We start from the raw sequence: 57,671 nt of genomic DNA on the forward strand, positions 1-57,671 counted from the left end.
GTCGGCGAGGTGCCCCGCCACCGGGCCGAGGGTCACCACGCCGCTGCCCGCGCCGGCCAACTCCCCGGCGGCGGGGGCGAGCGCGGCGTACGCCCGCCGCATCGTGGCGTGGTCGTCGAGGGCGAGGGCGGCGCGGGCGGCAAGGCAGATCCGGGCCTCGCGCAGCAGGTCGTGCGGCGAGTCCGGCAGGGCACGCAGCGCGGCGGCGGCCTCGCCGCGACGGCCGGCGGCGAGCAGGACCAGGGGACGCGCCCAGGGTTCGTACGGCCCGAAGTCCGTCCCTGCCCCGGCGACGCCCTCCTCCTGCGGCGCGGACGGCCGCAGGCACAGCAGCGCCAGCGCGAGCAGGCCCCGCTCCATGCCGGGCATCCCGCTGCCGGTGAGCCGGGCCTGTGCCGCCCGGTAGGCGGCCTCCGCCTCGTCGGGGTGCCCGCCGATCGCCAGTCGCAGGGCGGCGTACCAGGCGGTGAAGACGCCCACCAGCGGCAGGTCGTACCGCTCGGCGAGGCGTTCGGCGGCGCCCGCGTGCGCGTCCGCGGCCCTGAGGTCGGCCAGCGCGCAGCGCGCCTGGAGGAGGACGAGATGGCCGAGGACCTCGACACTCACCAACCCGTGCCGGTCGGCCAGCTCGACCAGCTCGGCGCCGATGCGGGCGCGTTCGGCGGCGAGGCCGGCCCGGCCGAAGGTGTGCAGGAAGCGGGCGTTGAGCGCGTGGGCGAGCAGCGCCGGGTGCGACAGCCGCCGGGCGATCGCCTCCGCCTCGCACGCCGCCCGGTGACCACGGTCGGTGGTGGTGCCGCGCAGTTCGAGGGCGAGGGTGCTCAGCAGCCGGCTGCGCCGTCGCGGCTCGTCCTCGCCGAGCGCGGCCAGCGCCCGCTCGGCGGCCCGGGCGACCTGGCGGGCGAGGTGTTCGTCGTCGTTGCGGGTCCAGACGGCCGGGACGTCGAAGGCGGTGAGGACGCCCTCGGTCAGGGTGGCGTCGTCGAGCCCGGCGGCGGTGGTGAGCGCCGTGGACCGCAGCCGCCGCGCCTCGTCGAGGTGGCCGGTGACGGCGAGCGCGCGGCCCAGCCCCATGACCGCGTTCAGCCGCCCGCGTACGTCGCCGTCGCCCGCCCGGTCGTGGGCGGCGAGCGCCTGCCGCCACAGGCGGGCCGCCTCGTGCGGGTGGAAGCGCCGTTCGGCCCGCTCTGCCGCCGCCCTGGCGTAGCGCGCGGCGCGGGGGGCGGTGGCGCGGCTCGCCGCGAGGGCGAAGTGGTGGGCGAGGGCGGCGACGTCCTGCGGGTGCAGCCGCTCGATCGCCTCGCCGGCGGCGGCGTGCCAGCGGGCCCGGCGCGGCGCGGACAGGTCGCCGTAGAGGGTGTCGCGCACCAGGATGTGGGTGAACCGCAGTCGCCCGCCGACGCCATGCTCGGTGAGGAAGCCGGCCGCCAGGGCCAGGTCCAGGCCGTCGAGGACCCCGGTGGCGTCGCCGGCCAGGGCGACCAGCACGTCCGGGTCGACGTCCCGGCCGAGCACGGCCGCCTGCCGCAGCAGGGTCCGTGCCCCGTCCGGCAGCCCGGTCAGCCGATGGCGGATGACGTCGCGTACGCCCGCCGGAACCTCGTGCAGGGCCGCGCTGTCGCCGGTGGCGAGCAACCGCGCCAGTTCCCGGACGAAGAACGGGTTGCCGCCGCTGCGTTGGTGGATCAGGCGTACCACTGACGGGTCCAGGTCCCGCCGGGCGGCGCTGCGGGCCAGGTCGCCGGTCGCGGGCTCGGCCAGACCGCCCAGGTGCACCCGGACGGGTTCGAGGCGGGCGATCCGGGCCAGCGCGGCCGTCAGCTCCGGGGTGATCTCGGCGGTGCGGTACGTGCCGACGATCAGCACCGGTCCGGTCACCGGCTCCGGCTCGCCGACCAGGGCGGTCAGCAGGTCCAGGGTGTCGGCGTCGGCGCGGTGCAGGTCGTCGACGACGAGCAGCACGGGCCCCCGGTCGGCCACCGTCGAGACCAGCGAGGCGACGGCGCGGCGCAGCCGGAAGCGGGCCACCGCCGGGTCCGCCGCCGGGCCCGCCCCGTCGGGCTCCGGCTGCGCGGCGCCGGGGGCGGACGCGGTGAGCGCGGCGGCGATCTGGGCCCACGGCCAGGCGACCGGGGCGCCCTCGTACTCGGGGCTGCGGCCCCACGCGCTCGTCCAGCCGGCGGCGGCCAGGTCCCGGGCGAGGGCGTCGGCGAGCGCCGTCTTGCCCGCGCCCGGCTCGCCGGAGACGAGGGCGAACCCGGGCGTGCCCTGCCGGGCGACGTGGGCGGCGGCCTGCCGCAGGGCGGTCAGCTCCTCGTCCCGGCCCACGAACGGGCGCTCGTCGGGCGGCGCCACCGCGACGGTCCGCGCGGGGGTGGTCACCTCGGCGACCGGGCCGGGCGGGAACAGCTGCGGCGCCTGGGCGAGGATGTCCGCCTCCAGTCGACGCAGCCGGGGGCCCGGGTCCACGCCCAGCTCCGCGACCAGGGTGGCGCGGGCCTGCCGCAGCGCGGCCAGCGCCTCACCCTGGCGACCCGACCGGTAGAGGGCGGTGGCCAGCAGCCGCCAGGCGTCCTCCCGCAGCGGGTGGTCGGTGGTGTGGGCCCGCAGTCCGCCGGCGGCCTCGGCGGCCCGGTCGAGCGCCAGCAGCGCCTCCGCCCGCCGCTCGACGGCCAGCATCCGCAGCTCGTCGAGCCGGTCGATCTCCGCGCGGGCCCAGGGCTCCCCCGCGAACTCCGCGTACGCCGGACCGCGCCACAGGCCGAGGGCATCGTCCAGGCGGCCCAGCGCGGACGCGGCGCCGCCCGCCGCGAGCAGCTCGCCGGCCTCGCCGACGGCCGCCTCGAACCGCCAGGCGTCCACCGCGTCCGGGGCCGCGCGCAGCGAGTAGCCGGGCGGGGCGGTCACCAGCAGGCGGGCCGGTTGCCGGGGTGCCCGGCCCGGTTCCAGGATGCGACGCAGGTCGGCGACGAACGTCCGGATCGCCCCCACCGCGCCGTCCGAGGGCGTCTCCCACAGGTCCCCGACGAGCCGCTCGACCGGCACGACCCGGCCCCGGGCGACGAGCAGGCGGGCCAGCACGGCCCGGTGGCGGGGGCCCTTCAGCGCGACGGGACCGGCGTCGCGCACCGCGCGCACCGGCCCCAGCACGCCGAAGGCCACCGCGTCCCCCGCCGGCTGCCTGGTCATGGCACCAATCTAGGCAGGTCCCGGCGGGCAGGCGCCCACGGCCGGGTCACCGCGCCGCTCATCCGTTGCTGACCGGGCGCTGATCGCCTCCGGGCACGCTCGGGGCCGGACGACGTGGTCCCCGGACCACCACACCCGCCGCGAGGGCGGCACCACAGGAAGGCCCACCATGAACCCGACGATCAGCGGATTCGACCGCCGGCGCGTCACCGTCGCCGACGGCGTGACGCTCAGCGCGGCCGTCGCCGGCGCAGGCAGCCCGATCGTGCTGCTGCACGGCTTCCCGCAGACCCACCTCATGTGGCGGCACGTCGCCGCCGACCTCGCCGCCGACCACACCGTGATCTGCCCCGACCTGCGGGGCTACGGCGACAGCGACAAGCCGGCCGACCCGGACGGGACCGCGTACTCGAAGCGAACCATGGCCGCCGACGTCGTCGCGCTCGCCCGGGCGCTGGGCCACGAGCGGTTCGCGCTCGCCGGACACGACCGCGGCGCCCTGGTCGCCGTCCGCGCCGGCCTGGACCATCCCCGGGCGATCACCCATCTCGCCGCGCTGGACGTGCTGCCCACCCTCGACATGTGGGACGTCATGCGCGGCACCACCGCCGCCGTCGGCTTCCACCTCTACCTGATGGCCCAGCCCCCGGGCCTGCCCGAGCGGCTGATCGGGGCGAGCCCGGACGCCTTCTTCGGCCACTTCCTCGACGCCTGGACCCGCAACCCGGACGCCATCCCCGCCGAGGTGCGGGCGGCGTACCTGCGGGCGTCGCGGGAGGCGGTCGCCTCCATCGTCGCCGACTACCGGGCCTCCGCCGGGATCGACGTCGAGCACGACCGCGCCGACCGGGCCGCCGGCGCCACGCTGCGGATGCCGGTGAGCATGCTGCAACAGGACTGGGGCGCCGCCCTCGGCTACGACGCGGCCGGGCTGTGGCGGGCCTGGGCGCCGGAGCTGGAGCACCGGACCGTCACCTGCGGTCATTTCATGGCCGAGGAGGCGCCGACCGAGGTCGTCGGGGCCCTGCGCGCCCTCCTGGCCAGGTAGCGCCGCGGCGGGCGGTCGCCGGCCGGTCCCCCGCCCGGGTCCCGGTCCGACCCGGTCGTCGGGCCCGCCGCATCCGCCGGGGCGGCCGGGTTCCGGCAACCTCACTACTCTGGCGTACGTGACGACGCGCACCACGTACGCCGGCGCGGCCCCGAGCCGGGTCGCGGCCTCCCGCCGAGGGACGGCGGCGTGGTGACCGGCCGGCTGACGCAGCTGTGGCGCTACCCGGTGAAGTCGATGCTGGGCGAGCGGCTGCCCGCCGCCGACGTCGGCCCGGCGGGGGTGACGGGCGACCGGCGGCTGGCCCTGCGGCACCGGGACACCGGGCGGGTGGCCAGCGCGAAGCACCCCCGGCTCTGGCGCGGCCTGCTCACGCTCCGCGCGGCCGGCGCCGCACCCGACGCGGTACGGATCACGCTGCCCGACGGGCGCGCCCTGTCCAGCGCGGACCCCGACGTCGACGAGGTGCTCTCCCGGGTGCTCGACGTCCCGGTGACGCTGATCGACCGGCCGCCCGCCGGGGCGGTCCTGGACCGGGCCGACCCGGACGCGGTGCTGGCCGCCGGTGTCGCCGCCGAGGTCCCGGTCGACGCCAACCCGCTCGGGGCGGCGGCGCCGGGCACCTTCTTCGACTTCGCCCCGGTGCACCTGGTCACCACGGCCACCCTGGCCCGGGTGGCCGCCGCGCTTCCGGGCGGCACCGTCGAGGCGGTCCGCTACCGGCCCAACCTCGTGCTCGACGTCGACGTGGACGGCTTCGCCGAGAACGACTGGGTCGGCCGTGAGCTGCGGGTCGGTTCCGAGCTGGTGCTGCGGGTGCTCGCCCCGACCCCGCGCTGCGCCGTGCCGACCCTGGCGCACGGGCCGCTCCCCCGGCAGGCAGAGGCGCTGCGCGTCCCGGCCCGCCTCAACCGGGTCGCGCCGCTGCCACAGCTGGGCCCGCAGCCGTGCGTGGGCGCGTACGCGCAGGTGGTGCGAGGCGGTCGGGTGGAGCAGGGGTCCGTGGTCGAGGTCGGCTGAGCCGCCTCAGTCCTCGTCCTCGTCGTCGTCGCGCGACGACGTGTCGACCCGGTCGAGCAGGGCGTCGAGGCGGGCCGCCGTGTCGGGCGGGAGCTGCCCCTCCTCGGCCGCCTCGGCGAGGCGTTCCCGCAGCTGTTCGACCCGCTTGGCCCGGTCCTTCGGCTTGCCCCGGCTCAGCTCGGCGAACTTGTCCCGCAGCCCCTCGACCGTCTTGCGGTCGATCTCGCCGCGGGCCTGCGCCCAGGCGAGCACCGCGGCGAACTCGGCGGCGATCTGCCGCAGGCCGACCGGGTCGGGCCGCCTGGTCACCGGCGGCGGGGCCGAGGTGGTGGCCGGCGGCGGCGTCGGCTCGGCCGAGGTCGGGTCCCCGGCCGGCGTGCCGGTGGCGGGGGCCGCCACCGGTGGCCGGCCTGCACCGTCGCCGAGGACGAGCGCCCCGACGAGCCCGACGAGCAGCGCGACGCCGACGGCGACCAGCACGGTGAGGGACCGGTCCCGGGGCGCCCCCGGCCCACCGGTCGGGGCGGGACGGGCGGCGCGGCCGGCCACGGGGTGCCGCCCGCCCACGGGGGCGGGGTACGGCACCCCGGCGCGGCCGGCGCGCCCCGGGTCCGACGGCGGCGGCGAGCGGTCGATCAGGGTCGGCGGGTGCGCCGCGCCGGCGGACAGGGTCGGCAGGATGGCCGTGGCCGGGTCGGCCGGGGCCCCCGCGCCGAAGCGGGCGGAGAGCTGCGCCGCGCTCGGCCGGCGCGCCGGGTCGGTGGCGAGGCAGGCCAGGGTCAGCTCGGCGATGTCGGCCGGCAGCCCGGGGACCCGCGGGGGCGGCACCGGCGGGTGCCCGGCGTGCACCTCCAGCGCGTCCTCCCAGGTCTGCACGGGCAGTGGGGCCCGGCCCGTGAGGGTGCGGTAGAGCAGCGCCCCGAGCGCGTAGACGTCGCTGGCCGGGTTCGGCGGGCCGGGCCGCATCCGCTCCGGGGCGAAGTAGGCGGGCGTGCCCATCAGCAGCTCGCCGGTCTGCCCGGCGCGCGGGTGGTGCGGTCCGGCGAGCGCGGCGATGCCGAAGTCGAGCACCTTGGCGCCGGTCTCGGTGAGCATGACGTTGCCGGGCTTGACGTCGCGGTGCACCACGCCGATGCGGTGGGCGGCGGCGAGCGCGGCGGCGACCTGACCGGCCACCCGCACCGCCTCCGGCCACGGCAGCGGGCCGGCGGCGAGCCGGTCGGCGAGGTTGCGCCCTTGGACCAGCTCCATCACCAGGTACGGCACGACCACGCCGCCGTCCAGGCTCGCCTCGCCGTAGTCGTACACCTGGGTGACGTGCGGGTGGGTGAGCCGCGCGGCGGCGCGGGCCTCGCGCTGGATGGTCGCCCGCAGCTGCGGGTCGGTGGCGAACTCCCGGGTGAGGGCCTTGACCGCGACGGGGCGGTGCAGCACCTCGTCGTCGGCGCGCCACACCTCGGACATCCCGCCGAGGCCGATGCGCTCGCGCAGGACGTACCGGTCGTGCAACCGCAGGGTGGGCGAGAACGGCGACATAGCCGTTCAGTCTGCCCTGCCTGCGGGCGCGCCCACCAGCCGCGTGCCGGTCGTCGCGGGTCGGGCGGCGACGGCCGGCACGCGGCGACGGTCAGGAGCAGCGCGGCGCGCCAGCGACCGGCGCCGGCTGGATCCGGTCGGCGAGCCGGCGCAGGACGTCGGCGGCGACCAGCCGGGTGGGGGCGAGCCGCGCGACGCGTGGCCGCTCCGGGCGGACGGGGGCGTCCGGCCGGGCGGAGTTGACGTGGCGGGTCACCGCGTCGATGGCGAGGACGAAGCCGGTGGGCTGTTCCATGGTCAGCTCCCTGGGACGGGTCCGGTGGTGGACCGGACGACGAGTGCGGTGGGCAGCAGGACGTGGCCGGCCGCCGGATCGGCGGGCGGGTCGAGCAGGAGTCGGGCGGCGATGCGCCCCTTCTCCTCGGCGGGTTGCCGCACGGTGGTGAGGCCGGCGGTGGCGGCCTCGGCGATGTCGTCGAAGCCGGTGACCGAGACGGACGGCCGGCCGGCCCCGGCAAGGGCGTCGAGGACGCCGAGGGCGAGCACGTCCGCGCAGGCCAGCACCGCCGTGGGCGGTTCGGGGGCGGCGAGGGCGGCGGCGACGGCCGTGGCCCCGGCCGACCGGCTGTTGTCGGTGGCGGCGAGCACGGTCAGCTCGGACCAGGCGACGCCGACCTCGGCGAAGGCGTCGGCGAACCCGGCCAGCCGCGCCCGGGTGGTCGGGTGGGCGACGTCGGCCACGCCGGCGAGGCGCAGTTCGCCCGGGGCCGCGCCGGGCCGGACGGCGTCGCCGAGCAGGGCGACCCGCCGGTGCCCGAGTTGCGCCACGTGCGTGGCGACGGCCCGGGCGGCGGCCCGCTCGTCGATGCCGACGTAACGGTCGTCGGGGCCGGCGTCGTCGCGGGGAGCGGTGGTGACGACGGGCAGGTTGCGCTCGCGGAGCACGTCGACGACCCAGCCCTCGTCGCCGACGCAGTAGACGCAGAAGCCGTCGACGGCGGCGTTCTCCACCGCCCGCCGCGCGGCGGCCTCGTCGGCCGGCAGCGGCACGAGCAGCAGGCTGGTGCCGTGCCGCTCGGCCGCCTCCGCGACGCCGGCCAGGAAGCGGACCGCGAAGGGGTCGGTGAAGGCGTACGACAGCCGCGGCTCGAAGAGCACCCCGATGGCGCCGACGTAGCCGCGCCGCAGCGACCGGGCGGTGGGGTTGGGGCCGGGGTAGCCGAGCTGCCGCGCGGCGTCGAGGATCCGCTGGCGCAGCGCGGCGGAGAGCTGGTCGGGCCGGCTGTAGGCGTTGGAGACGGTGCTGCGGGACACGCCGACGGCGTCCGCGACGGCCTGCAGGGTCGGCTTCACCGCGCCTCCTCTGTATCGATTCAGACTGGATCGATACAGAGACTAGGCGGAGGGGGCCGCCCTCGTCAACGCCGCACGGCGGGCGCGACGAAAACACCCCGCCCGGTCAGGCCGGACGGGGTGGTCGGAGGTGGGTGGTCAGGGCTTGCGGGCCACTGCCCCGTACATGCTGATCTCGGCCGCCGAAGGGCGCGGCTGCGGGGCGTCCTCGGCCCGCCACTCGGCGACCGAGGTGAGGCCCGGCTCCACCAGCTCCAGCCCGTCGAAGAACCGGGCGAACTCGGCCCGGGTGCGCAGGTTGATCAGGCCGTGCGGGCTGCCGCCCCGGGCCGCCGCCTTCGCCTCCTGCGCCACCTCCGGGGGGAGGTAGTCGTGGGTGGCGTGCGAGGCCGCCAGGTAGCTGCCGGGCGGCAGCGCGTCGAGCAGCCGGCCGACCACGGCGTACGGGTCGTCGTCGTCGCCGACGAAGTGCAGGATCGCGACCAGCATCAGCGCGACCGGCCGGGACAGGTCGATGGTGCGCAGCAGGTCGGGATGGTGCAGGATCCGCTCCGGGTCGCGCAGGTCGGCGTCGATGTAGGCGGTGGCGCCCTCGGGCGAGCTGGTCAGCAGCGCCCGGGCGTGCGCGAGCACGATCGGGTCGTTGTCGACGTAGACCACCCGGGACTCGGGGGCGACCGCCTGGGCGACCTCGTGGGTGTTGTCGGCGGTCGGGATGCCGGTGCCGATGTCGAGGAACTGGCGGATGCCCGCCTCCCGGGCGAGATGACGCACCGCCCGCTGGAGGAAACGGCGGTTCTCCAGGGCGGCGGTGCGGATGGTCGGGAAGGACGCCGCCACCGCGTCGCCGGAGTCCCGGTCGGCCTGGAAGTTGTCCTTGCCGCCGAGCCAGTAGTTGTACCGGCGGGCGGGGTGGGCCACCGACGTGTCGATGCGGTCGCTCGGGTGGGCGGGGCCGGTCGTCGTACCCGGGGCATCGGTGGTCAAGGCAGCCTCCACGACTCTGCGCCGCCCGCGACGGGGGGCGTCCGTCCACTGTCGCCGGTCGGCGACCATGGTAGCCGCACCGCCCCCGGGGCGAGGCCCCGCCGCGGTCACCCCGGGTAGAGGTCGTCCAGGATCCCGCCGAGGATCTCCGGCGTACGCTCCGGCGGCTCGGCCTCCACGCAGAGCCGCTCCATCGCCACGGCGTAGTAGTCGAGGTCGTCGCGCTTGTCGAGGTAGAGCGCGCTGGTGAGCTGTTCGATGTAGACGATGTCGGGCAGCTCCCGGTCGCCGAAGCGCAGGATGGTGAAGGCCCCGCCCGCGGCGGCGTGCCCACCGGCGGCGAACGGAATGACCTGGAGCCGGATGTTCGGCGACTTGGTCGCCTCGATCAACGCCGCCACCTGCTCGCGCATCACCCGCGGGCCGCCGATCGGCCGGCGCAGCGCGGCCTCGTCGACCACCGCCCAGAGCTGCGGCGGGTTCTCGCGGTGCAGCAACCGCTGCCGCTGCATGCGCAGCGCGACCCGGCGCTCGATCTCCGCCGGCGCGGCGCGCCCGTGCCCGAGCAGCACCACCGCCCGGGCGTACTCCCGGGTCTGGAGCAGGCCGGGGACGAACTGGACCTCGTAGCTGCGGATGAGCGCGGCGGCCGCCTCCAGGCCCAGGTACGACTGGAACCAGTTCGGCAGCACGTCACCGTAGCGGTGCCACCAGCCCGGGCTGTTGGCGTCGCGGGCGAGCTTGAGCAGCGCCTCCCGCTCCGCGGGCGCGGTGACGCCGTAGAGGGTGAGCAGGTCCGCGACGTCGCGCTCCTTGAAGCCGACCCGGCCCAGCTCCATCCGGCTGATCTTCGACTCCGAGGCGCGGATCTCCCAGCCGGCGCCCTCCCGGGTCACCCCGCTGGACTCGCGCAGCCGGCGCAGCTGGGCGCCGAGCAACATGCGCAGCACGGTCGGGCCGGTCCCCGGACCGCCCTCGGCGGGACCCACCGTCACAGCCGACCTCCACATGCGGTTCGTGCCGGCCAGGTGCCCCCGCGCGGCCGACGTGTAAGCATGCCATGAACCGTGAGTGAGGTGAACTTCCTCGGTGCGGACAGTTCGTCCGTCGGCCGGACGCGGTCAGGCGATCAGATTGTCGAAGTCGCCGTCGCGGGCGCCGAGCACGAAGGCGGCGATCTCGTCCACCGTGTAGATCAACGCCGGCCCCTCGGGGTGCCGGGAGTTGCGCAGGGCGATGCCGGCGCCGCCGGGCAGCTCGGCCAGCTCGACGCAGTTGCCGCTGGGGTTGCTCCGGCGACTCTTCTGCCAGTCGAGCGGGGGCAGCTGGGTGGTGGGAACGCCGTTCGGAGGCTGCTGCATGGACGTCTTTCTCTCGCGAGCCCCGGCGACGCCGGGCAGTGGTGCCTGGTCAGGGGCGCACGGCATCGACGAAGGGCTTCCTGCACGTGCATCTGCTATTGCATCTGCATCGGACAGCGAGCATGATAACGCACGTGAACGGTGCCCATCTGTTCACGCAGAGTTACCCCACCTGGGCTGCCACCAGGAAGGACGGGACCCGGGCGCGGGTGCGGACCGCCGCGCGCCGGGCGCAGACACGTGGTGATGGGAGGTCTCGTGCCGGATCCGATGACCATCGCGTCCGGCATCTGTGCGGCCGGGGCGCTCGTCACCTCCTGGCAGCTGCGGCGGCGCGCCATCGCGGCCGAGGCCGAGATCGGGCACCTCCAGGCCGAGCTCGCCGCCGAGCGGCACGCCGCCAGCCACGACCCCCTCACCGGCCTGCCCAACCGCCGCGCGTTCTACCGCCTGGCCGCCACGCTGCTCACCGACGCGGCCGGGCAGCCGCTGATCGCCGTGGTGCTCGACCTCGACGACTTCAAGCAGATCAACGACCGCTACGGGCACGCCGCCGGCGACCAGGTGCTGGTCAGCGTCGGCCAACGGCTCGCCACCTTCGCCGGGGACAACCTGGTCGCCCGGCTCGGCGGCGACGAGTTCGCCGGGCTGCTGGCCAGCCCGACGATCGACCGGCGGTGGATCGAGCACGCCACCCGGCGGCTCTGCGACAGCCTCGCCGCGCCGATCCCGCTGGGCGGGCTCAGCGTCCGGGTGACCGCCTCCGTCGGGCTCGCCCCCGTCACCGGGCCGGCGCAGCTCACCGAGGCCCTGGACCGGGCCGACGCCGCCATGTACCGGGCCAAGAGCCTCGGGGTGGCCCGCCCACCCCGGCAGCTCGTCGACACCGCCCACCTGGCGGAGTGCTGAGCGGCAGAGCCCGTCCTCCTCGCGGGCCTGGGGGCGTCGGGCCGGGCGCGCCCGGTCCTCCCGGCGCCCGCCATCGGCGGCGCCGCCCGGCCCCTCCACCACCGGCCCCGCCACGACGCGTCTGGACGTGTCTCGCGCCGGTTGCCGGGTATGCCGGCCGCGTCAGCGCCGCGCCGGCCGAGAGGGGAAACACCGTGGCGAGCATCCGGGCCCTGGTCCTGAACTGCACCCTCAAGCGGTCCCCCGCCCCGTCGAGCGCCGAGGTGCTCGGGCGCGAGGTGCTCGACGCCCTCGCCGATCAGGGCGTGGCGGGCGACCTGGTCCGCGTCGTCGACCACGACGTGCGATTCGGCGTCTCCACCGACGAGGGCGACGGCGACGGCTGGCCCGCCATCCGGTCCAGGTTGATGGCCGCGCAGATCCTCGTCCTCGCCACGCCGATCTGGCTCGGCCAGCCCTCCGCCGTGTGCAAGATGGTCCTCGAACGGCTCGACGCCGAGCTCTCCGAGACCGACGCCGAGGGCCGGCTGCTCACCTACGGCAAGGTGGCCGGGGTGGCGGTCGTCGGCAACGAGGACGGCGCGCACCACACCATCGGCGAGGTGCAGCAGGCCCTCAACGAGGTCGGTTTCACCTGCCCCGCGGCGGGCGCCACCTACTGGGTCGGCGAGGCGCTGCACAAGGTGGACTACATCGACGCCCGGCCCAAGCCCGACACCACGGGCCGCACCACGAAGGCGCTGGCGCTCAACAGCGCGCACCTGGCCCGGCTCCTGGCCGAGCAGCCGTACCCGCCGCCGGACGCCCGCGCCGCCGGGGTCGGCCCGAGCCGCGAGCCGGCCTGACGGTCAGCGCCAGCCGTAGCCGGCGCGCAGGGCCTGCCCGACCCGGTCGAAACGGGCCCGGTCCAACACCGCGCCCTCGCGGCGGATGCTGTCCTCGCGCATGGTCAGCACGCGGTCCAGCCGCACCCAGCTCGGCCGGTTGTCCCGGTCCCACTCGCCCGGGCCGAGCGCGAGCCAGTGCCGCTGGCCGTCGCGCTCGCTCTGACTGGACAGCATCAGCCCGAACAGCGTCCGGCTGTGCCGGCCCACCACCAGCACCGGGCGGTCCTTGCCCTGGCGGGGGTCGTCCTCGTACGGCACCCAGGTCCAGACGATCTCCCCCGGGTCGGCGTGCCCGTCGAGCTCCGGGGCGTACGCCAGTTGCCGGCGCTGCAACGCGGCGACCTGGCGGGGGCGGGCGACCTGCGCCGGGCCGGGCCGGGGCCGGCGCGGCGACGGGATGACGCCGCCGATGCGGGCCGCCACACTCCTGAGAAGTCCTGCCACGACCGGCAGCCTATCCCCCGCCGCGGGTGCCGGCCCGGGCGGGACAATCCGGTGGACCGGGCCCGGGTGATCGGTCAGGATCGGCGCCATGCCGGTTCCCGCCCACCAGGTCCGTGCCCGTCACACCGCCGACACCGTGACCGTGTACCAGGCGTACCCGCCGGAGATCGCCCGTCCGGCGCTGGCCGCCGGCCGCTTCGTGCCGCCGTTCAAACGAGAACGGATGACCTGGATCAAGCCGTCGTTCCGCTGGATGATGTACCGCTGCGGCTGGGCCACGAAGCCCGGGCAGGAGCGGGTGCTGGCCGTCGAGATCACCCGCGCCGGCTTCGAGTGGGCGCTGGCCAACTCGTGCCTGAGCAGCTTCGACCGCGACCGCCACCCGGACCGGGAGGCCTGGTCGCGGCGGCTGCGGGCCAGCCCGGTGCGGGTGCAGTGGGACCCGGAGCGGTCGCTGCGCCTGGCCCCGCTGCCGCACCGGTCCCTCCAGGTCGGGCTCTCCGGCGAGGCGGTGCGGCGCTACGTCGACGAGTGGCTGGTCGGCCTCACCGACGTGACCCCGACCGCCCACGCGGTACGCGCGGCGCTCGACGCCGGCGACGACGCCGCCGCCGAGGCGCTGCTGCCCCCGGAACGCCCGTACCCGCTGCCGGCCGACGTGGCCGCCGTGGTCGGCGCGACGGCGCCGTGACGGAGCCGGGCGCCGGGCCGCTCCGGCCCGGCTCCGCACGCCACCTGCCGCTGCTCCAGCCGGTCCTCGAGGTGGGTCCCCTCGACCCCCTTCCGCCCTGGCCGGTGGCCGACGTCGGGCCGTGGCTGGCGCTCTCCGGTGCCCTGAGCGCCGCCGAGGTGGGCGCCGCCGTGGCCCGGATCGCGGCGTACAACCACCTCGACGACCGCACGGTGTGGCCGGGGGACGACGATCCGCTGACCGCCGTGCTGCCGGTGGCGGCGGCCGGCCCGGAGCCTGGCGCCCTGGTGGTGCCCGGCGGCCTGCGCCTCAGCGACCCGGCCACGCAGGCGCGGGTCGACCCGGGCTGCTGCAGTGACCTGAACGACTGGCGCGAGTGGTACGGGATTCCGGCGGGCGCCTCGCCGGACCTGGGCCACGATCCCGACCCCTGGGTGGAGCTCCGGCCGGGGGGCACGGTCCGGGTCTGGGCGGACGAGCGGGGCGGTTCCTGGGTAAACGTCCCCGTCGACGAGCTGACGAGACTCGTCGACGGCGTCCAGGCGGACCTGGCCGGGTTCCTGCGGGCGCTGCGGAGCTGGGCCGAGGACGTCGTTCCCGCCGGCGCGGACGCGCTGGTCGCGAGCCTGGACCGGCATCTGCGGGTGTCGGGACCGGGTGCCCAGGGCGCGACCGTGAGCCGACCGGCGGTGCCGGGCGGCGCCGTACCCGCCCGGCACGTGCTTGACTGAGGCGTCGGTGCCGGCACGGGCGGGGGTGGTGCCAGGTGGTCTTCGAGCTGCGGACGCGGGGCCCGGCCGCGGGGCCGACGGCGGTCGGTCCGAGCCGGCCGCCCGCCCGCTCCCGGCGGCGGGTCGCTGGCGCGGCGGCGCTCGCCCTGCTCCTGCTGGCGGGCGCGACCGGTTGCACCGGGAGCGGGCCTCCGCAGCCCCCGCCGGCCGGCGCCGCGTCCGCCACCGCCGGCACGGGTCCGTCCCCCACGCCGGGCGCGCCGGCGGTCGAGACCCGCGACGACCTGGCGGGCCTGTTCCGGCAGGCCGGCCTGCGGGGCACCTTCGTGCTGTACGACGTGACGGCCAATCGCGTCGTCATGGTCGACCGGGAGCGGGCCGAACGCCGGCTCGTCCCCGCCTCGACGTTCAAGATCCCGCACAGTCTGATCGCGCTGGAGACCGGCGTGGTGCGCGACGAGCGGGAGAAGGTCCCGTACGGCGGCCGGCCGCAACGCGTCGCCGCCTGGGAGCGGGACATGGGGCTGCGCGACGCGGTCCGGGTCTCCAACGTGCCGGTGTTCCAGGAGCTGGCCCGCCGCATCGGGCCGGACCGGGAACGGGAGTGGCTGCGCCGGCTCGGCTACGGCAACGGCCAGGTCGGGCCGGTGGTGGACCAGTTCTGGTTGCGCGGGCCGCTGGAGATCTCGGCCGACGAGCAGGCGCGGTGGCTGGCCCGGCTGGCCCGGGGCGAGCTGCCGGCCGACCGGGGGCACCAGGCCACCGTCCGGGACATCCTGCGCCTGGAGCGCGCCGCCGGGTACGCCCTCCACGGCAAGACCGGCCAGACGGACGCCACCGACCCGGGCACCGGATGGTGGGTCGGCTGGGTCGAACGCGGCGACCGGCTGTACTGCTTCGCGCTGAACGTGGACATCCGCGCGGACGGCGACGCCGACAAGCGCCTGCCGCTGGGCCGGCAGCTGCTGCACCGCCTCGGCGCCCTGCCCACCGCCTGACGCGGCGGATAATCGCTTGCCGCACCCCGGGCGACTCCGCCATCGTGCGTCCATGACGTTCTGACGGGCAGCACCCCCAGCACCGAGGCGCGCGGCACCGAGCGGTGTCGTGCAGCCCTCCGTTCCCGTTCCCGTTTCCGCGAGAAGCGAGCGTCCTTGTCTCAGCACCAGCCCCCGCGGCGGTCCGCCCCGGCCACCGTCGCCGTGTTCGCCTCCCCCACCAGCTGGATCGAATCCGACGCCCTCGCCCAGTGCCAGCAGGTGGCCGCCCTCGACGGCATGATCCATGTCGCCGCCATGCCGGACCTGCACCCGGGCAAGGGCGCCCCCATCGGCGCCGCCATGGCGTCGACCGTGCTGTACCCGTTCCTGGTGGGCTCCGACATCGGCTGCGGCATCGCCGTGTTCCCCATCCGGCTCAAGCGGGCCGTGCCGGAGCGGCTCGCCGCCCGGTTCCCCGACCTCGACCGCCCGCTCGACCCGCAGGCCGACGCCGACGACCCCGCCTGGGCCGTCGTGGCGGGCGACATCCCCGCCGGCCACACCGAAGGGCTCGGGACGGTCGGCCGGGGAAACCACTTCGTCGAGCTGGCGCGCGTCGGAACGGTCTTCGAGCCGGGCCACGCGAGCCGGCTCGGGCTCGACGCCGGCGACCTCGTGCTCGTCGTCCACTCCGGTTCCCGGGGGCTGGGCGAGCGCATCCTGCGGACGCACACCGAGGCCCACGGCGCGGGCCCCGCCCCTGATCCGGCGGCCTACCTGGCGGCGCACGACGACGCCGTACGGTGGGGCTCGCTCAACCGGCGGCTGCTGGCCGCCCGGGTCGCCCACGCCCTGGGGGCCGAGCCCACCGAGCCCGTCGTCGACCAGTGCCACAACCTGGTGGAGGTCCGCGACGGGGTCTACCTGCACCGCAAGGGCGCGGCGCCGGGCGACGGCCGCGACGTGCTCGTCGCCGGCACCCGGGGCACCCCCTCCTACCTGGTGGCCGCCCACGCCGGCCCGGACGCCAACCACTCGGTGGCGCACGGCGCGGGCCGCAAGATGTCCCGCGCCGACGCCCTGCGTCGGAGCCGGGCCAAGCACACCGTCGAGGAACTGCGGCGTACCCCGGTGGGGTCGCTGGTGGTGTGCGGCGACCGGCAGCTGCTCTTCGAGGAGGCGCCCACGGCCTACAAGCGCATCGAACGGGTGATCGCCGACCTCGTCGACCACGACCTGGCCACGCCCGTGGCCACCACAGTCCCCCTGGTCACCTACAAGACGCCCGACGTCGGGCCCACCGCCCGACCGGACCGCCGCGACGACCGCCGCAGGCGGGGCAAGCCGTGAGCCTCCATCTGCTCATGTCCGCCGGGCGCGGCCCGCAGGAGTGCGCCTGGGCGCTGGCCCGGCTGCTGCGGCGCCTGGAAGCCGAGGCCGCCCGGCGGGGCGTGACCACCCACCGGGTCCACAGCGTGCCCGGTGACCGGGCTGACACCTACCGATCGGTCCTGGTCCGGATCTCCGGCGGCGACGCGGAGGCGTTCGCCGCCTCGTGGACCGGCACCCTGTGCTGGCAGGCGCCCAGCCCCTACCGGGCGAGCACCGGCCGGAAGAACTGGTACGTCGTCGCCCGACCGTGCCAGCTCGACAGCCCGACCACCGTGTTCGCGGAGGCGGACGTGGACATCGTGGCCTGCCGTACCGGCGGGCCCGGCGGCCAGCACCGGAACAAGGCCAGCACGGCGGTGCGGGCCACCCACCGTCCCTCCGGCATCGTCGTCGTGGTCGACACCGAACGGCAGTTCAGCCTCAACCGCCGCCTCGCCCTGCAGTTGCTGCGGCAGCGCCTCGCGCACGGCGACGAGACCGCGGAGCGCGCCGTCGTCACCGCCCGGTGGCGGATCCACGACGAACTCGTCCGCGGCGACCCCACCCGCGTCGAGCGCCCGGAACCGTCGGGGCGGGAGACGGCCCCGACGCAGCGGACGCGCAGCCGGCGCCCTGCCCGCGGCTCGGCCGCGTCAGCCTCGTGACCGGCAGGAGCCGGGCGTCGTCGGCACCGTCACCCGCACGCGCTCGTCCTCCGGGCGGCTGCCGATGTCGTGTGGCGCGGCTCCTCCGGGACTTCCTCGGGCGGGTCCACCCCTGACCGTCCCCGCGGTCGGGGGCGGCTGGCCGGGGCGCGACCGGATCCGCGCCCTAGGTGAGGCAGGCGAGGAGGTCCCGGTATGCCTCGTCCACCCTGCCGTGCGCGGTGTGCACCACCCTGGTCCCGGGCCGGGTGGCGACGACCGCGAGCAGCCGGTCGTACATCGCCGCCAGCTCCGCGGCCCCGCCCTGCCGGTCGAGCAGGCGCTGGGCGTCGAGATGCGCCGGGTCCGTGGAGGTACGGCTGCGTTCGGCGAACCGCCGCAGCGCGTTCTCCTTGTCGTCGAGCAGGACGATCTCGTGGAACTCGGCGCCGGCGTCGCGCGCCACGCGCTCGGCCTGCGCGATGAACTCGGGGCGGCCGAGGAACTGCGGGACGATCACGTCGTGGCGGCCGGCCAGGTGCGCCCGGGCCGCCGCCAGGGCGACCGCGCGGGCGAGCAGCCCGGCGGGACCGGGGTGCTCCCGCCACCCCCCGACGAGTTCGCGGATCCGGTCGATGTCGAGGTCGAGCGCGAGCGGATGGTCCTCGACGTACCTGCGGGCCAGCGTCGACTTGCCGCAGCCGGGCGGACCGTTGAGCACGATCAGGCGCGGCACCGGCCCGGCAGCCGGCTGGGCCTCCGTCATGACCCGCCTCCCCGGTCGGCCCGGCGGCGCCCGTACCGACGCCCACGATGGTACGTCCGCCCGCCGGGCGCGGGTGCCCGTGCGGCGCGGGCCGTCCCGGGGTTCGCAGGGACGGCCCGCGCCGCGCGTGGTGGGTCAGGAGGACCCGGGCTTCGTGGCGGCCGGTGGCGCGCCGGCGGTCACGAGGGCCCGCAGTTGCGGCGCCATCGTCGCGCTGTCCGGCTCGTGACGCAGCTCGCGCAGCAGTCCGGCGACCATGCCGACCATCACGAACAGGAACGGCAGCGCGGCGAGGATGGTCAGCGACTGCAGGGCGGACAGCCCGCCGGCGAGCAGCAGCACCGCGGCCACCAGGCCGGTCAGGACGCCCCACGTCGAGACCAGCCAGGCCTTGGGCTCCAGGTCGCCACGGGAGGAGAGCGTGCCCATCACCACCGAGGCGGCGTCGGCGCCGCTGACGAAGAAGAGCGCCACCAGCACCACGACCAGGACCGCGGTGACGGTGAAGAACGGGAACTCCCGCAGGACCGCGAAGAGCGCCGCCTCCGGGCTCTCCTTCACCGCGGCCGAGAGGTCGGTGCCGCCGAGTTGCAGGTCGATGGCGGTACCGCCGAACACCGAGAACCAGACGACGCTGACGAGGCTCGGGACGGCCACCACGCCGAGGACGAACTGGCGGATGGTGCGGCCCTTGGAGATGCGCGCGATGAAGGCGCCGACGAACGGCGTCCAGGAGATCCACCAGGCCCAGTAGAAGATGGTCCAGCCCGCCATCCACTGCTCGCCGCCGAAGGCGCCGGTGCGGAAGCTCATCGGGATGAGGTCGTAGAGGTACCCGCCGGTCGAGGCGGTGAGCGTGTTGAGGACGAAGACCGTCGGGCCCACCACGAGCAGGAAGAACATCAGCGCCACCGCGAGCACCATGTTGGTGTTCGAGAGGAACTGGATGCCCCGCTTGACGCCCGTGACGGCGGAGACCACGAACGCCACCGTGAGCACCGCGATGATGCCGATCGCCAGCGGGGTGGACTTCGGCACGTCCCAGAGGTTCGTCAGGCCGCTGTTGATCTGGAGGGCGCCCAGGCCGAGGGAGACAGCCGATCCGAACAGCGTCGCGAGGATCGCGAAGATGTCGATGGCCCGGCCGGGTCCCCGGTCGGCGCGCTCCCCGATGAGCGGGAAGAAGGCGCTGCTGATCAGCCCGCGCCGGCCCTTGCGGAAGGTGAAGTAGGCCAGCGTCAGACCCACCACGGCATAGATCGCCCAGGGGTGCAGCGCCCAGTGGAAGAAGGAGTACTCCATGGCCACCCGGGCGGCCTGCGGGGAGTTCGCTTCGTTGAGGCCGCGCGGCGGGGTCGCCAGGTGGGACAGCGGCTCGGCGGCGCCCCAGAACATCAGACCGATGCCCATGCCAGCGCTGAACATCATCGCCACCCAGGAGACGGTGGAGAACTCCGGCTCGTCGTCGTCGCGGCCGAGCTTGATCCGGCCGTACCGGCTGAGCGCCAGCCAGACCGACAGCACCACGAAGCCGGTGCTGGCCAGCACGAAGACCCAGCCGAACGACCGGACCACCCAGTCGAGGGCGGTGCCGGTGACCGAGGCGAGGTTGTCGGTGGCCACGATGCCCCACGCGACGAAGAGGACGGACACCACGGCGGCGACGCCCAGCACCGTCCCGTCGATGCCCTGTGGCGGGCGGCCCGGCGGGGGTGGTGCGTCGCCCGGCGGGGTGTCGTCGTCGGTTGCCGGACCTGTGGCGGACACGGTCATGGTCTGTGGACCTCCGTGGGCTGCCGGGCGCGCCGGCCGCGTTCCGGCTCCGCGCGCGCCGGTCGGCCCGCATCTCGGGGTTGTCCCGCGCCCCCGTCCGGGTGCCCGGGACTCGGAAAGTGGTCGCCGAGGGTGCCGACGTCGTTCCGGCGGACGTACGCGGTCCGCCGGGGCTCGGCTGCCACCGACGTCGGCGACGACCGGCGATCACTTTGCGCGTCGATGTTGGAGGTGATCCTGCGGTCTCATGACAGTCCCGTGACAAAGCCGGCGCGCCGGCGGATCACGAGTTACCGTCCTCATCGTGCCGCGACAGGTGCGGCATCCGACCGTGCGCGGAGCACCAGCCGGCCGCGGCGCGGGCCCCTCCGTCACCATCGCCGGGAACTCTCCGGGCACCCGCCGGCCGGACGGGAACGGGTGCTCCCGCGCCTGCTCGGCGACGAGATCGGTCGTCGGCCGGCCCGGCCAGCAGATGACGGCGGCGCGCCGAGCCGGCACAGTGAAGCGGTGACCACCGACATCCGCACTCCCCTGGCCCGCTACGCCGACCGCCTGCACGCCGTGATCGGCGACGGGCACCACGTCGCCTCCCCGCTCGGCGCGTGGCTGCTGCTGGCGCTCGCCGCGCCGGCCGCCACCGGCCCGACCCGCGCGACGCTGGAGGAGGTGCTCGGCGTGGACGTGGAGACCGCCGCCACGGCCGCGGGCGCCCTGCTGGCGGCGCCGCATCCGCTGGTGCCCTCGGCGACCGCGACGTGGCACCGGCCCGGCGTCGAGACGGCCGGGCTCGACGGGTGGCGGGCGGGCCTGCCCGGGTCGACCGCGACCGGAGCGCTGCCCGACCAGGCCGGGCTCGACGCGTGGGCCCGCGAGCACACGCTCGGTCTCATCGAGGCGTTCCCGCTGACGGTCACGCCGCAGGTGCTGCTGGTCCTGGCCAGCGCCCTGGCCACCCGGGTCTCGTGGGCGGACCCGTTCGAGGTGGCGCCGGCCGACGCGCTCGGCTCCGGCAGCGCCTGGGCCGGCGGGCTGCGCCGGGCGCTGCGCAGCCCGGCGCACGGCCATCTCTGCTGGATCGCCGACACCGCGCGGGCCGGCACCGTCGCCGTGCACGCCGCCCCCGCCCAGCCCGCGCGGACCGCCGACGGCGCGGCCGGGCTGCTGGTGGTCTCGGTCGCCGCGGCACCCGACGTGCCGGCCGGTGACGTCCTCGCGGCGGCGCACGAGCTGGCGACGGCCGCGGCGGACACGCCGCAGGGCCACCTGCCGGCACGGCGGCGGTCCCTCTTCGACGTGCCGCTGGGCGAGAGCCCGCTGTGGACGCTGCGCGAGGAGCCGACCCGCACGCACGCGCCGGACGGCCGGGAGGAGCGGGCCACCGCCGTGCTGCCCTGCTGGTCGGCCCGCAGCCGGCACGAGCTGACCGCGCCCGGGCTGGGCTTCCCCGCCGTCGCGCGGGCGTTCGGGGAGCTGCTGGACGCGCCGGGGCTGGGGTTCGAGGCGGCCCAGGCGGCGATGGCCCGCTACGGTCGGTACGGCTTCGAGGCGGCGGCCGTCACCGGCTTCGCCGCGACGCTCAGCCTCCCGCCGGAGGGGGTGGCCCGGGTCGCGGAGCTGCGCTTCGGCCACCCGTACGCCGTGGTGGCGGTCGCCACCGACGACCGGGCCGACGGCGGGGGGCCCGGTCCGTGGCACGGGATGCCGGTCTTCTCCGCCTGGGTCGCCGACCCGGAGGAGCTGCCGGAGGCCGACGCCGCCGACCGCTACGAGGACGCCTGGCCCGGATCCGTCGCCGACCGTCACGAAGACGTCTAGCCCGGGCCGGGGGGCGACCGGCCTCAGGGGGTGTGCGGCTCGGCCATCGCGACGGCGATCTTGCGGGGGCCGGTGAACGGCTCCCGCCCGTGCGCGGCGGTCATGTTGTCCACCACGAGCACGTCGTCGCGCCGGTAGTCGAAGCGGACGCTGGCCGCCCGGTACGCGGCCCGCAGGTGGTCCACGACGTCGGCGGGGATCTCGCCGCCGTCGCCGTAGTAGGTGTTGGCCGGCAGCCCCTCGGTGCCGAACATGGCCAGCAGTCCCTCCTGGAGGTCCTTGGCCAGGGTGCTCACGTGGAAGAACGTGGCGTGGTTGAACCAGCGCGGGATGTCCGAGCCGGGGCGGTGGTGCACGGCGTCGCGCACCGCGCGGGTACGCAGCCCGTCGGCGCCCCGCCACTCCAGCTCGATCCGGTTCGCCGCCGCGTACGCCTCGACCTCTGCACGGTCGTCGGTGCCGAACACGTGCTGCCACGGGGTGCCGAAGTCGCCGTGGAAGTTGCGCACCAGCATCCAGCGGCGGCGGACGAACTCCTCCCGCACCGCCGGATCGATCTCGGCGTACACCCGGCGGACGTCGGCCAGCGGGGTGGCGCCCTGCGTCTGCGGCGGGGTGAGGCAGTAGAAGAACAACGTCAGCGGCCAGCGGGCCTGGTACGAGTTCTCGTTGTGCAGGAAGATCTCCTCGTCCGGCGGGTAGTCGGTCGAGGTGTAGACCCGGCCCGCGATGGCGTGCCGGGGCGACGAACGCTCGGTGTAGACCAGCGGCTCCCCGGACAACGCCCGCACCGCCCGGTCGAAGCCCTCGACGCCGCCCACGTCGAACCCGCGGAACAGCAGCCCGCCATGCTCCACCAGGCTCGCCCGCAGCTCCGCGCGGCGGGCGGCGATCAGCTCGGTCAACTCGCGGCCGTCGTGCTCGACGACCACCGGCAGCGTGGCGGTCCGGTCACTCATGCTCTCACTCCTGTCGTCGTCCGCCGTCGCCGCGGGCGGCCGCGGAACGGCGGGATGGCGGCCGTCCCGGCGGCCGTGGCGGTCGGCTCACCCGTGGTGCCGGGCGGCGGCGTCGGTGCGGGCGGCGGTGAGGTCCGCCCGGATCACGGCGAGCAGGTCGGGCAGCCGCTCGTTGAGGAAGAAGTGCCCACCGTCGATCTCGTGCAAGGTGAAGCCGGCGGCGCTGTGCTCCCGCCAACCGTCGCTGTGCTCCCGGCTGACGGTGTGGTCGCTGCGACCGCTGAACGCCACGATCGGCATCGGCAGCGGTTCCTCGGGGGTGTAGCGGTAGCCGTCCACCTGACCGAAGTCGGCGCGCAGCAGGGGCAGCAGCAGCTCGACCAGCTCGGGGTAGTCCCGCAGCCCGGCCGGCAGCCCGCCGCCGGCCTCCAGGCGGCGCAGCAGATCGTCGTCGTCGAGCCGGGACAGCCCGTCGAAGTGGCTGGGCGCGTGGACGTGCGGGGCGCGGGCGCCGCCGACGTAGAGCCGCAGCGGCAGTGGACGTCCGGCGCGGCGCAGCTCGCGGACGACCTCGAAGCCGACCCGGCCGCCCATCGAGTGGCCGTAGATCGCGTACGGGCCGCGGATCCGTCCGGCGATGGCGTACGCGACGTCGGCGGCCCGGAAGACCGGGTTCTCGCTGATCCGGTTCTCGCGGCCGGGCAGCTGCACCGGCAGCACCTCGACGTCGGGGCCGAGCCCGTCCTGCCAGAGCCGGAAGACGCTCGCGCCCCCGCCCGCGTAGGGCAGGCAGAACAGTTGGACCGGCGCAGGGTGCCAGCCGCCGGCGGAGAGGAACCAGGTCACCGCGTGCCTTTCGTCGAAGGGGCCGTTCCGGTGCCGCCGGCGCGGGAACGGGTGGCCGGCCCGGTACGCCGGGGGCGCCGTGGGGTGCGGCGTCCTCCGGTGCACGGCGGGCCGGCCGCGATCGGGCCGTCCGTGACGGTGCACGAACGGCCTCATGAACTGCCTATAGATTCACGATGGAAGCAGCATAAGGCTCGATGTCCGCTCCCGAAGATCCGCGTGACGTCCCGCCGCGACGCGGGCGCGGGCGGTGCGGGGACGGCCGGTCAGGCGTCGTCCGGCCGGGGGATCGGTTCGGTCATGCCGTCGAAGTCCCGGGGCAGCCGGGCCACCATGTCGCGGAACTCGTCGACGGTGACCGCCTCCCGCAGGGTGGCGAAGACGGCGCCGGTTCCCGCCCGGGCGGTGGCCTCGTCCACCCCGGCCCGCTCCCCCACCCGACGCACGAAGTCCGCCGGCCCGGGCGCGGCCGCCGGACCGTCGCCGGGACCGGACCCCGTGAGGTAGCCGTCCAGTTCGTCGGGGAGACGACCGGCCGGGCCGCCGCTCATCCGTTCCACCATGGTCTGCAGCACGGCGCGGGCGATCGTGGCGGCCCGGGCAGTGGGCAGTCCGGCGCGGCGGGACACCGCATCGACGAATAGGGGAAACCGCACGGCAGGCTCCTGTCGTCACCGGGCCCGCGCTTACCCGCCCCCGACGCCCGCAAACGGCCTTCCGGAGCGGACGTCGCCGCCGTACCGGGAGGCGGGGGACGCACGCAGGAGCGCCCCCGGACGCACGCCGCGCCGGTGTTCAGGGCGGTGGGCAGGCCGACCACCTCCCCGCCCCGTGGCGGTGGCCCGCCGCCACGGGCTGCGTCCCGACTCGCTCGGCACCGCCCACGATCCGGGCCCGGGTCGTGCGTCTGCTGCGGGAGCTGGTCCCGGCCGGCTGACCGGGGCGGGCCGGCTCAGCCGACGGGGACTGGCCGGTTCAGCCGGCCGGGTCGTCGGCCAGGACGTCGAGCAGCAGCGCGGCGGTCCAGCCGAACGCCGGCGAGCCCAGCCCGGCCCCGGTGTCCGGGTGGAAGTACTCGTGGCAGCCGGAGCGGGCCACCAGGTCGATCATCGAGTCGCGCAGTCCGGCCGCCAGGTCGGGGCGGCCGTGGCGCAGCAGCCCCCAGCGCACCAGCCAGTTCATGTTCATCCAGCTCGGCCCGCGCCAGTAGCGCAGCGGCTCGAAGTCCGGTGCGGTGCGGTCGTGGCTGGGCAGCGGCCGGTCCATCCGGGCGGCCAGCCCGAAGCGCGGCGAACACGCCTCGGCGACCAGCGCCGACACCTGCCGGGCGGGCAGGTCGGGCAGGACCAGCGGGGCCAGACCGAGCACCGTGCGGGCCGGCACGAGGCGGTCGGCGCGTAGGTCCCGGGGGTGGAAGGTGCCGGTCGTCGGGTCGTACAGCCGGCGCACCAGGGCCTCGGTGATCCGCGCGGAACGCTCGCGGTGCGGGCCGGGGTCGGCGCCGACGAGCGGCGCGATCCGGGCGAGGGCGTGCTCCGCGGCGCCCATCGCGGCGTTGACCAGGGGGCACTCCACCAGGAACGGGTGCCGGGCGGCGAGGTCGTCGTCGCGGTAGCGGCGCTCGCGGTAGGCCGCCACGATCGCGACGTAGCGCGCGTAGTCGAGGTCGGTGGGGCGGTGCGCGGCGTCGGCGTGCGCGGTGTCGTGCCGGCGGTACGCGCGCATGACGGCCGCGTCGGCGGGCACCGCCGCCATCGGCGCGTCCCAGGCGGGGCTGTTGTCCAGCCCGGACTCCCAGGGGTGCACGATGCTGGCCAGCCCGCCCCCGCCGACGTCCCGGCGGGTGGCGAGGTAGCGCTGCTGGGCCACCAGTCGGGGATAGAGCCGGCGCAGCGCGGCCCGCCCGGCCTCGGAGGGGAACCGCCGGTACGCCAGCCAGGCGGCGGGCGCGTGCACGGGCGGCTGGATCAGCCCCGAGGTGGCGGCGGCCGGGGCGCCCTCGGCGAGCGTCGAGTTCCAGAACTCCGGCCCGGGGAAGTACGAGCCGACGCGCAGCGCCGGGTTGAACACGATGTGCGGCACCCGGCCGTCGACCCACTGGGCTCGGAACAGGCTGGCCAGCTCGCGCCAGGCGCGGTCGGGGCGGACGTGGGACCAGCCGATCGCGATGAACGCCGAGTCCCAGCTCCACTGGTGCGGATAGAGGGTGCGCGAGGGCACCGTGTGGTCGTGCTCCCAGTTGGCGTCGAGGGTGGCGACGGCGAGGCGGCGCAGGGCCCCGGCGTCGCGGGCCCCGGGGTCGGCGGTGCCGGTGTGCGGGCCGCCGGCGGTCCCGGTGCTCATGCCGCCGCCTGCCGGGGCTGGGCGTGGCGCAGCACGGCGGCGGCCTGGTGCAGGGCGCGGACGGGGTCGCCGCGCAGCCGGCACTCCAGCGCCAGCCAGCCCCGGTAGTCGATCTCCAGCAGGGTGCGGACCAGCGCCGGCCAGTCGAGGTGGCCGGCGCCCGGCTGGTAGCGGTTGGAGTCGCTGACCTGCACGTGCCCGAGGTACGGCGCGGCGGCGCGCAGCGCCCGGTGCACGTCGTCCTCCTCGATGTTCATGTGGAAGGTGTCCGCCACCACCCGCACCGAGGGCAGCCCGACGGCCGCGCAGAGGGCGACCGCGTCGTCGAGCCGGTTGACCATGTGGTCCTCGTACCGGTTGAGCGGTTCCAGGAAGAGGGCGACCCCCTCGGCTCGGGCGTGCTCCCCCAGCTCGCCCAGGGCGTCGACGAGCACCTGCCGGTCGCCGGCCGACGAGCGGGGCGGCTCGAACGGCGGCAGCCGCCGGGAGAACATCCCCCAGGCCGCCGGGGTCATCGCCCCGACGCCGCCCACTTCGGCGATCACCGAGAGCTGGGAGCGCAGGTTGCGCACCGCGTCGCGGGACCGCTCGGGGTCGAAGTCGCCGATGAAGTGGTCCATCTCCACGCAGACGGTGGGCATGACCACCCCGGCCGCGCGGGCCCGGCGCAGCTCGGGCAGCCGGCGGGCGAGGCCGAGGTCGCCGGAGCCGCGCAGCTCGATCGCGTCGTAGCCGAGCGCGGTGGCGAGCGCGTACTTCTGGATCAGGTCGGTGCCCGGCAGGAGCTGCTCCTGACAGGCCAGGGGAATCGTCATCAGAACCTCAGCACCACTTGGAGGACGTCTGCGTCACCGCGGTCGAGCAGCGCCAGCGCGTCGGCCACCGCGCTCGCGTCGACGACGTGGCTCACCAGCGGCAGCGGGTCAACGCTGCCCTCGGCCACCAGGTCCATGAAGGTGTGTGCGACGCGGGCCCCGGTCCACCGGCCGGCCATGCCGGGCGCCGGGGTCGGCCCGGAGACCTGGGCCGCCACCAGCTGGATCCGGTTGTGGTGGAACTCCTCACCCAGGCCGAGCCCGTCGGCCTGTCCCTGGTAGAAGCCGGCGGCCACGACGCGGCCGGCGTGGGCGGTGGCGCGGATCGCCTCGTGCAGCGCCGGGTAGGCCCCGGACAGTTCCAGGCAGACGTCCGCGCCCCGGCCGGCGGTGGCCCGGCGCAGCACGGCCGCGGCCGACTCGACGCCCGCGTCGACGACGAGCCGGGCGCCGAGTCGGCCGGCGTGCGCCAGCCGGGCGGGCACCCGGTCGACGGCGACCACCCGCGCGCCGGAGAGGGCGGCGAGCCGGGTGGCGAGCAGCCCGATGACGCCCTGCCCGAAGACCGCGACCCAGTCGCCCAGGTGCAGGTCGCCGGCGAGCACCGCGGTGAGGGCGATCGCCCCGGGGCGGGCGAAGACCGCCGCGAGGGGATCCAGCCCGGCGGGCAGCGGATGCACCCCGTCGGCGGGCACGACGGCCTCGGCGCGGTGCCCCCAGATGCCCCAGACGACCTGCCCGGCCCGCCGGTCGGCCACGTCGGGCGCGACCTCGACGATCTCGCCGACCTCCTCGTAGCCGAAGCCCACCAGCGGGTACGGCACGGCGCTCTGCCGGGGCACGAACATCCGGCTGACGTCGTCCCAGTCCTTGCTCAGCCGGGGATTGCTGCCCCGGTAGAGGGTGAGCTCCGTGCCGGCCGAGATGCCGGAGTAGCAGGTGCGGATCCGGACCTGGCCGGGGCCGAGCGGGTCCGGGGGGCAGGGCTCGAGGCTGATGCGTCGGGGCCCGGCGAGTGAGACAACCCAGTTGACCATGAGTCACATCCCGGTAGCACTGGGCTCCAGTGTAGGCAAAAAATCGGTATATGTCTTGTAATTGATCAATCCAACGCGTTGAATCCCTTCTATACCCTTCGAGAGGAGTGCCATCGATGTCAGCACCTCCGATGCGGATACTCGCCGCGACACTGATCATGGCAGTCACCGGGGCCAGCCTGCTGGCCTGCGGCGACGAGGGATCCGACAGCAACAGCAAAAAGATCACCGTGTGGAGCCTGGAGGACGTGGCCGACCGGGTCACCGCCACCAAGGCGATCATCGCGGACTTCACCGCCAGCACCGGCATCGCCGTCGACCTGGTCACCGTCAACGAGGACCAGTTCCCCGCCCTGATCGCCTCCAGCGCCGCCGCCGGCGAACTGCCCGACGTGGTCGGCTCGGTGTCGCTCGCCGGCGTGCGCACCCTCGCCGGCAACGAGCTGCTGCACTCCTCGGCGAACGCGGAGGTCGTCGAGAAGCTCGGTCGGCAGACCTTCTCCCCGCGGGCCCTGGAGCTGACCGCCGACGACGGCAGGCAGCTCGCCGTGCCCAGCGACGGCTGGGGCCAGCTGCTCGTCTACCGCAAGGACCTCTTCGCCGCCGCCGGGCTGCCCGCCCCCGACACGTACGAGAGGATCGCCGCCGCCGCGACGAAGCTCAACACCGGCGGCGTCGCGGGCATCACCGCCGCCACCGCCCCCGGCGACGTGTTCACCCAGCAGACCTTCGAGCACCTGGCCCTGGCCAACAACTGCCAGCTCACCGACGACTCCGGGGCCGTCAAGCTGGACTCCCCGGAGTGCGTCGAGGCGTTCCGGTTCTACGGCGAGCTGATGCGCACCAGCTCGGTCAGGGGCGCACAGGACGTCGACACCACCCGGGCCACCTACTTCGCCGGCAAGGCGGCCATGCTGGTCTGGTCGCCGTTCATCCTCGACGAGCTGGCCGGCCTGCGCAACGACGCCAAGCCGACCTGCCCGCAGTGCCAGGCCGACCCGACGTTCCTCGCGAAGAACAGCGGCTTCGTCACCGCGATCAAGGGCCCGAACGGCGCCGAACCCGCCCAGTACGGCGAGATCAGCTCCTGGGCCGTGCTCGACGGCGCCGCCGCCGACCCGGCGCGGTCCTTCGTGGAGCACATGCTCGGCGACGGCTACCCGCGCTGGTTCGGCATGTCCCCCGAGGGGCGCTTCCCCGTCCGCAAGGGCACCGCCCAGGAGCCGGAGAAGTTCCTCACCGCCTGGAACACCAGTCAGGCCGGCGTCGACGCCAAGAAGCCGCTCGCCGAGGTCTACGGCGACGAGGTGCTGGCGGCCCTGCGCCGCAGCCCCGACACCTTCCAGCGCTGGGGCCTCACGCAGGGCCAGGGCAAGCTCGTCGGCGCGATCCTCGGCGAGCTGCCGGTGCCCAAGGCCCTGAACGACGTGGTCGCCGGCAAGACCGACGCCGCCGCGGCCGCCGGACGGGCGAAGAAGGACGTGGAGGCGATCAAGGCGGGCGTCAATTGACCACCGCCCCACCGGACACCGGCCGCTCCCCCGCCCGGGAGCGGCCGGCCCCGGCCCGCCGCCGCAGGCCACTGACCCTGCGCCGCCGCGAGTCCCGCGCCGGGCTCGCGCTGGTGGCCCCGACGCTGCTCGTCGTGGTCGCCGTGATCGGCATCCCCATCGTCTGGACCGTCGTGCTGGCCTTCCAGCGGGTACGCCTGGCCACGCTGCGGCGCACCGGGCTGTTCGGCGAGTTCACGATGGACAACGTCGAGCGGGTGCTCAACACCCCGGGCTTCGCCGACACCCTGTGGACCACGCTGGTCTACGCCGTGGCCAGCACCGCCGGCTCGATCGCGCTCGGCCTGGTGGCGGCGCTGGTCGTGCGCCGGCCGTTCCGGGGCCGCACCCTGGTGCGCGCGTCGATGCTGCTGCCGTACGTGGCGCCGGTGGTCGCGGTCACCTTCGTCTGGCAGGTGATGCTCGACCCGCAGCTCGGCATCGTCAACGACTGGGGCCGGCGGTTCCTCGGCTGGGACACCCCGGTGCCGTTCCTGTCCCAGGATTCGACCGCCCTGGCCACGGTCGTCGCCTTCGAGGCGTGGCGCTACTTCCCCTTCGCCTTCCTGTTCCTGCTCGCCCGGCTCCAGGCGGTGCCCGGTGAGCTGGAGGAGGCGGCCCGGGTCGACGGGGCCACGCCCAGCCAGCGGTTCCGGCACATCCTGCTGCCGCAGCTGCTGCCAGTGATCGGCCTGCTGGGCGTGCTGCGTTTCATCATGACGTTCAACAAGTTCGACGACGTCTACCTGCTCACCGGCGGGGCCGCCGGCACCGAGGTGGTCAGCGTCCGGGTCTACGAGTTCCTGACCGCGCGTACGGACATCGGCGCGGCGGCGGCGCAGGCGGTCGTGCTCGCCGTGGTGCTCATCGTGTTCGTGGTGGTGTACCTGCGCTTCTTCGGCGGACGGAGGGACGGCTGATGGACCGGGACCGGATCGAGACGGTGGGCCTGCGCTGGCTGCGCCGGCTGGTGATCGCCGCGTTCCTGCTGGTCACCGTCTTCCCCTTCTACTACATGCTGGTGCTCTCGGTGCGCCCCATCGAGCGGCTGCTGCTCGACCCCGGCTCGCTGGTGGTGGGCCTCGGCGAGCTGACCTTCGACACGTACGCCGAGGTGGTGAAGGCCGTCGACGACGGCGGCCAGGGTTTTCTCACCTTCATGCGCAACAGCGGCCTGGTCGCCGTCGCGGCGACGCTGCTGACGCTGGCCGTGGCGATCCCCGGGGCGTACGCGGTCGCCCGGCTGCGGTTCTTCGGCCGCCGGCAGGTCGACTTCCTCTTCCTGGCGGTCTACCTGTTCCCGTCGATCGTCATCGCCATCCCGCTCTTCGTGGTCTTCACCCGGGCCGGGCTGCGCGGCTCGCTGCTCGGCCTGGTGCTGGTCTACATCTCGCAGACCCTGCCGGTCTCGGTCTACATGCTGCGCAACTACTTCGAGACCATCCCGGTCAGCCTGGAGGAGTCGGCCGCGATCGACGGGGCCGGGCGGCTCGGCATCATCCGCCGGATCAGCCTCCCCCTCGCGGCGCCGTCCATCATGGCCGTCGCCCTGTACGACTTCATGATCGCCTGGAACGAGTTCCTGTTCGCCCTGCTGTTCCTGGTCGACAAGCCGCACCGGTGGACCGTGTCGCTGGGGCTGGCGCAGCTCTCGGACGGGGTCGAGGTGCCGAAGACGGTGCTGATGGCCGGCTCCGTGATCCTCACCCTGCCCATCGTGATCCTCTTCTTCGCCAGCGAGCGCCTGCTCACCGAGGGGCTCACCAGCGGCGCGGAGAAGGGCTGAGGCGGCGGGCGGGGTTGCCGCGCGCCGGACACGGACGGCCCCGCCGCCGCGCGGGCACCGGGGACCCGGATACGGTGGCGGCATGGGAAACCCGACCCGCTGGGAGACCGAGACCGGTCCGGAGCACTCGCAGTGGTACATCGACCGGTTCCGCCGGCTGGCCGCCGAGGGCGCCGACCTGGCCGGCGAGGCCCGGCTGCTGGACGCGATGGTCGCGCCCGGGTCCCGGATCCTCGACGCCGGCTGCGGCACCGGCCGGGTGGGCGCGGCGCTGGCCGCCCGGGGCCACACCGTGGTCGGGGTGGACGCCGACCCGGCGCTGGTCGAGGCCGCCGGCACCGACCACCCCGGCCCGCGCTGGCTGGTCGCCGACCTGGCCGAGCTGGACCTGGCGGCGGCCGGCGAGCCGGAGCCCTTCGACGCGGCGGTCCTGGCCGGCAACGTGCTGGCCTTCGTCGCCCCCGGCACCGAGCGGGAGGTGCTGCGCCGGGTCGCGGCCCACCTGCGCCCCGACGGCGTGCTGGCGGTCGGGTTCGGCACCGACCGGGGTTACCCGCTGGCCGGGTTCGACGCCGACGCGGTGGCCGCCGGCCTGCGGCTGGAGCACCGCTTCGCCACGTGGGACCTGCGGCCGTGGCGCGACGACGCCGACTTCGCCGTCACCGTGCTGCGCCGCCCCGCCGACTGAACCCGCGCCGGGGCCGGCCCGCTCAGGCGGGGGCGGCGACGACCCGCGCGGCGGCCGGGTCGAGCGTGGCGCCGGCGGGCACCAGGGCGACCAGGCTGGCCGGCAGCCGCACCGGTCGCACGTCGCGGTAGCCGAGCGTGCCGAGCACCTCGCCGCCGGCGAGGACGTAGCGCCGGCCCAGGTCGGTGACCACGGAGACCGCGCCGCCGGTCGCGCCGGGCGCCGCGACCGCCTCGACCACCGCGCCGCGGCCCGGCTCCACCACGACGTGGTCGGCGCGCACCCCGCCCCCGGCCGCCGGGGCGGTGCGGGGCGCGGCGGCGAGGTCGGGCAGCCGGACGCCGAGGCGGACCTCCGTGACGCCGCCGTCGTCGCCCACCCGGGCGCAGAGCCCCGCCCCGTCGGGGGCGGCCAGCCGGGGCGGCGCGGTCGGCGGGGCGGTGGGGCCCGCCAGGGCCAGGTCGGGCAGCTTGGGCAGCGCCGCGAACCGCCCGAGCGTGATCGGCTCCGGTTCGCCCTGGCCCGTGCGGGCGAGCAGCAGGCCGGCCTGCAACTCGGTGATGCCGGCCAGGCCGTCCCGCAGCGCGACGGCGTACTGCCGGCCGCCGCCGGAGTTGCGCACCAGGTAGACGTCACCGATGCGCGCCCCGGACACCCGCGCGGAGCGCTCCCCCTGGGCCGGCAGCGTCAGCGGGGCGAGGTCGGCGCCGACGGGCAGGCTGTTGAGCAGGGCCGGGGCCACCGGGACCGCGCGGGCCCGGGTGGCCGCCAGGGCGGCCAGCACCCGGTTGGGGTCGCGCAGCAAGTAGCGGCGCTGGTGCCAGACCAGGTGCAGCCCGCCGTCGGGGTGGCGCAGCAGCAGCGCGTCCTCGCCCAGGGCCCGGCCCCCGCCCGTGGTCACGCCGATCAGCAGGGCCGAGCGGGGCACCGACCGGTCGGCCTCGGCGGCGACGGAGCAGACCGTCCACGGCGCGGTGGAGAGGCGGCCCCTGGCGGGCAGCGAGTCGGGGGCGTCGGCGATGCCCAGCGGCAGCCCGCGCGGCACCCCATCGATGGCGCGACGGGAGACGAGCACCGTCTTCGGCCATTCCGCGCCGATGATCAGCAGGGCCGACGCGTAGTTGAGCACCGGGTGCAGCTTCTCCTCCCGGTAGACGAACCGGGCGCCGGACTCCTTCTCCACGATCACGGCGCCCGGGTCGCGCCACGTGCTGCCGCCGCCGGTGAAGAGGCCGTAGAGGGCGAATCCGCCCAGGCCGATGGCCGCGACCAGCACGCTGGCCAGGGCGGCGCCGGCCAGCCGCCGGAACGGCGACTGCGCCGGGTCGGTCTCCCGCATCACCAGGGCGGCGACCGCCCGCTGGACGGTGAACTGGTACGAGTGCAGCTGGTCCTGCCGCGACGGCATCGCATCCCTTCCGGTGGGCGGTCGGGGCACAGGATAAGCGTTGCGTCGATGCCCCGAGGACCCTGCGTCGCGGCGACCGCCCGCGGCGCCGGGATTCCCGGCGGACTTCCGCGGCGGTGCGGCGAGGATCACCGTGCGGACGCGGACGCCTCCCGCCCGGGGAGATAGCATGGGCACGTACGGGTACCCCCCGGGGTATGCCGAAGAGGACGAGGAGGTGCGCGGTGAAGCTTCGACCGGAGATGACCAGCGAGGCGCTGACCCGCCTGAAGCGGGCCCGGGGCCAGCTCAACGCGGTCATCGAGATGATGGAGACCGGCCAGGACTGCCGCGAGGCGCTGACCCAGCTCGCGGCGGTGTCGAAGGCGATCGACCGGGCCGGCTTCAAGATCATTGCCTCCGGCATGCGGCACTGCACCGCCGCCCGCGAGCGGGGGGACTCCCCGGAGATGACCGAGGAGGAGCTGGAGAAGCTCTTCCTCGCCCTCGCCTGACCGCCACCGAAAGAAGCGCACCCGCGCACGTTGCGTGACAGCGACGTGTGCGGGTAGACAGATTGCACACGTCAGCACCCCCGACGTGTGCCCGCCATATACCCCCCGGGGTATTTGATCCCACAAGGAGCACGGCAATGGCAGTTGAGGTGTCCGTCATCGCGACGTCCTCGCTCGGCGACCGCAGCTACCTGGCCTCCGACGGCACGGTGGCGATCGTGGTCGACCCGCAGCGCGACATCGACCGGATCCTGTACCTCGCGGGTGAGAAGGGCGTACGCGTCACGCATGTGGTGGAGACCCACATCCACAACGACTACGTCTCCGGTGGCCTGGAACTGGCCCGGCTGACCGGTGCCCGCTACCTCGTCGGCGCCGACGACGAGGTCGGGTTCGACCGCACGCCCGTCGCCGACGGCGACACGGTGCCCGTCTCCGACGCGCTGCGGCTGCGGGTGCTCGCCACGCCGGGGCACACCTTCCACCACCTGTCGTACGTGCTCGACGAGGCCGACGACGCCGGCTGGCGCCCGGTCGGCGTGTTCACCGGCGGCTCGCTGCTCTTCGGCACCACCGGCCGCACCGACCTGCTCGGCGAGCAGCACGCCCACGAGCTCGCCCACCACCAGCACGCCTCGGCCAGGCGCCTGGCCGACCTGCTGCCCGACGGCGCCGAGGTGTGGCCCACCCACGGCTTCGGCAGCTTCTGCTCGGCCGGCCAGTCGGACGCGCCCGAGTCGACCATCGGCCGGGAGAAGCGGGCGAACCCCGTGCTGCGGCTGGCCGCCGACGAGTTCGTCACCGAGACCCTCGCCGGGCTGGACGCCTACCCGGCGTACTACGCCCACATGGGCGTGGCGAACCTCGCCGGTCCGGCGCCGGTGGACCTCACCCCGGTCGCCCGCGCCGACGCCGCCGGGCTGCGCGAGCGGATCGCCGACGGCCAGTGGGTCGTCGACCTGCGCCACCGCAAGGCGTACGCCACGTCGCACCTGGCGGGCACGGTCGCCCTCGGGCTCGACGGCCCGATGTCGACCTGGCTCGGCTGGCTCATCGACTGGGGCGCGCCGCTCACCCTGCTGGCGGAGACCGAGGAACAGGTCGCCGACGCCCAGCGCGAACTGGTCCGCATCGGCATCGACCGCCCGGCCGCCCGGGCCACCGGCGACCCCGGGCAGTGGGCCGCCGAGCCGGGACAGCTCCGCGAGCTGCGGATGGCCGACTTCCCCGCGCTGGCCGCCGCCCGGGCCGGCGACACCCCGGCGGGGCTGCCCGCCCCGGACGTCGTGCTCGACGTCCGGATGACCAACGAGTGGACCGACGGCCACGTCGAGGGCGCCGTGCACATCCCCCTGCCCGACCTGCCCGGACGCCTCGCCGAGGTGCCCGCCGGCGCCGTCTGGGTGCACTGCGGCTCCGGGTACCGGGCGACCGCCGCCGCGTCGCTGCTGGCCAACGCGGGCCGCGAGGTCGTCGTCATCGACGACAGGTTCGGCCGCGCCGAGGCCGCCGGGGTCGCCATGAGCCGCGACGACGCCTGACCGACCCCGCACCGCCGGTCCCCTTCCGTACGCGCTGGGCCGCCACCGGTCGTCCGCACGGCGACACGCGCCCGCCGCCGCCGAACGACACCGATCGACGGCGGCCCGGCTCACCCTGCCCGCCCACCGGCGAGCGATCCCTGGACGAGGAGAAATGACCACTTCACCGAACGCCCTGCCCGCCACCCTCGACGCCGCCACGCTGCGCGAGCTGGTCGACTCCGGCCGCGCTCCCCGCATGCTGGACGTACGCACCCCCGCGGAGTTCGAGACGGCCCACGTGCCCGGCGCCTACAACGTGCCGCTCGACGTGCTCAGGGAGCACCGCGAGGAGCTGCGCCAGCACCTCGACGAGACCGTGGTGCTGATCTGCCGCTCCGGTGCCCGCGCCGCCCGGGCCGGGCAGGCCCTCGCCGGCGTCGGGCTGCCCAACCTCAGGATCCTCGACGGCGGGATGACCGCCTGGCAGGCCGCCCAGGGACCGGTCCGACGGGGCACGCCCCGCTGGGAGCTGGAGCGGCAGGTCCGCCTCGTCGCCGGCTCGATCGTCCTGCTCAGCATCCTCGGCTCGGTGTTCGTACCCGGCCTGAAGTGGGTCGCCGGCCTCATCGGCGCCGGCCTCACCTTCGCCGCCGTCACCGACACCTGCGCGATGGGCATGCTGCTCGGCAGGCTCCCCTACAACCGCGGCGCGAGCTGCGACGTGGAGACCGTCGTCGGTCGGCTCGGAGACCACCCGGCGCCCCGGCCCCTGCCGTGACCGGCGGCCTCGCGCTGACCGTCGCGCTGGCCGTCCTCATCGGGGTGAGCCTCGGCCTGCTCGGCGGCGGCGGGTCCATCCTCGCCGTGCCGCTGCTGGTCTACGTCGCCGACCTGCCGGCCCGGGAGGCGATCGCCACCTCGCTGCTCGTCGTCGGGGTGACCAGCGCCGTCGGCGCGCTACCGCACGCCCGGGCGGGCCGGGTCCGGTGGCGCACCGGCCTGCTCTTCGGGGTCGCGGGCATGGCCGGCGCGTACGCCGGAGGTCGTCTCGCCGCGTTCGTCCCGGCCGCGGTCCTGCTCGCCGGCTTCGCCCTCATGATGCTCGCCACCGCGACGGCCATGCTGCGCGGCCGGCGCGACGACGGGCGCCGCAGACCGCACCAGCTGCCGATGCCGCGGGTGCTCCTCGACGGCGTCGTGGTCGGCCTCGTCACCGGGCTCGTCGGCGCCGGCGGCGGGTTCCTGGTGGTGCCCGCGCTCGCGCTGCTCGGCGGCCTGCCGATGCCGGTCGCGGTCGGCACCTCGCTGGTGGTCATCGCGATGAAGTCGTTCGCGGGGCTGGCCGGCTACCTGTCCACCGTCGACATCGACCCGGGGCTGGCCACCGCCGTGACCGCCGCCGCCGTGGTCGGCAGCCTGGCCGGCGGCCGGCTGGCCGGGCGCGTCCGGGAGGACGTGCTGCGCCGCGCGTTCGGCTGGTTCGTGGCGGCGATGGGCGTGTTCGTCCTGGCCGGGCAACTGCCCGCGCACCTGCGGACCGACCCCCTGCTGTGGGCCCTCGGCGCGGCGACGGCGGCGACCGCGGTCGCGGTCGCCGGGGTACGGCGTCGCCGCCGGCGTCCCGACCGGCCGGGCCCGACGACCGCCCGGCCGTGAACGCTCCCCCGCCCGCGCCGGACGAGGACCGGCGCGCCGACGGACCGGACCGCTCAGGGGCGCAGGATCAGCCGGATCGGGTTGCCCTGCTTGGTGTGCACCCGCCGCACCGCCTCCTCCGCGTCGGCCAGCGGCAGCACGTCGCTGATCGACGCCGACAGGTCGAGCCGGCCCTGCCGGGCCAGGGACACCAACTGCTCGACGTGCTCGGCCTCCGAGCCGTAGTGGCCGAGCACCGCCTGCTGGAAGTAGTTGAACGGGCTGTCCGACGCGATCGTCACCGGCTGGTTGGCGATGCCCGCGAGCACCAGCCGGCCCCGGCGGCCGAGCACGGTCAACGCCTGCTCGCGGACGGCGGTCACCCCGGCGAAGTCGAACGCCACGTCCAGCCCCCGCCCGCCCGTCAACTCCAGCACGGCGTCGCGGAACGCGGTGTCGGCCGGGTCGAGCACCGCGTCGGCCCCCAGGGCCGCCGCCCGGTCCCGCGCCGCCGCCAGCGGCTCCACCGCGACCACCGGGGCCGCACCGACCAGGCGCAGCAGTTGGACGGCGTGCGCGCCGAGGCCGCCCACGCCCCACACGCCGACCGCCTCGCCGGGGCGGGTCCGCGCGGTGTCGGTCACCGCCGCCCAGGGGGTGGAGACCGCGTCGGGAATGATGCAGGCCTGCTCGAAGGGCAGGTCGTCCGGGATCGGCACCACCGTGTCCGCGCTGGCCACGGCGTACTCGGCCCAACCGCCGTCGTAGTCCACGCCCCGGGTCAGCACGGTGCCGCGCCGGTCCCGCTCCCCCGCCTGGAGCAGCACCCGCTGGCCGGGCTGCCAGTCCTCGACGTCGTCGCCGGACGCGTCGACCACCCCGGCGATCTCGTGCCCCAGCGTCACCACGTCGCCGGGCAGGTACAGCGGCGTGAGGGTGCCGTCGATCAGGTGCACGTCGGAGAGGCAGACCCCCGCCGCCTCGACCCGGATCCGCACCTGCCCGGCCTGCGGCTCGGGCACCGGCACCGACTCCATCCGCAGCGCCCGCTCCGCCAGGTGCAGCCGTCCGGCCAGCATGTCCGCCACTGCGCGCCCCCTGCCCGGCCGCCCCGTCGGCGGCCCTCGACGGGCACGCATACCCGGCCGGGTGGGAGGAATGCGCGTGCCGGCCGCCGGCGCCCGGGACACCGGCGGGTAGCATCCGGGCCCGTGGGCGTGCGATTCGAGGAACTGGCCTGGCGGGAGACCCCGATCGGCCTCATCAGCCTGCGCCGGCGCCGCGACCCGTCGCTCGACGTCGAGGTGTACGAGGTCAAGCTCGACGACGAGTTCCTGATGTCCAGCCTCTTCCCCGTCGCGGAGATCGAGCTGGCCCGGCTGGGCCTGGCTCCGCTGACCGGGCAGGGGCTCGACGTGGTCGTCGGCGGCCTGGGCCTCGGCTACACCGCCCGCACCGCGCTCTCCGACGACCGCGTCGGCTCGCTGCTGGTGGTGGAGGCGATCGAGGACGTCATCGACTGGCACCGGCGGGAGCTGCTGCCCTTCGCCGCCGGGCTGGCCGCCGACCCGCGTACCCGGTTCGTGCGGGCCGACTTCTTCGCCGCGGTCGCCGACGGCACCGGCTTCGACCCGCGGGAGCCGGGGCGGCGGTTCCACGCCGTGCTGCTCGACGTGGACCACTCGCCGCGCAACGTGCTGCACCCCCGCCACGCCGCCTTCTACACCCCCGACGGCCTGCGCCGGCTCGCCGCCCACCTGCACCCGGACGGGGTGTTCGCCCTCTGGTCGGACGACCCGCCCGATGCCGACTTCGAGGCGGCCCTCACCGCGGTGTTCCGTACCGCGCGGGCGCAGGTCGTCGCGTTCGCCAACCCGCTGACCGGCGGGCAGTCGGCCAACACCGTCTACGTCGCCCAGCGCTGACGGGGCCGCCCGGCACGCCGCGACCGGGGGCTCCGGCGGCATGGTGCGGGGCGGACCGGGAAGGCGTGCCGCGGCCGCGCGACGCGGCCGGGGTCACGGGAGGTGGACATGCGCACCATGCTCTGGGTCGTCGCCGTCATCGCCGGCGCGCTCGTCCTGCTCGGGCTGCTGCTGGAGGCGGTCCGCTGGCTGGTGATCATCGGCGCGGTGGCGCTGGCCGTGGTCGTCGTCCTGGCCGTGCTCAAGGGGCGACAGGCGATGCGCCGTTCCGCCGGACACCGCTGACGTCGAAGGGCCGGACGCGCCACGCCCTCGCGACGGCCGCGCCGGCCAGCACGATCCCGTACCACCGGAACACGACCGGTGCCGGCCGCCCGGGGACCTCGACGCGTAACCTACGCGACCGTAGGTTACCGTGAGGTAGGACGGCACGGACGGGCGGAGGAGAGACATGGACCTGAGCGCGGAGCGGCCCTGGCTGCGCAGCTACGCCCCGGGCGTGCCGGCGACCGTCGCGCCGTCCGACGACTCGCTGGTCGACCTGCTGCGCGACGCCGCCCGCCGGTTCGGCCCCCGGGTCGCCCTGGACTTCTTCGGCGCCAGCACCACGTACGCCGACCTGGACGACCAGGTGGGCCGGGCGGCCGAGGCGCTGCGGCGGCTCGGCGTCGGCCGGGGCGACCGGGTGGCGCTGGTGCTGCCGAACTGCCCGCAGCACGTGGTCGCCTTCTACGCCGTGCTGCGACTCGGCGCGGTGGTGGTGGAGCACAACCCGCTCTACACCGCGCAGGAGCTCACCCGGCAGCTCGCCGACCACGGCGCCCGGATCGCGGTGGTCTGGGACAAGGTGGCCCCCCTCGTCCGCGACACCGCCGGCGCGACGGCCGTCGAGACGGTCGTCGCGGTGGACCTCACCCGGGCGCTGCCCCGGCGCAAGCGCTGGGCGCTGCGGCTGCCGCTGGGCCGGGCGCGGGCCACCCGCGCGGCGATGACCGGCCCCGCGCCCGGGGCGCTGTCCTGGGAACGGCTGGTGGCCGCGGCCAGCCCCCTCGACGCCGCGCACCCCGCCCCCGGCCCGGACGACACGGCGCTGTTGCAGTACACGGGCGGCACCACCGGCACGCCGAAGGGCGCGATCCTGAGCCACCGCAACCTGCGGACCAACGCGGCGCAGGGCCGAGCCTGGGTGCCGGGCCTGCGCGACGGCGAGGAGACCGTGTACGCGGTGCTGCCGCTGTTCCACGCGTACGGGCTGACGCTCTGCCTCACCTTCGCGGTGGGCATCGGCGCCACGCTGGTGCTGTTCCCCCGCTTCGACCTGGACCAGACGCTGGAGGCGGTGCGCCGCCGCCCGCCGACCTTCCTGCCCGCCGTCCCGCCGATCTACGAGAAGCTCGCCACGGCCGCCCGGGAACGCGGGGTCGACCTCTCCTCGGCCCGGTACGCCATCTCGGGCGCCATGGCGCTGCCCCCGGCGACCGTGGAGCTGTGGGAGTCGGTCACCGGCGGGCTGCTCGTCGAGGGCTACGGCATGACCGAGACCTCGCCCGTCGCGCTCGGCAACCCGGTCTCCCCCGCCCGGCGACCGGGCACGGTCGGCGTGCCGTTCCCGTCCACCGACATCCGCATCGTCGACCCCGACGACCCGTCGCGCGACCGCGCCCCGGGCGAGGCGGGCGAGCTGCTGATCCGGGGGCCGCAGGTGTTCGCCGGCTACTGGAACCGCCCGGCGGAGACGGCGGCGACGCTGCTGCCCGACGGCTGGCTGCGCACCGGGGACGTCGTGGTGTCCGACGCCGACGGCTTCGTCCGCGTGGTCGACCGGATCAAGGAGCTGATCATCACCGGCGGGTTCAACGTCTACCCGTCGGAGGTGGAGGACGCGCTGCGCCGCGTTCCCGGTGTCCGCGACGCCGCGGTGGTCGGCCTGCCCGGCGCGCACGGCGGCGAGGAGGTGGTGGGGGCGGTCGTCCTGGACGAGGGAGTCGCTGCGGACGAGGCGGGCATCCGGGCGGCGTGCCGGCGGCACCTGACCGGATACAAGGTGCCCCGCCGCGTGGTCGTCGTCGAGGACCTGCCCCGCTCCCAGATCGGCAAGGTCCTGCGCCGCGAGGTCCGCGACCGGCTGCTCGCCGACGGCTGAGGCCACCGGGCGTCGACCCGGTCGGCCGAGGCCGGCGGGGGCCGGCTGGGGGCCCGGGCCGGGTCGCCCGGCCGGCCCGTCACCCGACGGGTGGCCCGGCCCGCAGGACGCGCCGGGCCCGGCGGCGGTCGAGCCACCGCGGCTCGGGCGGGTCCGTCGGATCGCCGCCGAGACCCAGTTCCAGCAGGATCAGCACCCAGAAGCCGGCCGCGCTGAGCATGTTGCGGGCACGGCCCGGCTCCGGCGCTCCCGGCGGCAGCACGACCTGCGCCCACCGCCAGGCCACCCAGGCGACCTCCCGGTCCGGGTGGTGCCGTCCGGAGCGGCTGAGCAGCCGGACCTCGCGCCGCACGGGCGCCGGCAGCCGCCACCAGCGCCGCAGGATCTCCAGCCGGTCCTGCGCGCCGTCGGCGGGCGGTGGGGCGGTCACGTCACCGGGGTTCATGCCTGGCAAGGATAGGCAGGCCGCGCACCGGCGCGGCCGGCGCGACGGCGACCCCGACGCCGGGCGCCCCAGACCCCGGGCAACCCCGACGCAGGCGACCCCGACGCCGAGCGGGTCCGACGCCGAGCGGGTCCCGGCGGGCGGGGGTCAGAACCAGTCGTCGCGCATCTCCAGCGTGGTCCGGTCGAGGCTGTCCAGCAGGTCGAACTGGGGGCCGGTGCGGGGCAGCTCGTGCCGGAAGAAGTACCGGGCGGCCTGCCGCTTGCCGGCGTACAGGTCGGCGTCCGGGCCGTCGCCGGGGCCGCCGGCCGCCTCGACGACGAGAAGCTGCTCCAGCCACATCCAGGCGACCACCACGTGGCCGACCGCCTCCAGGTAGACGCTCGCGTTGGCCAGCGCCACCTCGGGATCGCCGGTGCTCCACAGCCGCCGGGTGACCAGGGCGACCCGGTCGAGGGCGGCGCCGAGCGAGGCGGCCAGCTCGGCGGCCTCGCCGCCGGCCTTCCACGCGCGGGTGGTCGTGGCCCGGACCGTCTCCACCAGCAGCGCCAGCCCCGCCCCACCGCGCATGGTGACCTTGCGCCCCAGCAGGTCCAGCGCCTGGATGCCGTGGGTGCCCTCGTGGATCGGGTTGAGCCGGTTGTCGCGCCAGTGCTGCTCGACGTCGTAGTCCCGGGTGTAGCCGGAGCCGCCGTGCACCTGGATGGCCAGGTCGTTGGCGGCCAGGCACCACTGCGACGGCCAACTCTTCGCGATCGGGGTGAGCACGTCGAGCAGCAGGCGCGCCCGCTCCCGGTCCGCCGCCTCCGGCGCGGTCTTCTCCTCGTCGAGCAGCCGACCGCAGTAGAGGACCAGCGCCAGGGCGCCCTCCACGTAGCTCTTCTGCGCCAGCAGCATCCGGCGCACGTCCGGGTGGGCGACGATGGGCACCTGCGGCGCGGCCGGGTCCTTGTCGGCCAGCGGGCGGCCCTGTGGCCGCTGCCGGGCGTACGCCAGGGACTTCAGGTAGCCGGTGTAGCCGAGGGCGGTGGCGCCGGCGCCCACCCCGACGCGCGCCTCGTTCATCATGTGGAACATCTGCGCCAGGCCCTGGTGCGGCTCGCCGACCAGGTGGCCGACCGCGCCGGGGCGCCCGCCGGGCCGGTGCACGCCCTCGCCGAAGTTGAGCAGCGTGTTGGTGGTGCCCCGGTAGCCCATCTTGTGGTTGAGGCCGACCAGCACGACGTCGTTGCGGGCGCCGAGCGCGCCGTCGTCGGCCAGCAGCACCTTCGGGACGATGAACAGCGAGATCCCCTTGACCCCGGGCGGGCCGCCGGGAACCCGGGCGAGCACCAGGTGGACGATGTTCTCCGCCAGCTCGTGGTCGCCGCCGGAGATCCACATCTTGGTGCCGTGCAGCCGGTACGTCCCGTCGTCCTGCGGCTCGGCGCGGGTGGTGATGTCGGCGAGCGAGCTGCCGGCCTGCGGCTCGGACAGGCACATGGTGCCGAAGAAGCGCCCCTGCACCATCGGCCGGACCCAGGTGTCGATCTGCTCGGGGCTGCCGTGCGCCAGCAGCAGGTTGGCGTTGCCGAGGGTCAGCAGCGGGTACGCCGAGGTGCCGACGTTGGCGGCCTGGAGCCAGGCGAAGCAGGCGGCCCCGATGACGTGCGGCAGCTGCATGCCGCCGACCGACGCGTCCATGCCGGCACCCAGCAGCCCGGTCTCGGCGAAGACGTCGAGGGCCTGCTTGACCTGCGGGATGGTGTGCACCCGGCGGCCGTCGAAGGTGGGCTCGGCGAGGTCGGCGGCCCGGTTGTGCGGGGCGAACCGCTCGGTGGCCAGCCGTTCGGCGAGTTCCAGCACGGCGTCGAAGGTCTCCCGGGAGTGCTCGGCGTAGCGCTGCCGCTCGGTCAGCCGGGTCACCTCCAGCCAGTCGTGCAGCAGGAAGCGCAGGTCGCGACGGGAGAGCAGGGTGGACGGCACGGGTCTCCTTCCGTCGACGGGCGGGCCGTCGGCCGCGGCGCGGCCCGGCGATGCCCTCGCGCAGGTCATCCTGACTGATCCGGCCGGCCGGCGCACCACCCGCCACGGGCGGCCGGGGTGACCCGTCGCCCCGGAGCCGCACCGGCGGCCGGCCCGTCCACCGACACCGGCCGCCCCGCCCGTCCACCGACACCGGCCGCCCGGCCGGCCCACCGGCGCCGCCGCCACCCGCGGCGGCGGGCCCCGATCCGTCGCCGCCAGGCCGGCGGCGTCCCGCGCGGCGGCGCCCGCGCCGGACGACCAGGGCATCGCGCCGCAATCCGGACAGGTCCTTGCCATATCGATAGACGGCTCCCTATTCTCGCTGGAAAGCGCTTTCCGGGCACGCGCGACGACACCACCACAGGCGGCACGGGCGGCGGGAGCACGGTCACGGCGACCTTGCGGCCGGCGCCGCCGGCCTCGGCGGCCGAGGCCGGCGCGGAAACCGCCGAACCGATCCACCTCGAGAAGAACGCACCTCCGGGTCGACCGGCGAACGGCCCGGCGACAGGTCGGCGGCCACGACGGTTCACCGACGTGACCACGGCAGCTGGGCAACGGCAACACCCGACATCCGAAGACGAAGGTGAGACGAAAGATGAGAAGACCAGTCGCACTGCGACTCCAGGTGGCACTGGCCACGACGGCCGTCGGGGCCGCGCTCGGGGTGGCGGCACTGCCGACACCCGAGGCGTCGGCGGCGGCGGGCGGCGCCACCGGCTACGCGACCCAGAACGGTGGGACCACCGGCGGCGCGGGCGGGCAGACCGTACGGGTCAGCACGGGGACCGGGATCCACACGGCCCTGTGCACCCGGGCCAGCAGCAGCACCCCGATCATCATCGAGGTCCAGGGGACCATCAACCACGGCAACACCGCCAAGGTGTCGGGCGGCAGCTGCAGCACCGCCGACGGCGTGATCGAGCTCAAGCAGATCAGCAACGTCACGATCGTCGGGGTCGGCACCGGAGCCGTCTTCGACCAGCTCGGCATCCACATCCGCGAGTCCCGCAACATCATCATCCGGAACGTGACCGTCCGGAACGTCAAGAAGTCCGGCTCACCCACCTCCAACGGCGGTGACGCCATCGGCATGGAGAGTGGCGTCCGCAACGTCTGGGTCGACCACGCCACCCTGGAGGCCTCGGGTGGGGAGTCGGAGGGGTTCGACGGCCTCTTCGACATGAAGGACGACACCCAGTACGTGACCCTGTCGTACAGCATCCTGCGCAACTCCGGCCGGGGCGGCCTCATCGGGTCCAGTGAGAGCGACCGCTCGAACGGCTTCGTCACGTTTCACCACAACCTGTACGAGAACATCGACTCCCGTACGCCCCTGCTGCGCGGCGGCATCGCCCACATCTACAACAACCACTACGTGAGCCTCCACGAGTCCGGGATCAACTCCCGGGCCGGGGCCAGGGCCAAGGTGGAGAACAACTACTTCAGGAACTCCAAGGACGTCCTGGGCACCTTCTACACCAGCGAGCGCGGCTACTGGCAGGTCAGCGGCAACGTCTTCGACAACGTGACCTGGTCGAGCCCCGGCACCGACAACTACCCCGCCGGACCCGACCCGCAGTCCAACACCACGGTCAGCATCCCGTACCCGTACAGCCTCGACGGGGCCAACTGCGTGCCGGACGTCGTCCGCCAGACGGCGGGCGCGAACACGGGCCTGCGGGAGTCGGACGGCAACTGCACCCCGCAGACGCCGGCGCCGACGCCGACCACCCCCACCCCGGGGCCGACCAGCCCGACCCCGGGGCCCACCACCCCCACGCCGGCACCGACCACCCCCACGCCGGGGCCGACCCAGCCCGGCGGGACGAACCTCAGCATCGGGGCCGGCTCCGACGGCTCCAGCAAGGCCAGCGACACCAGCTACGGCAACGTGCGCGACGGCAGCCTGAGCACCTACTGGTCGCCGGTCGGCGCGACCGGGGAGATCTCGATCAAGTGGGGCTCCGCCACCACGGTGTCCCGGGTCGTCATCCGTGAGCCGTCGGGCACCCAGGGCAGCATCGGGTCCTGGCAGCTCGTCAACCACGCCACCGGCGCCGTCCTGGCCTCCGGCAGCGGGGCGGGCGTCATCAGCTTCCCCGCGACGTCCCTGACCAAGATCACCTTCAGGATCACCAGCTCGGCCGGCGCGCCGAAGGTCGCCGAGTTCGAGACCTACGCCGGATAGCACGGCCGTCCGCCCGGGACGGCGGAGCGCGGTCCCGGGCGGCGGCGACAACCCGCCCGGTGCCCGTGCCACTGGTCACTTGGGACGGGCGCGGGGGCGGGGGACGTCGGACACGACGCCCCCGCCCCCGGCCCGGACCCGCCCGCGCACCGGCGGGAAGCGGGCCCGCACAGCGGGAGACGGGCCCACACGGCGCGAGACCCGCCGGCACGGCGCGAGACCCGCCGGCACAGCACGAGAGACGGCCGCACGGCACGAGAGACGGCCGCACGGCACGAGAGACGGCCGCACCGGCGGGAGAGACGGCCCGCGGCGGCGCGAGCGGCGCGGCCGCGTACCTCCCGGTGGCTTCCGCTCGCGGGTGCGACGAGGTCAGCCCGCCTCGGCGAGCAGGCCGTCGACGAGGTCGCGCGGCAGCCCGTGGGTGTCGTGCAGGTCCCGGTAGTCCGCGTCGGTCAACGGTCCACGGGACCGGCGGCGGGAAACCACCGGCCGCCCGCGCCGCAGCAGCTCCCGGAACCGCCGCTCCTCGCCGGTGAACACGTCCCGCACCTCGTCGACGGTGACGCCCTGCCGGAACCGGTCGAGGGTGTGCCGCACCGGCCCGGTCGGCAGGTCGGACAGGGTCCTGGACGCGTCGTCGCGCCACAGCGTGGTGAGCGTGCGGCGCAACAACCGGCGCAGCACGTAGCCGCGGCCGGTGTTCGAGGGCCGTACGCCGTCGCCGACCACCACCACGCCCGTGCGCAGGTGGTCGCCGACCACGCGCAGCGCCCCGTCCCGTAGGCCCCACACGTCGGACACGCCGCGCGCCCACGGCACGAGGCCCTCGCCCTCGTGGACCGAGCGGTGCCCGCGCAGCACCATCTCCAGCCGTTCGAGGCCCATCCCGGTGTCCACGTTGGGCTGCCGCAGCGGCGACAGCCGACCGTCGGGGTGCCGGTGGTAGCGCATCCCCACATGGTTCCAGACCTCCATCCAGCGGTCGTCGGTGCCGGGGGTGCCGTGGGGCGGGCCCTCGCCGGTCCAGAGGAAGATCTCGGTGTCGGGTCCGCACGGCCCGGTCGGCCCGTTGGACCACCAGTTCTCCTCCCCGGTCAGCTCCACGGGCAGGCCCAGTTCCCCCCAGGTGCGCAGCGACGGCTCGTCCGGGCCGACCTGGTCGTCGCCGCCGAAGACCGTCACGTGTATCCGGTCGTGCGCCACGCCGAATCCGTCGCGCAGCAGCTCGTAGCCCCACCGCAGGCTGCGCGGCAGGTCGTAGTCGCCGAGCGACCAGGAGCCCAGCATCGAGAACAGGGTCAGGTGGGTCGGGTCGCCCACCTCGTCCAGGTCGGTGGTACGCAGGCAGCGCTGCACGTTCACCAGCCGCCGGCCCGACGGGTGGGGCCGGCCCTCCAGGTAGGGGGTCAGGGGGTGCATCCCGGAGGTGGTGAAGAGCACCGGATCGCCCGGCGGCGGGATCAGGGAGCCGTCGGGCACGAGTTCGTGGCCGCGCTCGCGGAAGAAGTCGAGGAAGGTGCGGCTGATCGGGTCGTACGTCATGGCGGTGGCCTTTCCGGATGGGACGACCGGAAAGGGTCCGCCGCCGGAGACCGGCGGGCCGACGGAACGAGGAAGCCGGCGGACCGTTTCCGGTCGCCGGCGGGAGATGGTGAGGTCAGGCGGCGGCGACCGACGAGCGCGAAGCTCGCGCGGCCGCGGCGGCGAAGAAGCGCCTGATCTCCATGCCCCGACTGTACGTGGACGCGGCACCGCCGCCCAGCGCGTTTCGCGGCGGGCGGCGGCGCCGGCGGATCAGACCCCGGACGCGGCGAGGGCCGGGGCGGGACGGTCGTCGACCCGGCGGGGCGCCTTCCGGTTCGGCAGCGACAGCCGGACGACCTTCTTCCAGGCGGAGAAGACCTGCCGGGGCAGCGAGCCGGTGGTGTACTTCAGCCCGTAGCGGTCGAACAGGGCCCGCACCTCGGGGGCGATCTCCTGGTAGCGGTTGCTGGGCAGGTCCGGGAAGAGGTGGTGCTCGATCTGGAACGACAGGTTGCCGGTCATGATGTGCATCAGTCGGCTGCCGCTGATGTTGGCCGAGCCGAGCATCTGCCGCAGGTACCACTCGCCGCGGGTCTCGCCCTCGATCGAGCGCCGGGAGAAGGTCTCCACGCCCTCCGGGAAGTGCCCACACATGATCACCGAGTGGCTCCACAGGTTGCGCAGGAGGTTGGCGGTGAAGGTGGCGGCCAGCGTGTGCAGGAACGAGGGCCCCGACAGCAGCGGGTGCACGACGTAGTCCTTGAGCACCTGCCGACGGATCTTGCGGCCCACCGCCCGGGCCCGGGCCCGGAACTCCGGCTTCTTGTGCCGGCCCTTGCGCAGGTTGCGCCCCAGCTCCAGGTCGTACGCGGCGATGCCGTACTCGAAGAAGCAGGCGTTGATGAAGTTCCACAGCGGCTGGCCGAGGTGGAACGGGTGCCACCGCTGGTCCTCGTCGACCCGCATGATGCCGTAGCCGAGGTCGTTGTCCTTGCCGAGCACGTTCGTGTACGTGTGGTGCAGCTCGTTGTGCGAGTGCTTCCACTGGTCGGCGGGCGAGACGTGGTCCCACTCCCAGGTGGTGGAGTGGATCTTCGGGTCGCGCATCCAGTCCCACTGGCCGTGCAGGACGTTGTGGCCGACCTCCATGTTCTCCAGGATCTTGGCCACGGTCAGGCCGGCCGTGCCCACGATCCAGGCGGGCGGGAAGAGGGAGAACAGCAGCACGACCCGGCTGCCCAGTTCCAGCTTGCGCTGGGTGGAGATGACCCGGCGGATGTACGCGGCGTCCCGCTCGCCCCGGTCGGCGACCACCCGTTCGCGGATCGCGTCGAGTTCCTTGCCGATGATCTCGATGTCCTCGGCGCTGAGGTGGGCGATCGGGTTGACGGGCTTGTTCTGGATCACGGTCACGTCAGGTACTCCGATCAGTGGTCGATGTCGCAGGGGCCGGCCGCGGCCGACACGCATGTCTGGATGCGGACGCCGTCGCCGGGCACCGCCGTGGTCAGTTCCCCGTTGCGCAGGTCCCGAACCGCGCCCTGGCGCAGCGGCAGGACGCAGCCGAAGCAGATGCCCATCCGGCAGCCCGAGGGCATCAGCACCCCGGCGTTCTCGCCGGCGTCGAGCAGCGGGGTGGCGCCGTCGGCGTCGACCGTGACGCCCGAGCGGGCGAAGGTGACGGTGCCGCCCTCGCCGGGCGAGATGACGGTCGGCCGGAACCGCTCGGTGTGCAGCCGGTCGCCGCGCCCCCGGGCCGTCCAGTGCTCCTCGAGGGCGTCGAGCAGGCCGAGCGGACCGCAGGCCCAGGTCTCCCGGTCGAGGTGGTCGGGCACGAGGCGGTCGAGGTCGTCCACGGTGAGCAGCCCGTCGGTCTCGGTGTGCCGCTCCACCAGCCGGAGCACGCCCCGCGCGGCGAGGTCCCGCAGCTCGGCGCCGAAGATCACGTCGGCGGGGGTCGGCGCCGAGTGCACCACGACGACGTCGGCGCCGCCCAGCACGTCGGCGCGCAGCATCCCCATCACCGGGGTGACGCCGCTGCCCGCGGTCACGAAGAGCACCCGGGCTGGCGGCCGGGCCGGCAGCACGAAGTCGCCCTGCGCCTGGTCGAGCTGGACCAGCGTGCCGGGCCGGGTGCGGCGCACGAGGTGGTTGCTGACGACGCCGTCGGGGATCGCCTTCACGGTGACCGAGATCGGCCCGCCCCGGCGCTGCGGCGCGGAGGTCACCGAGTAGGCCCGCCACTGGCGTACGCCGTCGACGTCGACGCCGAGGCGGACGTACTGCCCGGGGGTGTGCCCGCGCCAGTCGCGGCCGGGCCGGATCACCAGCGTCGCCGCGTCGGCGGTCTCGGGGCGTACGGCGAGGATCCGGCCGCGCAGGTCGGCGCCGGAGCGCAGCGGGGCGACCATGTCGAGGTAGTCGTCGGGCAGCAGCGGGGTGGTGACCGACGCGGCCAGCCGGAGGATCCGGCCCCGCAGGGCCGCCTTCCCGGAGGGGTTCGGGACGGTGGTGGTCATGATTCGATGGTCGCCCGCCGAATGGCATAAAATCTTGACCTGGGAAGGTGAACCGGACGAGGCTTTTTGTGCGGAGGGAACAACGTGTCCGAACGCTCGGAGGCCACGCGGCGCGCGGCCCGGCTCGAGTTGGACGCCCGGGTGGCCGGCGAGCTGCACGAGCGGCTCCCCCTGCTCGCGGAGCGGACCATCACCGCCATCACCGCCGAGGTGCCCAGCTACTCCGGCACCCTGACCGGCCAGATGCGCGAGAAGATCGAGACGGCGGTGCAGATCGCGCTCGGCACGTTCCTCCAGCTCATCGGGCGCTCCGAGGGCAGCGACCCGAGCACCCCGCTCGTCGGCGCGCTGGAGGCCGCGTACGCCCTCGGCAGCGGCGAGGCGCGCTCCGGCCGGAGCATGGACGCCCTGCTCGCCGCGTACCGCGTCGGCGCCCGGGTCTCCTGGCGGGAGATGTCCACCACCACCGTGCAGGGCGGGTCGTCCGCCGGCACCGTCGCCGAGTTCGCGGAGCTGATGTTCGCGTACATCGACGAGCTCTCCGCCGCCAGCGTGGCCGGCCACGCCGACGAGCTGGCCAGCGCCGGCCGGGCCCGGCGCCGCAACCTGGAGCGGCTCACCCAGCGGCTGCTCGCCGGGGAGCCCGAGGAGGCGCTGCTGCGCAGCGCCGAGCGGGCCGACTGGCCGCCGCCGCAGACCCTGACCGTCGTCCTGCTGCCCCGGGCCAACCTCCGCGCGGCGCTCGCGCGGCTGCACCCGCACACCCTGGAGAGCGGCGACGACCTTCCGCCGGGCGGCGCGGGCGAGGACCTGGCGGTGCTGCTGGTGCCCGACACGCACGGCGAGCGGCGGCGGCAGCTCGCCCGGGTGCTGCACGGCCGCCGCGCCGTGCTCGGCCCCGCCCGGCCCTGGACCCGGGCCGCCTCCTCCTACCAGCGCGCCGTCCGGGCCCTGTCGCTCGGCCTGCGCCCGGCCGACGACGGGCCGGCGCTCGACACCGAGGAGCACCTCGCCGAGCTGGTGCTGAGCACCGATCCGGAAGGGCTCGCCGACCTTCGCGCCCGGGTCCTGGCGCCGCTCGCGTCGCTGCCGCCCGGCACCGCCGACCGGCTCGCCGAGACCCTGCGCTCCTGGCTGCTGCACCAGGGCCGGCGCGACGACGTCGCCGCCGACCTCTTCGTGCACGCGCAGACCGTCCGCTACCGGATGGGCAAGCTCCGCGAGCTGTACGGGGAGCGCCTGACCGACCCGGCGACCGTCCTCGACCTCACCCTCGCCCTCGCCTTCCCGCCCCGGGGCGGGGCCGACGACCCGCCGCCCTGACCCGACCGACCGTCTCCCACCGTGGTCGGTCGGTGACCCATCGAGGTCAGATACCGGACATACGGGTGCGGGCCACACGCCGGAGGTGCCACCCTGGTCCTCCCCCGCCCGCGATCATCCGCCCGGCTGCCGGCCTCCGCCGCAGGCCACCGGCGGGTCGCCCGGCGGGGCGACGGGGCCGCCTCCGGTACCGCGACGCCTTCCGCCAGGGGGCCGCCGGACGGGCCCCGGCGAGCGGAAGGACGGGCATGGCGTCGCACACGGGGGACGAGCCCGGGGCCGACCGGCCGGCTCCGGCCACCGGGCCGGCGCGCCCCGGTCACACCAACCGGCTCCGCGACGCGCTCCGGACGACCCCGGCGCTGATCGTGCTCAGCGGCGCCGTGCTGGTGGCCGCGCTGGCCGCCACCGCCGCCGTCGCCGTTCAGTCCCGCACGTCGGCCACCACGCTGGGCGAGCGCTCCGCGGCGACCGCCGTGGCCACCAGCACGACCGCTCGGGAGATCTACCAGGGTCTCGCCGACGCGGACGTCGCCGCCAGCGCCGTCTTCCTGCTCCCGCCGGCCGAGGACCGGCGGGCGTCGCTGGTGGCCGCCTACGACGCGTCCGTCCACGAGGTGGAGCGCACGCTGACCGACTCGATGGGCAACGCCGCCGGCGACCCGGACCGCCTCACCCGGCTCGCGACGATCGCCGCCCGGCTGAAGGTCTACCGCGACGTGGTGTGCGCCGCCCTGCGGGTGGCCGGTCCGCTCCCGGCGGCGGCCACCGGCAACCGGCAGCCCTGCCCGCCGGCGGGCAGGGCTGCGGAGCAGGCCGCGACGGGCAGCCCGGCGGCCCGTGCGGTGCTCGCCTCGGCCTACGCCCGGGAGGCGTCGCACTACATGTCCACCGAGCTGCTCACCGCGGCCCAGGGCCTGTGGAACTACGACACCAGGCTGCTGCTCGACGCCCGCGCCGACGCCCGGCCCTGGCTGGCCGCGTCCGTCCTGGTGCCGCTGGGCACCCTCGCCGCCCTGGTGGTCGTGCAGGTGTGGCTGCGCCGGCGGACCCGGCGACGGCTGAACGCGGGCCTGCTGCTGGCCTCGGTGGGCACCGCGGCCGTACTGGCCATGCTGGTCTCGTCGTGGTCGCACTGGCCGGACGCCGACCGGCGGCTCCCGGAGCTGGAACGGGCGGTCGACGCGCAGAGCGCCACCCAGCAGCGGCTCGGCGCCCTGCTCGCCGGTCGGGCCGACGTCTACCTGGGGCTCGGCGCGAGCGTCGACCCGGCCGGGCACAAGGCGGACTTCGACGGCCGGGACCTCTGCCTCGCCCCGACCGCGGCGCCGGCGCCGCCCGGGGACCGGATCGACTGCACCGCCCTGGAGGAGACGGTCTGGCCCGCCCGGCAGAGCAAGACCCCGAACGCCTTCCGCGGCGCGGTGGACACAGTGCTCGCCGAGGGGTCGGCGGGCCGGGCCTTCGTCGCCGCCGAGGGGCACCTGCTGACCGAACTGACCACCCGCAACGAGGAGGTCTCCCGGATGGTCGCCGACCTGCCCGAGGCGCGCCGCCACCTCGGTGGCGCGGCCGCCTGGGTCACCCTGCTCGCCGCCGCCGGCGTGGTCGCCGGGCTGCGCCGGCGTTACCTGGAGTACCAGTGACCGCACCCCGGCGTGCCTCGACGCGGACCCGACGGCGGGCCGCTGCGCTCGCCGCGCTCCTGGCGGGTCTGGGCGGGTGCGCCGCGCCCGCGCCACCCGATCCCGCGCCCCCGGCGCGCCCACCGGGGGTGGCGACGGCGCCGACCACCGACGCGACCGGCGGGGTCTGCCCGGTGCGCCGGAGCCTCCCGTCCGACCCGACACCCCCGCGCCGGATCCTCGACCGGGGCGAACTGGTCGCGGGCGTGGACCCGTCGGACGCCACGATGAGCCACTGGGACGCCCGCACCCAGCGGTTCGAGGGCTTCAACATCGAGCTGATGCTGGCGGTGGCCCGCGCCCTCTGGCCCGCCGACGACCCGCGCAGCCGGCTCACCTTCAAGGCGGTGCCGCCCGGCCAGGGCGCCTTCACCATGCTGGACAAAGGTGAGATCGACGTCGTCGCCACCTCGCTCACGGCCTCCTGCGAGCGGGCCCGGCTGGTGCTGTTCTCCAACGACTACCTCGACTCCGGGCAGACGGTGCTGGTCCGCAGACGCCCCGACGGCACGCCCGAGTACGCGGGCATGGAACAGCTCGGCGGCCGGCGGGTCTGCGCCGCCGCGAACACCACCTCGCTGGCGATGATCGCCGGCTACCGCACCACGGGAGGCCTGCGGCCGGTCCCGGTGCACGCCCCCCACCCGGTCGACTGCCTGGTCATGCTGCGCCAGGGCCAGGTCGACGGGGTCAGCACCGACGACAACATCCTGCTGGGCTTCGCCCGGATGGCCCCGGACACGACGCTGGTGACCGAGGCGCCCCGGCCGGAGCGGCGCTCCTGCGACCACCACCGGGACGAGAACTGCACCTGGTTCACCGACGAGCCGCACGCCTTCGCGTTCCGCCTGACCGACGGCCGGGAGCTGGTCGCGTTCGTCAACCACGTGCTGGCGCAGCCGCGTACCGCGACGGTGTGGCAGCAGGCCCACGACCGGTGGCTCGCCGGGCACCGGGACCGGGGCATGCCGTCACCGGGACCGGCCACGACCGGGTGGCCGCCCCCCGACCCCGCGCCGGCCACCCCCCGGCCGGCCGACTGATGGGCGGTGGGTGAATGGCCGTGCGGGAACGCCTCGACGCCACCCTGGCCGCGCACACCTGGGTCTGCGAGCACCTGCTCGACGTGCAGCAGCTGGTCACGGACGCCTTCCGGCAGCCCGACGGCCCGGCCGCCGCGCCCGCGCGGGAGGCCCGGGACCTGCTGCACCGCCTCGGCTGCCTGTCGCTGGCCCTCGACCGGCTGGTCGACGACCTCGACGGCGTCCAGGAGTCGACGGGCGCGGGCGAGGAGGCGCTGGCCCGGCTGCTGGCCGACCCGTGCCAGGTCCGGTTCACCGCGGCCACCGGCGAGCCGGTGCACGTGGAGGCGATGAGCGTCCAGGAGATCCTGGTCGCGGCCCGCGAGCACGTGGCCCGGATCCGCCGGATCGTGGAGACGTATGGCCGGGACCGGCTGGCGGTCCGGGCGCAGCGGCTGCGTTCCTCGGTCGAGCGGCTCCGGCGGCTCGCGGCGGAGGCCGCCGGCGAGGGGCTCGGCGACGGGACGGATCCGCTGGCGGCGCTCGCGGTCGACGGGCTGCTGGACCGGCTCGCCGCCGCCAAGGCGGCGGGCCGTGGGCAGTGGTGGCGGGGCGATGTCGGGCCGGAACGCGACGACGGGTCCCTGGGGGCCGCCGTGGACCGGGCGGTCGAGCGGACCGACACCGCGCGACGCCGGCTGCGCCGAACCTGCCACGCGGAGCTGACCGGGCGGCTGGAGGCGTACCGGCAGAAGGCCGCCGACGAGGGCCGGGCCGAGCACCAGGAGGTCGAGCGGGCCTACCGGGAGGCGCTGGCCGCGCTGCGCCCCGACGCCTTCGCCGTGACCGCCGCGAGCCGGGCGGTGCGGGCCTACCAACAGGCCGTGAACGGGGGTACGCGATGACGGCGAGCCGCGGCTGTGCGGAGCGCAACTGCCCCGGCGCCGTCGACCAGGACGGGTTCTGCCGGCTGTGGGGGCACGAGTGCGTCGGGGTCGGCGCGGGCGCCGGGCCGGACGCGGCTGCCGGACCGGCCCGGGCCGCGGACCCCGACCCGCGGCCGCTGCGGACGACGTCCCGGCCGTGGGAGCGACCGGCTGTGCTGCCGACCGCCCGGCCGCACGATCCCCTGACGGCGGTGGTGTCGCAGCCGGTCGTTCCCGAACACTCCCGCTACTGCGGCAACACGAGGTGCCACCGCCACCGCGGCCCCCGGCTGCCCCGGGTCGCCGGGTTCTGCCCGGACTGCGGCACCCGGTACTCCTTCACCCCGCCCCTGGCCGACGGCGACCTGCGCGCCGGGCGCTACCGGATCGAGGGCTGCCTGGGCAACGGCGGGGTCGGCTGGGTGTTCCTCGCCCGGGACGAGGACATGGACGGCGCCTGGCGGGTGCTGAAGGGGCAGCGCAACCCGGAGGACCGGGAGGCCATCGCGGCGTTCGTCGCCGAACGGCAGGCGCTGATCGCGCTGAACCACCCGCGGATCGTCACCATCACCCACGCCCTGCGGCCCGAGTCCGACCGGGACGCCGGCTACCTGGTGATGGAGTACGTCAACGGCGGCACCCTGGAGGAGGCCCGCAGCGCGGCCGGCCCGGGCGGCGGGTCCTGCGCCGTGGACGTGGCGCAGGCGCTGGGGTACGCCGTGCAGATCCTCGACGCCTTCGAGTACCTGCACGACCAGGGCTGGCTGTACTGCGACCTGAAGCCGGAGAACGTGATGCGGGTCGGCGGCCAGGGGACCAACGATCCCATCAAGCTGGTCGACTTCGGCGCGGCCCGCCGGATCGACAACACGGTGAGCCCGGCGTGGGGCACCGCGGGCTACACCGCGCCGGAGGTGGAGCGGCTCGGGCCCGCCGGTCCGAGCGTGCGGTCGGACCTCTACACCGTCGGCCGGACCCTCGCCGCGCTGACCCTGGTGCCCCGGTCCACCGAGGTGACCCGGATCCCGCCGGGGCAGGACGTGCTGCGGCTGCCCGTGCCCGCGCGGCTCGACCCGTTCCTGCGGCTGCTCGCCCGCGCCACCGCCGCCGAGCCGGAGGACCGGTTCGCCTCGGCGGTCGAGATGCGCGAACAGGTCCGAGGGGTACGACGGCAGGTCGGCTCGGCGACCGACGGCGTGCCCCGGCCGACCCGCTCCACCCTGTTCAGCCGGTCCGCGTGCGCCTTCGCCCTGCACACCGACCGCGACGCCCTCGACGTCGTGGAGATCATGCTCGGCCTGCCCGTGCCCCTGGTCGACGGCGCCGACCCGGCCGCCGGGTTCCTCGCCTCACTCGGCCCCGCCGACCCGGCCGAGCTCATCGAGCTGCTGCGGACCGCTCCGCAGCACACCGCGCAGGTGACCTACCGCGCCGTCCGGGCCCACCTCGCCGCCGGGCGGGTGGACGAGGCGGGCCCGCTGCTCGCCGACTTCCCCGAGGAGCTGCGGGACTGGTCGCTGTGGTGGCACCGCGCCCTGGTGGCCCTGGTGGCCCGGGACGCCGCCACCGCCCGACGCCACTTCGAACAGGTCTACGGCTGGCTGCCCGGCGAGGTCTCCGCGCGGCTGGCGTACGCGATGGCCTGCGAACTCGACGGCGACCCGCGGACGGCGGCCGACCACTACCGGGGGGTGCGGGACGCCGACCCGGGCGTGGTGGCCGCCGCGTTCGGGCTGGCCCGCTGCCTGCTGGCGACGGCCGACGCGCGCAGCGCGGCGGACGCCCTGCTGAGGGTGCCGGAGTCCTCCCGCGCCTCGACGGTGGCGGTGACCTGCGCGGTGCGGATCCTGCTCGACGCGCCGGACGACGGGCACCGGCTCGACGCGGCGCTCGAGGCCGCCGCGATCGTCGACAAGCTGCCCCCGTTCGGCGAACGCGAGGAGGTGGAGGCGCACATCCTGCGGATCGCGCTCGACTGCGACCTGGCCGAGGGGCGCCACGACGGCCGGCGGCTGTTCGGTCACCGGCTCGACGAGGACGCCCTGCGCCGCGCGTTCGAGCGCCGGTGCCGCTCCCGCGCCCGGCGCACCGCCGACCGGCGCGAGCGGATCGCGCTCGTCGAGCTGGCCAACGCGTACCGGCCGGTGACGTGGTGGTGATCCCGGCCGCCAACCCCGACGGAAAGAGGTCACCCGTGTCCCCCGCCAACGATCTGCCGCTGCGGCTGCGCGTGCACCACACCGAGTGCGTCTCCGCCGACGGGGCGGTCCTCGACGTGGTCGCCACCGTCCGGGGCGAGGAACCGGCCCACGCGGACGTCCGGCACGACGACCTCGCGGAGGTGATCCTGCTCGACTCGTCGGGCTCGATGGGGGCGCCCCAGGCCAAGATGCGCGCCGCCCGCCTGGCCACCGCCGCGGCCATCGACGCCCTGCCCGACGGGGTCGCGTTCGCGGTGGTGTCCGGCACCGCCCACGCCACCATGGTCTACCCGGGCGACCGGCGCCTGGCGGTCGCCGACGAGACCACCCGTGCCGCCGCCCGCAACGCCCTGCGGCACGTGACGCCGCACGGCGGTACGGCCATCGGCACCTGGCTGCTGCTGGCCCGCCACCTGCTGGCCACGCGGCCGGACGCGATCGGGCACGTCATCCTGCTCACCGACGGGCGCAACGAGTCCCAGCGCCCCGCCGACCTGCGGGCGGCGGTGGACGACTGCGTGGGCCGGTTCACCGTCGACTGCCGCGCCATCGGCTCCTCCGACGGCGTGCACGACTGGGACGCGGCGGAGCTGCTCGGCATCGCGGAGGCGTTGGGCGCCAACCCCGTCGTGCCGGTCGAGGACCTCACCGGGCTCGCCGACGAGTTCCGGACGGTGCTGACCCGCGCGATGTCCCGGCGGGTCCCCGACGTCCGGCTGCGGGTGCGCACCACCGGCCTGGCCCGGGTCCGCTTCGTCAAGCAGGTGCACCCGGCGCTCGCCGACCTGAGCGGGCGCGGCGAGCCGGCCGGCGAGCTGGCCACCGACTACCCGGTCGGCGCGTGGAGCCCGCACGACCAGCGGGACTACCACGTCGCCCTGGAGGTCGACGCGATGGCGCCCGGGGCGCGGCGGCGCATCGGCTGGCTGAGCGTGCACGCCGGCGCGGACGCCGCGCCGGTCGAGGCGCCGCTCACCGTGGAGTGGACCGAGGACGCCCTGCGGTACTCGGAGATCAACGAGAGCGTCGCGTACTACACCCGCCAGCAGGACTACGCGGCGGCGGTCCAGCGGGGGCTGGCGGCCGCCCGGGCGGGGCGGGTCGCCGAGGCGGAGGAGCACCTCGGGCACGCCGTGGCGCTCGCCCACGCCACGGGCCGCGACGA

General features: G+C 75.7%; 51 protein-coding genes (1 of these 51 running past the window's edge). 28 read left to right on the top strand and 23 right to left on the bottom strand.

Annotated features, from left to right (window positions below):
* Positions 1–3,189, bottom strand: a 3,189-nt coding sequence (locus AB0G08_RS15960; RefSeq protein ID WP_358087846.1) for a BTAD domain-containing putative transcriptional regulator, incomplete at its 3' end; no start/stop codon positions are given.
* Between the two features lie 169 nt (positions 3,190–3,358).
* On the opposite strand from AB0G08_RS15960, the gene AB0G08_RS15965 reads away from it, so the two are divergent.
* Together AB0G08_RS15965 and AB0G08_RS15970 are read left to right on the top strand one after the other, a co-directional pair.
* Complete coding sequence (locus tag AB0G08_RS15965) at positions 3,359–4,237, top strand: alpha/beta hydrolase (protein WP_358087849.1); 879 nt, start codon at positions 3,359–3,361, stop codon at positions 4,235–4,237.
* A gap of 189 nt (positions 4,238–4,426) precedes the next feature.
* Positions 4,427–5,257 carry an MOSC N-terminal beta barrel domain-containing protein gene (locus AB0G08_RS15970; RefSeq protein WP_358087852.1) on the top strand — a complete coding sequence of 277 codons (831 nt, stop codon included), beginning with the start codon at positions 4,427–4,429 and terminating at the stop codon, positions 5,255–5,257.
* 6 nt (positions 5,258–5,263) lie between these two features.
* Here AB0G08_RS15970 and AB0G08_RS15975 read toward each other — a convergent pair whose 3' ends face one another.
* The 6 genes from AB0G08_RS15975 to AB0G08_RS16000 form a co-directional block, all read right to left on the bottom strand.
* Complete coding sequence (locus AB0G08_RS15975; protein ID WP_358087855.1) at positions 5,264–6,793, bottom strand: protein kinase; 1,530 nt, start codon at positions 6,791–6,793, stop codon at positions 5,264–5,266.
* 91 nt (positions 6,794–6,884) lie between these two features.
* On the bottom strand, positions 6,885–7,088 hold the full coding sequence (locus AB0G08_RS15980; RefSeq protein ID WP_358087858.1) for a hypothetical protein: 204 nt from the start codon (positions 7,086–7,088) through the stop codon (positions 6,885–6,887).
* 2 nt (positions 7,089–7,090) lie between these two features.
* Entirely contained in the window at positions 7,091–8,146 is a 1,056-nt protein-coding gene (locus tag AB0G08_RS15985) for a LacI family DNA-binding transcriptional regulator (protein ID WP_358087861.1), read from the bottom strand.
* Between the two features lie 138 nt (positions 8,147–8,284).
* A complete protein-coding gene (locus AB0G08_RS15990; RefSeq protein WP_358087864.1) occupies positions 8,285–9,133 on the bottom strand; it encodes an SAM-dependent methyltransferase in 849 nt (282 codons plus the stop codon).
* Positions 9,134–9,240: 107 nt separating this feature from the next.
* On the bottom strand, positions 9,241–10,128 hold the full coding sequence (locus tag AB0G08_RS15995; protein WP_358087866.1) for a helix-turn-helix transcriptional regulator: 888 nt from the start codon (positions 10,126–10,128) through the stop codon (positions 9,241–9,243).
* A 126-nt stretch (positions 10,129–10,254) separates the two neighbouring features.
* Entirely contained in the window at positions 10,255–10,494 is a 240-nt protein-coding gene (locus AB0G08_RS16000; protein ID WP_358087868.1) for a DUF397 domain-containing protein, read from the bottom strand.
* 258 nt (positions 10,495–10,752) lie between these two features.
* Between AB0G08_RS16000 and AB0G08_RS16005 the strand changes: the two genes are divergently transcribed.
* Entirely contained in the window at positions 10,753–11,403 is a 651-nt protein-coding gene (locus tag AB0G08_RS16005) for a GGDEF domain-containing protein (protein WP_358087871.1), read from the top strand.
* 194 nt (positions 11,404–11,597) lie between these two features.
* On the top strand, positions 11,598–12,248 hold the full coding sequence (locus AB0G08_RS16010; RefSeq protein WP_358087874.1) for an NAD(P)H-dependent oxidoreductase: 651 nt from the start codon (positions 11,598–11,600) through the stop codon (positions 12,246–12,248).
* A 3-nt stretch (positions 12,249–12,251) separates the two neighbouring features.
* Here the strand turns inward: AB0G08_RS16010 and AB0G08_RS16015 are convergent, their stop codons facing one another.
* Positions 12,252–12,734: a type II toxin-antitoxin system PemK/MazF family toxin gene (locus tag AB0G08_RS16015; protein ID WP_357881217.1), complete on the bottom strand. Its 483-nt coding sequence runs from the start codon at positions 12,732–12,734 to the stop codon at positions 12,252–12,254.
* Between the two features lie 88 nt (positions 12,735–12,822).
* On the opposite strand from AB0G08_RS16015, the gene AB0G08_RS16020 reads away from it, so the two are divergent.
* The 5 genes from AB0G08_RS16020 (at position 12,823) to prfH (ending at position 17,172) form a co-directional block, all read left to right on the top strand.
* Positions 12,823–13,425: a DUF4291 domain-containing protein gene (locus tag AB0G08_RS16020; RefSeq protein WP_358087877.1), complete on the top strand. Its 603-nt coding sequence runs from the start codon at positions 12,823–12,825 to the stop codon at positions 13,423–13,425.
* Entirely contained in the window at positions 13,422–14,156 is a 735-nt protein-coding gene (locus tag AB0G08_RS16025) for a hypothetical protein (RefSeq protein WP_358087879.1), read from the top strand. Before AB0G08_RS16020 ends, AB0G08_RS16025 begins: the two co-directional genes overlap by 4 nt.
* 35 nt (positions 14,157–14,191) lie before the next feature.
* Positions 14,192–15,154 (top strand): class D beta-lactamase, encoded by a 963-nt coding sequence (gene blaOXA, locus AB0G08_RS16030; protein WP_358087882.1) that lies wholly within the window; start codon positions 14,192–14,194, stop codon positions 15,152–15,154.
* A 156-nt stretch (positions 15,155–15,310) separates the two neighbouring features.
* Entirely contained in the window at positions 15,311–16,486 is a 1,176-nt protein-coding gene (locus AB0G08_RS16035; RefSeq protein ID WP_358087885.1) for an RNA ligase RtcB family protein, read from the top strand.
* A complete protein-coding gene (gene prfH / locus AB0G08_RS16040) occupies positions 16,483–17,172 on the top strand; it encodes a peptide chain release factor H (RefSeq protein ID WP_358087888.1) in 690 nt (229 codons plus the stop codon). Before AB0G08_RS16035 ends, prfH begins: the two co-directional genes overlap by 4 nt.
* Positions 17,173–17,338: 166 nt before the next feature.
* Here the strand turns inward: prfH and AB0G08_RS16045 are convergent, their stop codons facing one another.
* Positions 17,339–17,917: an AAA family ATPase gene (locus tag AB0G08_RS16045; protein ID WP_358087891.1), complete on the bottom strand. Its 579-nt coding sequence runs from the start codon at positions 17,915–17,917 to the stop codon at positions 17,339–17,341.
* Between the two features lie 135 nt (positions 17,918–18,052).
* Positions 18,053–19,690, bottom strand: coding sequence for a BCCT family transporter (locus tag AB0G08_RS16050; RefSeq protein ID WP_358087894.1), 1,638 nt, complete (start codon positions 19,688–19,690; stop codon positions 18,053–18,055).
* Between the two features lie 510 nt (positions 19,691–20,200).
* Between AB0G08_RS16050 and AB0G08_RS16055 the strand changes: the two genes are divergently transcribed.
* Positions 20,201–21,508 (top strand): hypothetical protein, encoded by a 1,308-nt coding sequence (locus tag AB0G08_RS16055; RefSeq protein WP_358087897.1) that lies wholly within the window; start codon positions 20,201–20,203, stop codon positions 21,506–21,508.
* Positions 21,509–21,531: 23 nt separating this feature from the next.
* On the opposite strand, the gene AB0G08_RS16060 is transcribed toward AB0G08_RS16055, so the two are convergent.
* The 6 genes from AB0G08_RS16060 to AB0G08_RS16085 form a co-directional block, all read right to left on the bottom strand.
* On the bottom strand, positions 21,532–22,467 hold the full coding sequence (locus AB0G08_RS16060) for a TauD/TfdA family dioxygenase (RefSeq protein ID WP_358087900.1): 936 nt from the start codon (positions 22,465–22,467) through the stop codon (positions 21,532–21,534).
* Between the two features lie 87 nt (positions 22,468–22,554).
* Positions 22,555–23,313 (bottom strand): alpha/beta fold hydrolase, encoded by a 759-nt coding sequence (locus AB0G08_RS16065; protein ID WP_358087903.1) that lies wholly within the window; start codon positions 23,311–23,313, stop codon positions 22,555–22,557.
* 266 nt (positions 23,314–23,579) lie between these two features.
* Entirely contained in the window at positions 23,580–23,969 is a 390-nt protein-coding gene (locus AB0G08_RS16070; RefSeq protein WP_358087906.1) for a DUF2267 domain-containing protein, read from the bottom strand.
* A 319-nt stretch (positions 23,970–24,288) separates the two neighbouring features.
* Positions 24,289–25,656 carry a hypothetical protein gene (locus tag AB0G08_RS16075; protein ID WP_358087908.1) on the bottom strand — a complete coding sequence of 456 codons (1,368 nt, stop codon included), beginning with the start codon at positions 25,654–25,656 and terminating at the stop codon, positions 24,289–24,291.
* Entirely contained in the window at positions 25,653–26,471 is an 819-nt protein-coding gene (locus AB0G08_RS16080) for a sugar phosphate isomerase/epimerase family protein (protein WP_358087911.1), read from the bottom strand. The genes AB0G08_RS16075 and AB0G08_RS16080 overlap by 4 nt, the downstream gene beginning before the upstream one ends.
* Positions 26,471–27,508: a zinc-binding alcohol dehydrogenase gene (locus AB0G08_RS16085; protein ID WP_358087914.1), complete on the bottom strand. Its 1,038-nt coding sequence runs from the start codon at positions 27,506–27,508 to the stop codon at positions 26,471–26,473. Before AB0G08_RS16085 ends, AB0G08_RS16080 begins: the two co-directional genes overlap by 1 nt.
* 116 nt (positions 27,509–27,624) lie before the next feature.
* Between AB0G08_RS16085 and AB0G08_RS16090 the strand changes: the two genes are divergently transcribed.
* The 4 genes from AB0G08_RS16090 to AB0G08_RS16105 all read left to right on the top strand — a co-directional run bounded on the left by AB0G08_RS16090 (position 27,625) and on the right by AB0G08_RS16105 (position 31,532).
* Positions 27,625–29,019 (top strand): extracellular solute-binding protein, encoded by a 1,395-nt coding sequence (locus AB0G08_RS16090; RefSeq protein WP_358087917.1) that lies wholly within the window; start codon positions 27,625–27,627, stop codon positions 29,017–29,019.
* Positions 29,016–29,978 (top strand): sugar ABC transporter permease, encoded by a 963-nt coding sequence (locus tag AB0G08_RS16095; protein ID WP_358087920.1) that lies wholly within the window; start codon positions 29,016–29,018, stop codon positions 29,976–29,978. Before AB0G08_RS16090 ends, AB0G08_RS16095 begins: the two co-directional genes overlap by 4 nt.
* A complete protein-coding gene (locus AB0G08_RS16100; RefSeq protein WP_358087923.1) occupies positions 29,978–30,844 on the top strand; it encodes a carbohydrate ABC transporter permease in 867 nt (288 codons plus the stop codon). Before AB0G08_RS16095 ends, AB0G08_RS16100 begins: the two co-directional genes overlap by 1 nt.
* Before the next feature lie 82 nt (positions 30,845–30,926).
* A complete protein-coding gene (locus AB0G08_RS16105; protein ID WP_358087926.1) occupies positions 30,927–31,532 on the top strand; it encodes a class I SAM-dependent methyltransferase in 606 nt (201 codons plus the stop codon).
* 22 nt (positions 31,533–31,554) lie between these two features.
* Here AB0G08_RS16105 and eccB read toward each other — a convergent pair whose 3' ends face one another.
* The gene (eccB, locus tag AB0G08_RS16110; RefSeq protein ID WP_358087928.1) at positions 31,555–32,940 is read right to left on the bottom strand and encodes a type VII secretion protein EccB; all 1,386 of its coding nucleotides are present in this window, start codon (positions 32,938–32,940) and stop codon (positions 31,555–31,557) included.
* A 224-nt stretch (positions 32,941–33,164) separates the two neighbouring features.
* On the opposite strand from eccB, the gene AB0G08_RS16115 reads away from it, so the two are divergent.
* From AB0G08_RS16115 to AB0G08_RS16130, 4 genes are all read left to right on the top strand, one after another.
* The gene (locus AB0G08_RS16115; RefSeq protein WP_089000744.1) at positions 33,165–33,434 is read left to right on the top strand and encodes a metal-sensitive transcriptional regulator; all 270 of its coding nucleotides are present in this window, start codon (positions 33,165–33,167) and stop codon (positions 33,432–33,434) included.
* A 137-nt stretch (positions 33,435–33,571) separates the two neighbouring features.
* Entirely contained in the window at positions 33,572–34,975 is a 1,404-nt protein-coding gene (locus AB0G08_RS16120; protein ID WP_358087931.1) for an MBL fold metallo-hydrolase, read from the top strand.
* Positions 34,976–35,129: 154 nt separating this feature from the next.
* Positions 35,130–35,735: a rhodanese-like domain-containing protein gene (locus AB0G08_RS16125; protein ID WP_358087934.1), complete on the top strand. Its 606-nt coding sequence runs from the start codon at positions 35,130–35,132 to the stop codon at positions 35,733–35,735.
* The gene (locus tag AB0G08_RS16130; protein WP_358087937.1) at positions 35,732–36,613 is read left to right on the top strand and encodes a sulfite exporter TauE/SafE family protein; all 882 of its coding nucleotides are present in this window, start codon (positions 35,732–35,734) and stop codon (positions 36,611–36,613) included. The genes AB0G08_RS16125 and AB0G08_RS16130 overlap by 4 nt, the downstream gene beginning before the upstream one ends.
* 53 nt (positions 36,614–36,666) lie before the next feature.
* Here AB0G08_RS16130 and AB0G08_RS16135 read toward each other — a convergent pair whose 3' ends face one another.
* Positions 36,667–37,671: a zinc-binding dehydrogenase gene (locus AB0G08_RS16135; RefSeq protein WP_358088032.1), complete on the bottom strand. Its 1,005-nt coding sequence runs from the start codon at positions 37,669–37,671 to the stop codon at positions 36,667–36,669.
* 132 nt (positions 37,672–37,803) lie between these two features.
* Here AB0G08_RS16135 and AB0G08_RS16140 point away from each other — a divergent pair, with 132 nt between their 5' ends.
* From AB0G08_RS16140 to AB0G08_RS16150, 3 genes are all read left to right on the top strand, one after another.
* Positions 37,804–38,517, top strand: a complete 714-nt coding sequence (locus AB0G08_RS16140; RefSeq protein WP_358087940.1) for a spermidine synthase — start codon at positions 37,804–37,806, stop codon at positions 38,515–38,517.
* 108 nt (positions 38,518–38,625) lie between these two features.
* The gene (locus tag AB0G08_RS16145) at positions 38,626–38,802 is read left to right on the top strand and encodes a hypothetical protein (RefSeq protein WP_358087943.1); all 177 of its coding nucleotides are present in this window, start codon (positions 38,626–38,628) and stop codon (positions 38,800–38,802) included.
* 166 nt (positions 38,803–38,968) lie between these two features.
* Positions 38,969–40,660, top strand: coding sequence for a long-chain-fatty-acid--CoA ligase (locus AB0G08_RS16150; RefSeq protein WP_358087946.1), 1,692 nt, complete (start codon positions 38,969–38,971; stop codon positions 40,658–40,660).
* A gap of 79 nt (positions 40,661–40,739) precedes the next feature.
* Here the strand turns inward: AB0G08_RS16150 and AB0G08_RS16155 are convergent, their stop codons facing one another.
* On the bottom strand, positions 40,740–41,105 hold the full coding sequence (locus AB0G08_RS16155) for a hypothetical protein (RefSeq protein WP_358087949.1): 366 nt from the start codon (positions 41,103–41,105) through the stop codon (positions 40,740–40,742).
* A 147-nt stretch (positions 41,106–41,252) separates the two neighbouring features.
* A complete protein-coding gene (locus tag AB0G08_RS16160) occupies positions 41,253–43,070 on the bottom strand; it encodes an acyl-CoA dehydrogenase (protein ID WP_358087952.1) in 1,818 nt (605 codons plus the stop codon).
* Positions 43,071–43,710: 640 nt separating this feature from the next.
* Between AB0G08_RS16160 and AB0G08_RS16165 the strand changes: the two genes are divergently transcribed.
* Positions 43,711–45,303 carry a pectate lyase gene (locus AB0G08_RS16165; RefSeq protein WP_358087955.1) on the top strand — a complete coding sequence of 531 codons (1,593 nt, stop codon included), beginning with the start codon at positions 43,711–43,713 and terminating at the stop codon, positions 45,301–45,303.
* A 372-nt stretch (positions 45,304–45,675) separates the two neighbouring features.
* Here the strand turns inward: AB0G08_RS16165 and AB0G08_RS16170 are convergent, their stop codons facing one another.
* The 3 genes from AB0G08_RS16170 to AB0G08_RS16180 form a co-directional block, all read right to left on the bottom strand.
* The gene (locus AB0G08_RS16170; RefSeq protein ID WP_358087958.1) at positions 45,676–46,848 is read right to left on the bottom strand and encodes an alanine--tRNA ligase-related protein; all 1,173 of its coding nucleotides are present in this window, start codon (positions 46,846–46,848) and stop codon (positions 45,676–45,678) included.
* A gap of 252 nt (positions 46,849–47,100) precedes the next feature.
* Entirely contained in the window at positions 47,101–48,243 is a 1,143-nt protein-coding gene (locus AB0G08_RS16175; protein ID WP_358087961.1) for an acyl-CoA desaturase, read from the bottom strand.
* Between the two features lie 14 nt (positions 48,244–48,257).
* The gene (locus tag AB0G08_RS16180) at positions 48,258–49,349 is read right to left on the bottom strand and encodes a ferredoxin reductase (RefSeq protein ID WP_358087964.1); all 1,092 of its coding nucleotides are present in this window, start codon (positions 49,347–49,349) and stop codon (positions 48,258–48,260) included.
* Between the two features lie 84 nt (positions 49,350–49,433).
* Between AB0G08_RS16180 and AB0G08_RS16185 the strand changes: the two genes are divergently transcribed.
* The 6 genes from AB0G08_RS16185 to AB0G08_RS16210 all read left to right on the top strand — a co-directional run.
* Positions 49,434–50,672, top strand: coding sequence for a helix-turn-helix domain-containing protein (locus tag AB0G08_RS16185; protein WP_358087967.1), 1,239 nt, complete (start codon positions 49,434–49,436; stop codon positions 50,670–50,672).
* A gap of 248 nt (positions 50,673–50,920) precedes the next feature.
* The gene (locus AB0G08_RS16190; protein WP_358087970.1) at positions 50,921–52,318 is read left to right on the top strand and encodes a hypothetical protein; all 1,398 of its coding nucleotides are present in this window, start codon (positions 50,921–50,923) and stop codon (positions 52,316–52,318) included.
* A 173-nt stretch (positions 52,319–52,491) separates the two neighbouring features.
* Positions 52,492–53,400 (top strand): transporter substrate-binding domain-containing protein, encoded by a 909-nt coding sequence (locus AB0G08_RS16195; protein WP_358087973.1) that lies wholly within the window; start codon positions 52,492–52,494, stop codon positions 53,398–53,400.
* 14 nt (positions 53,401–53,414) lie between these two features.
* Positions 53,415–54,284, top strand: coding sequence for a hypothetical protein (locus AB0G08_RS16200; protein WP_358087976.1), 870 nt, complete (start codon positions 53,415–53,417; stop codon positions 54,282–54,284).
* Entirely contained in the window at positions 54,281–56,464 is a 2,184-nt protein-coding gene (locus AB0G08_RS16205) for a tetratricopeptide repeat protein (RefSeq protein ID WP_358087979.1), read from the top strand. The genes AB0G08_RS16200 and AB0G08_RS16205 overlap by 4 nt, the downstream gene beginning before the upstream one ends.
* A 35-nt stretch (positions 56,465–56,499) precedes the next feature.
* On the top strand, positions 56,500–57,671 hold the 5' portion of the coding sequence (locus AB0G08_RS16210) for a VWA domain-containing protein (RefSeq protein ID WP_358087982.1). It continues 271 nt past the right edge of the window; only the first 1,172 of its 1,443 coding nucleotides appear in the window; it begins with the start codon at positions 56,500–56,502; its stop codon lies beyond the right edge, outside the window.

Origin of the sequence: Micromonospora sp. NPDC023644 (genome assembly GCF_040640115.1) — a bacterium.
In the GTDB taxonomy this organism is placed as follows: domain Bacteria; phylum Actinomycetota; class Actinomycetes; order Mycobacteriales; family Micromonosporaceae; genus Micromonospora.

Coding starts and splice junctions, on each gene's coding strand:
- AB0G08_RS15965 (WP_358087849.1), top strand. CDS start 3,359: ATGAACCCGACGATCAGCGGATTCGACCGCCGGCGCGTCACCGTCGCC.
- AB0G08_RS15975 (WP_358087855.1), bottom strand. CDS start 6,793: ATGTCGCCGTTCTCGCCCACCCTGCGGTTGCACGACCGGTACGTCCTG.
- AB0G08_RS15980 (WP_358087858.1), bottom strand. CDS start 7,088: ATGGAACAGCCCACCGGCTTCGTCCTCGCCATCGACGCGGTGACCCGC.
- AB0G08_RS16000 (WP_358087868.1), bottom strand. CDS start 10,494: ATGCAGCAGCCTCCGAACGGCGTTCCCACCACCCAGCTGCCCCCGCTC.
- AB0G08_RS16020 (WP_358087877.1), top strand. CDS start 12,823: ATGCCGGTTCCCGCCCACCAGGTCCGTGCCCGTCACACCGCCGACACC.
- AB0G08_RS16045 (WP_358087891.1), bottom strand. CDS start 17,917: ATGACGGAGGCCCAGCCGGCTGCCGGGCCGGTGCCGCGCCTGATCGTG.
- AB0G08_RS16050 (WP_358087894.1), bottom strand. CDS start 19,690: ATGACCGTGTCCGCCACAGGTCCGGCAACCGACGACGACACCCCGCCG.
- AB0G08_RS16060 (WP_358087900.1), bottom strand. CDS start 22,467: ATGAGTGACCGGACCGCCACGCTGCCGGTGGTCGTCGAGCACGACGGC.
- AB0G08_RS16075 (WP_358087908.1), bottom strand. CDS start 25,656: ATGAGCACCGGGACCGCCGGCGGCCCGCACACCGGCACCGCCGACCCC.
- AB0G08_RS16080 (WP_358087911.1), bottom strand. CDS start 26,471: ATGACGATTCCCCTGGCCTGTCAGGAGCAGCTCCTGCCGGGCACCGAC.
- AB0G08_RS16085 (WP_358087914.1), bottom strand. CDS start 27,508: ATGGTCAACTGGGTTGTCTCACTCGCCGGGCCCCGACGCATCAGCCTC.
- AB0G08_RS16090 (WP_358087917.1), top strand. CDS start 27,625: ATGTCAGCACCTCCGATGCGGATACTCGCCGCGACACTGATCATGGCA.
- AB0G08_RS16100 (WP_358087923.1), top strand. CDS start 29,978: ATGGACCGGGACCGGATCGAGACGGTGGGCCTGCGCTGGCTGCGCCGG.
- AB0G08_RS16105 (WP_358087926.1), top strand. CDS start 30,927: ATGGGAAACCCGACCCGCTGGGAGACCGAGACCGGTCCGGAGCACTCG.
- eccB (WP_358087928.1), bottom strand. CDS start 32,940: ATGCCGTCGCGGCAGGACCAGCTGCACTCGTACCAGTTCACCGTCCAG.
- AB0G08_RS16120 (WP_358087931.1), top strand. CDS start 33,572: ATGGCAGTTGAGGTGTCCGTCATCGCGACGTCCTCGCTCGGCGACCGC.
- AB0G08_RS16125 (WP_358087934.1), top strand. CDS start 35,130: ATGACCACTTCACCGAACGCCCTGCCCGCCACCCTCGACGCCGCCACG.
- AB0G08_RS16135 (WP_358088032.1), bottom strand. CDS start 37,671: ATGCTGGCCGGACGGCTGCACCTGGCGGAGCGGGCGCTGCGGATGGAG.
- AB0G08_RS16145 (WP_358087943.1), top strand. CDS start 38,626: ATGCGCACCATGCTCTGGGTCGTCGCCGTCATCGCCGGCGCGCTCGTC.
- AB0G08_RS16150 (WP_358087946.1), top strand. CDS start 38,969: ATGGACCTGAGCGCGGAGCGGCCCTGGCTGCGCAGCTACGCCCCGGGC.
- AB0G08_RS16155 (WP_358087949.1), bottom strand. CDS start 41,105: ATGAACCCCGGTGACGTGACCGCCCCACCGCCCGCCGACGGCGCGCAG.
- AB0G08_RS16165 (WP_358087955.1), top strand. CDS start 43,711: ATGAGAAGACCAGTCGCACTGCGACTCCAGGTGGCACTGGCCACGACG.
- AB0G08_RS16170 (WP_358087958.1), bottom strand. CDS start 46,848: ATGACGTACGACCCGATCAGCCGCACCTTCCTCGACTTCTTCCGCGAG.
- AB0G08_RS16180 (WP_358087964.1), bottom strand. CDS start 49,349: ATGACCACCACCGTCCCGAACCCCTCCGGGAAGGCGGCCCTGCGGGGC.
- AB0G08_RS16190 (WP_358087970.1), top strand. CDS start 50,921: ATGGCGTCGCACACGGGGGACGAGCCCGGGGCCGACCGGCCGGCTCCG.
- AB0G08_RS16200 (WP_358087976.1), top strand. CDS start 53,415: ATGGCCGTGCGGGAACGCCTCGACGCCACCCTGGCCGCGCACACCTGG.
- AB0G08_RS16205 (WP_358087979.1), top strand. CDS start 54,281: ATGACGGCGAGCCGCGGCTGTGCGGAGCGCAACTGCCCCGGCGCCGTC.